The organism is Mucilaginibacter sp. P2_A4 (assembly GCF_056405015.1).
The window spans coordinates 1-57,671 of sequence record NZ_JBFUCX010000016.1 but is presented as its reverse complement, the minus strand read 5'-3'; the positions used below and the strand labels follow the sequence as shown (position 1 = coordinate 57,671).

49 protein-coding genes (1 of these 49 running past the window's edge) are annotated in these 57,671 nt (G+C 41.6%); 28 read left to right on the top strand and 21 right to left on the bottom strand.

Annotated features, from left to right (window positions below; genetic code table 11):
* The 4 genes from AC1DYB_RS24520 to AC1DYB_RS24505 form a co-directional block, all read left to right on the top strand.
* Positions 1-524, top strand: the 3' portion of a protein-coding gene (locus AC1DYB_RS24520; RefSeq protein ID WP_477392728.1) for a ribonuclease HII. Its footprint begins 73 nt before the window's first position; 524 of the gene's 597 nt are visible here — the last part of the coding sequence; the start codon falls outside the window, past its left edge; it ends in the stop codon at positions 522-524.
* Positions 525-579: 55 nt separating this feature from the next.
* The gene (locus AC1DYB_RS24515; RefSeq protein ID WP_477438796.1) at positions 580-1,791 is read left to right on the top strand and encodes a glycosyltransferase family 4 protein; all 1,212 of its coding nucleotides are present in this window, start codon (positions 580-582) and stop codon (positions 1,789-1,791) included.
* 286 nt (positions 1,792-2,077) lie between these two features.
* Entirely contained in the window at positions 2,078-3,160 is a 1,083-nt protein-coding gene (gene gcvT / locus AC1DYB_RS24510) for a glycine cleavage system aminomethyltransferase GcvT (RefSeq protein WP_477392732.1), read from the top strand.
* 64 nt (positions 3,161-3,224) lie between these two features.
* Positions 3,225-3,977, top strand: coding sequence for a 2-phosphosulfolactate phosphatase (locus tag AC1DYB_RS24505; protein ID WP_477438794.1), 753 nt, complete (start codon positions 3,225-3,227; stop codon positions 3,975-3,977).
* Between the two features lie 129 nt (positions 3,978-4,106).
* Here the strand turns inward: AC1DYB_RS24505 and AC1DYB_RS24500 are convergent, their stop codons facing one another.
* The 4 genes from AC1DYB_RS24500 to dtd form a co-directional block, all read right to left on the bottom strand.
* Entirely contained in the window at positions 4,107-7,775 is a 3,669-nt protein-coding gene (locus AC1DYB_RS24500) for an ABC transporter permease (protein WP_477438792.1), read from the bottom strand.
* Positions 7,776-7,934: 159 nt separating this feature from the next.
* Positions 7,935-8,804 carry a DUF4349 domain-containing protein gene (locus AC1DYB_RS24495; protein WP_477438790.1) on the bottom strand — a complete coding sequence of 290 codons (870 nt, stop codon included), beginning with the start codon at positions 8,802-8,804 and terminating at the stop codon, positions 7,935-7,937.
* 120 nt (positions 8,805-8,924) lie between these two features.
* Entirely contained in the window at positions 8,925-9,251 is a 327-nt protein-coding gene (locus tag AC1DYB_RS24490) for a nucleotide pyrophosphohydrolase (RefSeq protein ID WP_295715892.1), read from the bottom strand.
* Between the two features lie 227 nt (positions 9,252-9,478).
* The gene (gene dtd / locus AC1DYB_RS24485; RefSeq protein ID WP_295715888.1) at positions 9,479-9,937 is read right to left on the bottom strand and encodes a D-aminoacyl-tRNA deacylase; all 459 of its coding nucleotides are present in this window, start codon (positions 9,935-9,937) and stop codon (positions 9,479-9,481) included.
* 326 nt (positions 9,938-10,263) lie between these two features.
* Here dtd and AC1DYB_RS24480 point away from each other — a divergent pair, with 326 nt between their 5' ends.
* Positions 10,264-11,499, top strand: a complete 1,236-nt coding sequence (locus AC1DYB_RS24480) for a cystathionine gamma-synthase family protein (RefSeq protein ID WP_477392745.1) — start codon at positions 10,264-10,266, stop codon at positions 11,497-11,499.
* A 121-nt stretch (positions 11,500-11,620) separates the two neighbouring features.
* Here the strand turns inward: AC1DYB_RS24480 and cysS are convergent, their stop codons facing one another.
* The 5 genes from cysS to mutL all read right to left on the bottom strand — a co-directional run bounded on the left by cysS (position 11,621) and on the right by mutL (position 17,969).
* Positions 11,621-13,084: a cysteine--tRNA ligase gene (cysS, locus tag AC1DYB_RS24475; protein WP_477438787.1), complete on the bottom strand. Its 1,464-nt coding sequence runs from the start codon at positions 13,082-13,084 to the stop codon at positions 11,621-11,623.
* 271 nt (positions 13,085-13,355) lie between these two features.
* Positions 13,356-14,471, bottom strand: a complete 1,116-nt coding sequence (locus AC1DYB_RS24470; protein WP_477438785.1) for an endonuclease/exonuclease/phosphatase family protein — start codon at positions 14,469-14,471, stop codon at positions 13,356-13,358.
* Complete coding sequence (locus AC1DYB_RS24465; RefSeq protein ID WP_477392751.1) at positions 14,461-15,336, bottom strand: rhomboid family intramembrane serine protease; 876 nt, start codon at positions 15,334-15,336, stop codon at positions 14,461-14,463. Before AC1DYB_RS24465 ends, AC1DYB_RS24470 begins: the two co-directional genes overlap by 11 nt.
* A gap of 35 nt (positions 15,337-15,371) precedes the next feature.
* Complete coding sequence (locus AC1DYB_RS24460; RefSeq protein ID WP_477392753.1) at positions 15,372-16,088, bottom strand: rhomboid family intramembrane serine protease; 717 nt, start codon at positions 16,086-16,088, stop codon at positions 15,372-15,374.
* Between the two features lie 21 nt (positions 16,089-16,109).
* Entirely contained in the window at positions 16,110-17,969 is a 1,860-nt protein-coding gene (gene mutL, locus AC1DYB_RS24455) for a DNA mismatch repair endonuclease MutL (RefSeq protein WP_295715876.1), read from the bottom strand.
* Positions 17,970-18,177: 208 nt separating this feature from the next.
* On the opposite strand from mutL, the gene AC1DYB_RS24450 reads away from it, so the two are divergent.
* From AC1DYB_RS24450 to AC1DYB_RS24440, 3 genes are all read left to right on the top strand, one after another.
* The gene (locus tag AC1DYB_RS24450; RefSeq protein ID WP_477438782.1) at positions 18,178-19,809 is read left to right on the top strand and encodes an amidohydrolase; all 1,632 of its coding nucleotides are present in this window, start codon (positions 18,178-18,180) and stop codon (positions 19,807-19,809) included.
* A complete protein-coding gene (locus tag AC1DYB_RS24445) occupies positions 19,796-21,613 on the top strand; it encodes a serine hydrolase domain-containing protein (RefSeq protein ID WP_477438780.1) in 1,818 nt (605 codons plus the stop codon). The genes AC1DYB_RS24450 and AC1DYB_RS24445 overlap by 14 nt, the downstream gene beginning before the upstream one ends.
* Positions 21,614-21,855: 242 nt before the next feature.
* Positions 21,856-22,245: a hypothetical protein gene (locus AC1DYB_RS24440; protein ID WP_477438778.1), complete on the top strand. Its 390-nt coding sequence runs from the start codon at positions 21,856-21,858 to the stop codon at positions 22,243-22,245.
* A 14-nt stretch (positions 22,246-22,259) separates the two neighbouring features.
* On the opposite strand, the gene AC1DYB_RS24435 is transcribed toward AC1DYB_RS24440, so the two are convergent.
* Positions 22,260-23,342, bottom strand: a complete 1,083-nt coding sequence (locus tag AC1DYB_RS24435; protein ID WP_477438776.1) for an acyltransferase family protein — start codon at positions 23,340-23,342, stop codon at positions 22,260-22,262.
* 472 nt (positions 23,343-23,814) lie between these two features.
* Entirely contained in the window at positions 23,815-25,125 is a 1,311-nt protein-coding gene (locus AC1DYB_RS24430; RefSeq protein WP_477438774.1) for an amidohydrolase family protein, read from the bottom strand.
* A 528-nt stretch (positions 25,126-25,653) separates the two neighbouring features.
* On the opposite strand from AC1DYB_RS24430, the gene AC1DYB_RS24425 reads away from it, so the two are divergent.
* The 4 genes from AC1DYB_RS24425 (at position 25,654) to AC1DYB_RS24410 (ending at position 30,903) form a co-directional block, all read left to right on the top strand.
* Positions 25,654-27,141 carry a serine hydrolase gene (locus AC1DYB_RS24425; protein WP_477438772.1) on the top strand — a complete coding sequence of 496 codons (1,488 nt, stop codon included), beginning with the start codon at positions 25,654-25,656 and terminating at the stop codon, positions 27,139-27,141.
* Between the two features lie 384 nt (positions 27,142-27,525).
* Entirely contained in the window at positions 27,526-29,229 is a 1,704-nt protein-coding gene (locus AC1DYB_RS24420) for a hypothetical protein (protein ID WP_477438770.1), read from the top strand.
* 399 nt (positions 29,230-29,628) lie between these two features.
* The gene (locus tag AC1DYB_RS24415) at positions 29,629-30,426 is read left to right on the top strand and encodes a helix-turn-helix domain-containing protein (RefSeq protein ID WP_477438768.1); all 798 of its coding nucleotides are present in this window, start codon (positions 29,629-29,631) and stop codon (positions 30,424-30,426) included.
* A 93-nt stretch (positions 30,427-30,519) separates the two neighbouring features.
* Positions 30,520-30,903, top strand: a complete 384-nt coding sequence (locus tag AC1DYB_RS24410; RefSeq protein WP_477438766.1) for a VOC family protein — start codon at positions 30,520-30,522, stop codon at positions 30,901-30,903.
* A 319-nt stretch (positions 30,904-31,222) separates the two neighbouring features.
* Here AC1DYB_RS24410 and AC1DYB_RS24405 read toward each other — a convergent pair whose 3' ends face one another.
* Entirely contained in the window at positions 31,223-31,645 is a 423-nt protein-coding gene (locus AC1DYB_RS24405; RefSeq protein WP_477438764.1) for a VOC family protein, read from the bottom strand.
* 123 nt (positions 31,646-31,768) lie between these two features.
* Here AC1DYB_RS24405 and bshA point away from each other — a divergent pair, with 123 nt between their 5' ends.
* From bshA to AC1DYB_RS24380, 5 genes are all read left to right on the top strand, one after another.
* Entirely contained in the window at positions 31,769-32,911 is a 1,143-nt protein-coding gene (gene bshA, locus AC1DYB_RS24400) for an N-acetyl-alpha-D-glucosaminyl L-malate synthase BshA (protein ID WP_295715854.1), read from the top strand.
* A 259-nt stretch (positions 32,912-33,170) separates the two neighbouring features.
* Positions 33,171-33,605 carry a ribose 5-phosphate isomerase B gene (gene rpiB, locus AC1DYB_RS24395; RefSeq protein ID WP_477438761.1) on the top strand — a complete coding sequence of 145 codons (435 nt, stop codon included), beginning with the start codon at positions 33,171-33,173 and terminating at the stop codon, positions 33,603-33,605.
* A 122-nt stretch (positions 33,606-33,727) separates the two neighbouring features.
* Positions 33,728-35,275 carry a M28 family peptidase gene (locus tag AC1DYB_RS24390; protein WP_477438759.1) on the top strand — a complete coding sequence of 516 codons (1,548 nt, stop codon included), beginning with the start codon at positions 33,728-33,730 and terminating at the stop codon, positions 35,273-35,275.
* Positions 35,276-35,433: 158 nt separating this feature from the next.
* Positions 35,434-36,819, top strand: a complete 1,386-nt coding sequence (locus AC1DYB_RS24385) for a LutB/LldF family L-lactate oxidation iron-sulfur protein (RefSeq protein ID WP_477438757.1) — start codon at positions 35,434-35,436, stop codon at positions 36,817-36,819.
* A gap of 14 nt (positions 36,820-36,833) precedes the next feature.
* A complete protein-coding gene (locus AC1DYB_RS24380; protein ID WP_477438755.1) occupies positions 36,834-37,373 on the top strand; it encodes a dihydrofolate reductase family protein in 540 nt (179 codons plus the stop codon).
* Positions 37,374-37,592: 219 nt separating this feature from the next.
* Here the strand turns inward: AC1DYB_RS24380 and AC1DYB_RS24375 are convergent, their stop codons facing one another.
* Positions 37,593-38,198, bottom strand: coding sequence for an HAD family hydrolase (locus AC1DYB_RS24375; protein WP_477438753.1), 606 nt, complete (start codon positions 38,196-38,198; stop codon positions 37,593-37,595).
* Positions 38,199-38,456: 258 nt separating this feature from the next.
* Here AC1DYB_RS24375 and AC1DYB_RS24370 point away from each other — a divergent pair, with 258 nt between their 5' ends.
* Positions 38,457-39,728: a glycosyltransferase gene (locus tag AC1DYB_RS24370; protein WP_477438751.1), complete on the top strand. Its 1,272-nt coding sequence runs from the start codon at positions 38,457-38,459 to the stop codon at positions 39,726-39,728.
* A 48-nt stretch (positions 39,729-39,776) separates the two neighbouring features.
* On the opposite strand, the gene AC1DYB_RS24365 is transcribed toward AC1DYB_RS24370, so the two are convergent.
* The 4 genes from AC1DYB_RS24365 to thrA all read right to left on the bottom strand — a co-directional run bounded on the left by AC1DYB_RS24365 (position 39,777) and on the right by thrA (position 45,426).
* The gene (locus AC1DYB_RS24365; protein ID WP_477438749.1) at positions 39,777-40,133 is read right to left on the bottom strand and encodes a hypothetical protein; all 357 of its coding nucleotides are present in this window, start codon (positions 40,131-40,133) and stop codon (positions 39,777-39,779) included.
* A gap of 145 nt (positions 40,134-40,278) precedes the next feature.
* Positions 40,279-41,589, bottom strand: coding sequence for a threonine synthase (thrC, locus tag AC1DYB_RS24360; protein ID WP_477438747.1), 1,311 nt, complete (start codon positions 41,587-41,589; stop codon positions 40,279-40,281).
* Between the two features lie 298 nt (positions 41,590-41,887).
* Positions 41,888-42,880, bottom strand: coding sequence for a homoserine kinase (locus AC1DYB_RS24355; RefSeq protein WP_477438745.1), 993 nt, complete (start codon positions 42,878-42,880; stop codon positions 41,888-41,890).
* Between the two features lie 95 nt (positions 42,881-42,975).
* Positions 42,976-45,426 carry a bifunctional aspartate kinase/homoserine dehydrogenase I gene (thrA, locus tag AC1DYB_RS24350; RefSeq protein WP_477438743.1) on the bottom strand — a complete coding sequence of 817 codons (2,451 nt, stop codon included), beginning with the start codon at positions 45,424-45,426 and terminating at the stop codon, positions 42,976-42,978.
* Positions 45,427-45,692: 266 nt separating this feature from the next.
* On the opposite strand from thrA, the gene AC1DYB_RS24345 reads away from it, so the two are divergent.
* Both AC1DYB_RS24345 and rsgA read left to right on the top strand, forming a co-directional pair.
* On the top strand, positions 45,693-46,268 hold the full coding sequence (locus AC1DYB_RS24345; protein WP_477438741.1) for a hypothetical protein: 576 nt from the start codon (positions 45,693-45,695) through the stop codon (positions 46,266-46,268).
* A gap of 30 nt (positions 46,269-46,298) precedes the next feature.
* On the top strand, positions 46,299-47,219 hold the full coding sequence (rsgA, locus tag AC1DYB_RS24340) for a ribosome small subunit-dependent GTPase A (RefSeq protein WP_477438739.1): 921 nt from the start codon (positions 46,299-46,301) through the stop codon (positions 47,217-47,219).
* Between the two features lie 230 nt (positions 47,220-47,449).
* Here rsgA and AC1DYB_RS24335 read toward each other — a convergent pair whose 3' ends face one another.
* Positions 47,450-48,136 (bottom strand): hypothetical protein, encoded by a 687-nt coding sequence (locus tag AC1DYB_RS24335; protein ID WP_477438737.1) that lies wholly within the window; start codon positions 48,134-48,136, stop codon positions 47,450-47,452.
* 319 nt (positions 48,137-48,455) lie between these two features.
* Between AC1DYB_RS24335 and AC1DYB_RS24330 the strand changes: the two genes are divergently transcribed.
* Both AC1DYB_RS24330 and AC1DYB_RS24325 read left to right on the top strand, forming a co-directional pair.
* A complete protein-coding gene (locus tag AC1DYB_RS24330; RefSeq protein WP_477438735.1) occupies positions 48,456-49,331 on the top strand; it encodes a Cif family virulence factor in 876 nt (291 codons plus the stop codon).
* Positions 49,332-49,512: 181 nt separating this feature from the next.
* Complete coding sequence (locus AC1DYB_RS24325; protein WP_477438733.1) at positions 49,513-49,866, top strand: SnoaL-like domain-containing protein; 354 nt, start codon at positions 49,513-49,515, stop codon at positions 49,864-49,866.
* Between the two features lie 78 nt (positions 49,867-49,944).
* On the opposite strand, the gene pyk is transcribed toward AC1DYB_RS24325, so the two are convergent.
* Together pyk and AC1DYB_RS24315 are read right to left on the bottom strand one after the other, a co-directional pair.
* Positions 49,945-51,381 carry a pyruvate kinase gene (gene pyk / locus AC1DYB_RS24320; RefSeq protein ID WP_295711614.1) on the bottom strand — a complete coding sequence of 479 codons (1,437 nt, stop codon included), beginning with the start codon at positions 51,379-51,381 and terminating at the stop codon, positions 49,945-49,947.
* A gap of 67 nt (positions 51,382-51,448) precedes the next feature.
* Complete coding sequence (locus tag AC1DYB_RS24315) at positions 51,449-51,874, bottom strand: IPExxxVDY family protein (RefSeq protein WP_295711612.1); 426 nt, start codon at positions 51,872-51,874, stop codon at positions 51,449-51,451.
* A gap of 148 nt (positions 51,875-52,022) precedes the next feature.
* Here AC1DYB_RS24315 and AC1DYB_RS24310 point away from each other — a divergent pair, with 148 nt between their 5' ends.
* Genes AC1DYB_RS24310 through rnc form a run of 3 tightly spaced genes read left to right on the top strand, consistent with a single transcriptional unit; the run spans position 52,023 to position 54,268 of the window.
* Complete coding sequence (locus tag AC1DYB_RS24310) at positions 52,023-52,259, top strand: acyl carrier protein (RefSeq protein ID WP_031266521.1); 237 nt, start codon at positions 52,023-52,025, stop codon at positions 52,257-52,259.
* A 19-nt stretch (positions 52,260-52,278) separates the two neighbouring features.
* Complete coding sequence (gene fabF, locus AC1DYB_RS24305) at positions 52,279-53,532, top strand: beta-ketoacyl-ACP synthase II (RefSeq protein WP_295711611.1); 1,254 nt, start codon at positions 52,279-52,281, stop codon at positions 53,530-53,532.
* A 10-nt stretch (positions 53,533-53,542) separates the two neighbouring features.
* Positions 53,543-54,268 carry a ribonuclease III gene (gene rnc, locus AC1DYB_RS24300; protein ID WP_295711609.1) on the top strand — a complete coding sequence of 242 codons (726 nt, stop codon included), beginning with the start codon at positions 53,543-53,545 and terminating at the stop codon, positions 54,266-54,268.
* A gap of 14 nt (positions 54,269-54,282) precedes the next feature.
* On the opposite strand, the gene AC1DYB_RS24295 is transcribed toward rnc, so the two are convergent.
* Positions 54,283-55,059, bottom strand: a complete 777-nt coding sequence (locus AC1DYB_RS24295) for a hypothetical protein (RefSeq protein ID WP_295711607.1) — start codon at positions 55,057-55,059, stop codon at positions 54,283-54,285.
* Positions 55,060-55,275: 216 nt separating this feature from the next.
* Here AC1DYB_RS24295 and AC1DYB_RS24290 point away from each other — a divergent pair, with 216 nt between their 5' ends.
* The 3 genes from AC1DYB_RS24290 to nadD all read left to right on the top strand — a co-directional run bounded on the left by AC1DYB_RS24290 (position 55,276) and on the right by nadD (position 57,504).
* Positions 55,276-56,151, top strand: coding sequence for a YicC/YloC family endoribonuclease (locus AC1DYB_RS24290; protein ID WP_295711605.1), 876 nt, complete (start codon positions 55,276-55,278; stop codon positions 56,149-56,151).
* 99 nt (positions 56,152-56,250) lie between these two features.
* Positions 56,251-56,838 (top strand): guanylate kinase, encoded by a 588-nt coding sequence (gene gmk / locus AC1DYB_RS24285; protein WP_477438730.1) that lies wholly within the window; start codon positions 56,251-56,253, stop codon positions 56,836-56,838.
* Between the two features lie 93 nt (positions 56,839-56,931).
* Positions 56,932-57,504 (top strand): nicotinate (nicotinamide) nucleotide adenylyltransferase, encoded by a 573-nt coding sequence (gene nadD / locus AC1DYB_RS24280; protein WP_295711600.1) that lies wholly within the window; start codon positions 56,932-56,934, stop codon positions 57,502-57,504.
* Positions 57,505-57,671 lie beyond the last annotated feature (167 nt).

Genomic DNA, 57,671 nt, shown 5'->3' with positions numbered 1-57,671 from the left:
GGCCGGTATTTGCCGCCGCCGTGATACTCCCCCATGATTTTGATCACCACCTACTCAACGATTCGAAACAGGTATCTGAAGAAATACGGTACCAGTTACGTACCGTGATAGAAGAAAAGGCTATTGCCTTTGCAGTAGCATCGGTAGATAATTTTGAGATAGATGAGATCAACATCCTCAATGCATCATTCCTGGCCATGCACCGAGCCATTGAAAAACTGCATATAGCACCCCAATTTTTGATCATTGATGGTAACCGCTTCAAAAAATATCCAAACATCCCGCATGAGTGCATTATTAAGGGCGATGGAAAATATTTCAGCATAGCGGCAGCATCCATATTGGCCAAAACCTACCGCGACGATTATATGCTGCAAATTGCCGCCGAACATCCCGAGTACGATTGGCATACCAATAAGGGTTATCCAACCATAAAACACCGCGAAACGGTAATGAAAATAGGTTTTACGCCATACCATCGTAAAACTTTCAGAGTAAGCGATCCACAGCTAAGTATTTTTTAAAGATACTTTGATTACCACGTTCAGGATGGTACTTTTGTGACAAACCATCAATCATTTGAAGATTCTTATTTTAACACATCGTGTCCCATTTCCGCAAAATGGCGGGTATGCCATAGTGGTGTGCAATACCATAAAAGGCTTGATCGCCTTAGGCCATGATGTATCGCTGGTATCATTAAACGCCGAAAAATACAATGGAAACTCGCATGGGAAAGATGAGCTGCAGGATAAAATAAATTATACCTCGTATAAGATCAACATCAACATATCAATGGTTGATGCGGTGGTAAACCTGTTCAATAAAAAATCAAACAATGTTGATCGCTTTTATAATGCCGAATTTGAAAAACTGCTTATCCGCGAGTTAAAGAAAACAACTTATGATGTTGTGCAATTTGAGGGTTTATTTGTTACTCCCTACCTGTCATCTATCCGCAAGTTTTCTAAGGCCCGGCTTATTTATCGTTCACATAATATTGAGCACCAGGTTTGGCAAAGGCTGGCCCAGCAAAAAAGCGACTTGTTTAAAAAATGGTACCTGCGCATGCTGGCCAAACGTATTAAGGATTATGAATTGGAGCAGCTTAATAAATTTGATGCTATAGCGGTATTCACATCCGAAGATAAGATTACGATGCTATCCTATGGAACCACTATCCCGGTGGAGATATTTCCGGTTGGCATTGATTTAACCAGGTACAACCCTGATCTAAGCAAAACCGAATTTCCGAGCCTGTTTTTCCTGGGATCGTTGGATTGGTTGCCCAACCGCGAAGGAATAGAATGGTTTATTGATAATTTTTATAAAGACCTCACTGAAGGCGATCTGCGGGTGAAGTTTTATGTGGCAGGCCATAACATCCCCGAGCGCTATGACGACTATGAGGTGATGGGCAAAATATTTATACAGGGCGAAGTTGACGACGCTTTTGAGTTTGTGAACAGTAAGGCCATCATGATAGTCCCGCTTTTATCAAGCGGGGGGATGCGGGTAAAAATTGTGGAAGGCATGGCCATGCAAAAATGCATTATATCAACCTCGTTAGGTGCCGAGGGAATCAACTTTACCCATGGTGACGACATTTTGATTGCCAATAACCAGCAGGAATTTTATGACGCCATTGAACGTTGTATTACCGACGAAGAATTTTGCCGCCGCGTGGGCTTAAACGCCCGTAAACTGATAGAGCAGCAACATGATGTAAATGAGGTTACCAAAGGCCTGGTTAAGTTTTATAAAAATTTAGAAAAGGCAGCTAAAGTATAACTGCTGGTGTGGAAACCTCCTTCTATTTCTCGGTAAAAACGTTGTCATTTCAAACGAGGTACGAGGAGAAATCCTATACAACATACTAACGAACAATGCATATTGTATAGGATTTCTCCTCGCCCTTACGCTCAATCCGCCCCCGCTCGTTCGAAATGACAATTTTCTTTTATTAGCGGTGTCGCGATGAGTAAACCGACCGGCTGATAAGTCACCTCTTAATTTCCATCCTCCTTCCCAATTCCACTCAGAAATAATTACTTTTGCGGCTTATTATACAGTTTGCATGAAGAATACTGCTTTAACCGATATCCATATAAAAACAGGTGCCAAAATGGTACCCTTTGCCGGCTATAATATGCCCGTACAATACGCTGGTATTAACGCCGAACACGAAACCGTTCGCAAAGCCGTTGGCGTGTTTGACGTAAGCCACATGGGCGAATTTATTTTAAAAGGCGATAACGCGCTTGACCTAATACAACGTGTTACCAGTAACGATGCTTCCAAACTGTACGATGGCAAAGTACAATACTCATGCCTGCCTAATGAAGATGGCGGCATTGTTGATGACCTGTTGGTTTACCGTATAGATGAGAAAACTTACATGCTGGTGGTTAACGCATCAAACATTGATAAAGACTGGAACTGGATATCTAAGTTTAACACTGCCGGCGTTGAGATGAAAAACATATCAGACCGTACCTCACTGCTGGCCATCCAAGGCCCCAAAGCTGCCGAGGCGCTGCAAAGCCTTACCGATGTTGACCTGGTATCTATGGAATACTACACCTTTAAAAAAGGAACCTTTGCAGGTGTTGATAATGTAGTGATCTCGGCTACAGGCTATACCGGCGCGGGTGGTTTTGAGATCTATTTCGAAAACCAGTATGCCAGCCAGATCTGGGAGGCGATATTTAAAGCCGGCGAGCCATTTGGCATTAAACCAATTGGCCTGGGCGCCCGTGATACTTTACGTTTAGAAATGGGTTTTTGCCTTTATGGTAACGATATTGACGATACTACTTCACCTTTAGAGGCCGGCCTGGGCTGGGTTACCAAATTTAATAAAGACTTCACCAACGCCGAAGCACTGCAACAGCAAAAACAAGCTGGCGTAAGCAAAAAGCTGGTAGGCTTTGAAATGATCGACCGTGGTATTCCGCGTCATGATTACCCCATTGTTGATGCTGAAGGTAATAACATAGGTAAGGTAACATCGGGCACACAATCGCACTCCCTGCAAAAAGCCATAGGCCTGGGCTATGTAAAAACCGAATTTGCCAAAGAAGGCACCGAAATTTACATCAGCATTAGAGATAACAAGGTAAAGGCTAAAATTGTAAAGCCACCATTTTACAAGGCGTAAGCCCCCTACCCCCCTAAAGAGGGAACTATAAACAATAGTTCCCTTTTCAGTTTAATTTAAAATTATGTCTACAGAAACTCAAAATAGCACTACCCCTTCAGGGGGGCGGACGGCACACGTTTGTCTTACTCCAGCTTTAATACCACTTTTTAATGTGGAGGATTATATTGTAGTGGTTATTGATATTTTCAGGGCAACGTCATCTATATGTTATGGTATTGAAAACGGTGCTGAGGCTATTATTCCGGTATCACAGGTTGAGGAGTGTTCCGCGTATAGAGAGAAAGGGCTGGATTACCTTTTGGCAGCAGAACGCGACGGAAAGGTAGTTGATGGCTTTGATTTTGGCAATTCGCCATTTTCATACACGGTAGAAAAAGTGGCAGGTAAAACCATTGTGCTTACTACCACCAATGGTACCCATGCGCTGCATTTATCACGCGCGGCCAAAAAAATTGTTATAGGCTCATTCCTGAACCTTACCGCGCTTAGCACCTGGCTAAAAAATCAGGATGAAAATATTTTATTAGTATGTGCCGGCTGGAAAAACAATTTCAACCTGGAAGATACCCTGTTTGCCGGAGCCGTTATAGACCAGCTAAAAACAGATGGTTTTGAGCTGGATGATGCCGCTATTGCCGCAAATGATCTTTACCAGTTAGGCAAGCATGATATTAACGACTACCTTAAAAAAACATCGCACGGCGAAAGGTTGAAAAAACTGGGCATCCAAAAAGACATTGAGTTTTGCCTGCAAATTGATATCACCACCGCCATTCCGGTTTTGGAAGGCGAACGGCTGGTAAAGTTGAGATAAAATCGATATAAGTCCGGATAACACTTCCGGACTTATACCCGATTTGGACATGAAGCCCTCCTGCATTTCAACGCCGAAAACATCTTATTGCATTTAACCCAAATCTCCTGTTAATACTGCGGCAAATGCCTACTCACTTCTCAGGCTTCTCACCGGGTTTGCTATTGCTGCTTTTATTGCCTGGAAACTTATCGTTGCAAGTGCAATAATTATTGCCGCAAATCCGCCTGCAGCAAATAACCACCAACTGATGTTGATGCGATAAACGTACGCTTGCAACCATTGGTGCATGTAATACCATGCAATGGGTGCAGCAATGGCAAAGGCTATTGCAATGAGGATGATAAATTCTTTTGAAAATAAATAAACGATATTGCCCGCGGTAGCACCAAGCACTTTACGAATACCCACTTCTTTTATTCTTTGCACTGCCATAAATGAGGCTAAACCATACAAACCAAGACAGCTAAGGAATATGGCGATAGCTGCAAAAATTTTATATAGCTGCGATAACTGGTTTTCCTGTTTGTAAAAACTTCCAATTTTTTCATCGAGGAATTTGTACTCATAAACAAAATCGGGGAACGTTTTATCAAATACTTTTTTAACCGATTGCATGGTAGAAGAAATATTTGTAGTCGCCAGCTTTATACCAACCTGGTTGTACATGGCAATGTCGGTGGTGATCAATAATGGTGCAAGGTCATTGCGGAAAGACCGGTTATGGAAATCTTTTAATACGCCAACAACAGTTCCCTTGATTTGATCATGCCAGGTGGTCATATGCTTGTTCAATATGTCCTCTGGTTTTTTCAGTCCCAAAGTTTTCACCAAAGACTCATTTACCAGAAATTCTCCCGTGGTATCAGACGGGTTCACATTTCTGCCGGCTATAAGCGGCAATTTGTAAGTGGATACGTATTCGTTGTCGGCAAATTTGGTAATAACCTGGAAGTCTGTTTGCTTTACCGCATGATTATATTTGATAATGCTCCACAGATCGGTGCCATTTTCAACCGGGGTGTTGGAACTATAAGTAACCGCCTGCACGCCGTTTACAGCCAATAATTCTTTCTTTAAATAACCCAGCTTGCTGAGGCGAAGACTATCCACACGGAAAGGAACGTTGATAATGGCGTCTTTATCAAAGCCCAGCGGCTGGTTCATAAAATAATCCATTTGCTTTACAATGATGAGCGTTCCGATAATGAGCACCTGCGCAATGATGAATTGAAACACCACCAACCCTCTTCGTAACGAAATTCCGTTTGCATTTGATGTGAGCTTACTCTTTAGCGCATTAACCGGACTGAAACGCGATAAAACAATAGAGGGATAAAAGCCTGCAAGCGCTGTAACTACGATGGTTACCGCCAAAAGAAATAAGATAATTGCAGGATTGCTAAAAATGTTGAATGAAAGCGAAAGTTCCAAAAGGTTCCCCACATAAGGCAATGCAAGCATGGTAATAAAGCCCGCGAGTATTACGGCGCTTATAACTATTAAAAATGTTTCGATGATAAACTGGATCTGCAATTGAGATTTACTACTCCCCAACACTTTTCTTACGCCAACCTCTTTCGCCCGGTTAACGGCTTGCGCAGTGGATAGGTTGATAAAGTTTACGCAGGCAATCAACAAGATGAATGCTGCAATAAGCCACAATACATTGAGCAGCTGATGGCTGATTGTTTTGTTGCTGTAATTACCCACTTGCGTATCATAATGCACGGCATCTAAGGGCTGGATAAAATGCCTGTCGGTATTGCCCGGCGATTCTACCTTGTGGGAGTACGTTCTTAGTTGCTGGTTGAAATTATCGGCAGAAGTGTTCGGCGGCAGCAAAATATAGCAACCAAAACCGGCAACATTCCCGTCCCAATCGGTGGATTTTGACAAATAATCCCCGGTGAAACCCGTTCCATAGGCTACAACAACCTTTAGCTGAAAATCTGAATTTGCAGGTACGGAGGCCAAAATCCCTGAAACTTTTAATACATCGACGCCGTGTTCAAACATATAGCCGCCCATTTGCAGTTTAATGGTTCGGCCTATTGCTGTTTTCCAATCACCGAAATATTTTTCAGCGATCTCTTTGGTAAGTAATACGTTGTTCGGATCTTTTAATGATTCATAAGAACCTGCCAGCAGCGGGAAATCGAATATTTTAAAGAATGAAGGGTTCATGTAAAATACACCGTGCTGCTCCTTAAAATCTTTCTCCGTATTTCCATTATTATCAAGAATCAACAACTGATCATCGTGGCTGGCAAAGATCGGGGCTACCTGTTCTATTTGGGGAAAAGACGTTTTCAGTCCTAAAGGCATTGGAAAAGGGACAGCTGCTTTGTAAGAAATATTTCCTCCTTCTGCGTAATGAAATTCGGTCAGCACACGATAGGTACGATCCTTCTTCGCGTGAAAAGTATCAAAGCTTGTTTGAAATTGTATAATGATAAAGATCATCATACAAACGGTAATACCAACAGCCAAACCAGTAACATTAATGGCGGTATAGCTTTTATTGCGCGTAAGGTTGCGCCATCCTATTTTCAGGTAACTTTTAAACATATAATTGCGGTTTAATTTCTCATCAGACCACTTAGGAGTGGTTTCGTGATTCGAATTTACCGCTGTAAATCGGGTCGGGTGTTCCAAGTTATAAGATGGTCGCTCTTTTTTCAGATCGTTCTTATATTCTGCGGGGCTTTTCCCGGTCATTTGCCTAAAAGTGCGGTTAAACGTAGTTTTGGAATTGAATCCGGATTCAAATGCAATGCCCAACAGGGTTATGTGTTCATAAGCAGGGTCCTGCATTTTCTGAACGAAGTCCGCAACGCGATATTCATTGATGAAATCATTAAAGCTTTTTTTGAGCACCGTATTGATTATCCTCGATAATTCATGAGGACCAAGGTCAAGCTTTTCAGCCAGCGAGCTTAAGTTCAGTTCCGGGTCCTGGTAATACCGGTTGGCTTGCACGGTTTTCTTTAGCCAATTACCCCTTTGTTTCATTTCTGCAGGAAGCGGTTGCTTTAAAAACGAAGGGGGGTCGACCGGAACGCCAGCCTCCTGAATTAAAAAAGCTACGGCCGCCATCCAAATAGTCATTACCGCCAAAAGGAGATATAAAGGATAATAAGCATGTATACTTAATTGGTAATGGTAATAAAAATAGTCTGCGGCTGTAAAAGGGATCCACAATAGCCATAACAGGCCGAAACCTATTAGTAAATTACGCAGCCACCGCAATTCGTACCGGTACCGATCGCCCCCGTTAAATTTGAGGCCCCGGTAAAAACGCTCTATCTGCCGGTGAGACGCATACAGGTAGGCGCCGACCGAAATAAACGCCAGCAATTGTAATATTGGGTTCAGCGTATGAAAGGTCTGCGTATGATAAGTAGCCGCCCCCGTGCTGATACTCTCCTTTATCTCCAACACCAGGGCGCCCAGTTCGAGCAGCAGCGGGCCGAAATGCAGGAGATCCTTAAAGCGAAATAGATACTTAGGCCGGGTTATTTTGAGAACATAAAAAAAGATCAGCGGGCCCAATGCCAGCGAAAATTGCAGCGGCAGCCAGCTCCAATGAGAAAAATAGGCTTCAAGACCGATATCCCTCCCCAGTACCCAAAGCAGCCACAGCACCATCACAACCAGGGCCAAACTCAAAAAGCGGTTTGCAGCCCGGTTGGCCCTTTTGGCGAATCCCAACTGCAGAACGAAAGAGAACCCGATAAATATCGCCCCCAGAAAGGCCAGGTCATAGAGGGTGATATGGAAGATATATGCGTTCAATTTTTTATTTACTTCAATCCCTGTTCCAAACCGTTAACTTACTAATATAAGTAAATTGCATTTTATTTATACAATATAACCATTGCGAACACAGGACCAAACGGCTTTGAATTGCGTATCACCGCCCCATACAATATCAAACATAAAAGAAAGCAAAACTTACTCCGCTTTCCTTCCCTTTTTCTTTCTCCATATTTTAACCATCCAATAAAAAATAACGGCTATAATTATAAAGGGCCAAAACATAATAGTGCTAAAAAACAGGTTTTGCAACAAGTTCCAGCCATCATAAACAGCCGTTTTAAATTTATAGCTAAATGCCTCGTCAACAATTTGGGCCGTTTGCTTATTGTAAAAAGTAATATCAAGTGAGCTGTAGGCAACCTGCCTGCTTAAATAATTTAACTGCCCCTGGGTTGATTCTATATCGGTACGGATCTGGGCAAGCTTTTCTTCTATCTGCAAAAGATCGCTGGTTTTGGTAGCCCTTTTTAACAGTTCAAGATAACGATCCTCAAGCAGTTGTTTGTTTTTAAGTTGAGTGGCGATGTCAATAAACTCAGTAGTAACATCTCTCCGGCGGATATTTTTTGTATCGATATGATCGGCATCGACAGATAATGCTTCGAGGAATGAGTCGAAATTTTTAGAAGGGATCCGAATTTTCAGATCATATTCCTTTTGATTATTATCGCTATTGGTTGTTTCATTTTCTTCGGCAACATAGCCTCCCAGTTTTTTTAGCGAGTTAACTATTTTTTGGCGGGTTGCTTTCAGGTTCTCCACCGGGAAACGGATCTCGCCCTCCTTAATTATCTTTTTAGATGTATCAACCGTTTCTTTTGGAGAGGCTTCCTTGTCATTAAACGCTTTTTTATCATACGCTCTTTCGTAACCTGCTTTACTTTGCTTTACTGGCGGAACTGGAGCCATCGCCATATCGGCCACCACCGCTTTCTCTTCTACATTTTTATGCCCACAGGCAGAAAACGTTAATAATAAAGTAAATAAAATGAGATATACTTTCATAATAAGGCGATTTAGTTATTGATAATAAACGAAACCTACCTTATTAAATTATATAAAATTAAAATAAACAGAATTTAATTTTGTTTATTTTAATTAATCAATATATAATATTAATAACTATTACTTCAGTTTCTCATTATTCTTGTGTCTGTCAACATCGCGGATACTTTTCTTTTCCATATTTTTCTCAAGCGCATCGGTAAGATCGATACCTGTTTGGTTAGCAAGGCATATCAGCACAAAAAGCACATCCGCCATTTCATCAGCCAGGTTAACTTCCATATCCGATTTTTTAAATGATTGCTCACCATACTGTCTCGCCATGATGCGGGCTACCTCGCCCACTTCCTCCATCAAAATAGCAGTATTGGTAAGTTCATTAAAATACCTGATCCCCATGGTGTTTATCCACTTATCTACAAGATGCTGCGCTTCTTTAATTTCCATAAATTATTTTTAATAATTCACGAATTTCACGAATTGAGCCGAATTTCACGAACCTGACGGATGCGAATTCCATTAATTATTCGAACTGGCTGAAATAAGCTTGAATTTCTATTTTTAAAATGCAGCGGGTACTACATAATTACTCGTTGATATTCAACAGAAGGAGCCCCGAAATTTATTACGATACCTAATCGTAAGCCGGAGGCCTTTAGTGAAATTGGTGTGTATCAATGGTTCTCTTTATCCCTGGTATCCATCACAATTGTAACTGGCCCATCATTCAATAAACTGATCTTCATATCGGCCCCAAAAATTCCCGCGGCTACTTTTCTACCGGTAATAGTTTCCAGCGTTTTTATCATCTGCTCATACATCGGGATGGCTTTATCTGGTTTTGCAGCCCGGATAAATGATGGGCGATTCCCCTTTTTGGTCTGCGCAAACAGCGTGAACTGTGATATCAGCAAAATATCGCCATCAATATCGGCCAATGCCTTATTCATCAAACCATTTTCATCGCCAAAAACACGCATTCCTGCAATTTTATTGGCCAGCCAGTTAATGTCATCAATAGTATCGGCGTCTTCAATGCCCAGCATCACCAGGAAACCGGCACCTATTTGCCCAGTAATTTCTCCATCAACTTTGCAGCTTGCCTCAGTAACACGTTGTAATACAGCTCTCATATAGACACGAATTTTATGCACACGAATTTCACAAATTGAATCGAATTTCACGAATTCAAGCGGATTAACAGATAATAAAAGACACCAATTTGCGTCAGCGCAGACTACGACGCTTCAAATTCGTGTCTATTCGAAATCATTCGTGAAATTCGTGTCCATAAAATTCGCCTCAGCAAAACCCTTTACCAATCAGATTTGTGTCAATTCAATCCAATTTGTGGAATTCGTGTCTATTAGATTTGTGTCAATTGGATCCAATTCGTGAAATTGGTGCATAATTGCTAAGTTCGCAACCGCTATTATTCTATTTTACTAATAGGTTCACAATGACGACAAAAAGAGGCTTTACAACTACCCTGCTACATTCCGACCGCTTAGGCCAACCAGAACATGGTTCTTTACATAAACCCATCCATACCTCGGTTACTTACGGACACGAAGATGTGCAGGATCTGGTAGATATTTTCCAGAATAAAAAGAAGGGTTACGCATACTCCCGCCAGGGCAACCCTACGGTAACCGCGCTTGAGCAAAAAGTAACCCAAATGGAAAAGGGTTTGTCTTCTATTGCATTCTCTACCGGCATGGCCGCTATTTCGGCTACCATCATGGCGCTTATTAAACATGGAGATCACATTGTTGCCAGCTCATTCCTGTTTGGCAACAGCCGCAGCATATTTCAAACCTATATTGATATGGGTTTGGATATCACTTTTGTTGATGCCACCGATGCGGAAAATGTACGCAACGAAATAAAAGAAAGCACCAAACTTGTTTTTGTTGAAACCATAGCTAACCCCGCCACACAAATAGTTGATCTGGAAGGCATTGGCGAACTATGCCAGCAAAAAGGCATTTTATACGTGGTTGATAATACCATGACCTCGCCCTACCTGTTTAACCCTATTGATGTAAAAGCCAGCCTGGTTATTAACTCGCTTACTAAATACATTGGCGGCCATGGCAATGCTTTGGGCGGCAGTGTTACCGATACCGGTTTGTTTGACTGGAGCGTATATCCTAATATCTTTCCTGCTTTTAAAGCACAGGTAAAACCCGCGGCGCTGGGCATGACCCAGGTACGAAAAAAAGGCTTGCGCGATGCCGGGGGCACATTATCACCCGAAGCCGCTCACTCTATATCAGTAGGATCAGAAACATTGGCCTTACGACTGGAGCGTGCCTGCAACAACGCATTAGCATTGGCTACCTATTTTGAAAGCCATCCTAAAATTAAAAAAGTATTTTACCCGGGTTTAGAAAGCCACCCGCAACATGATAGGGCCAGTAAGCTTTTCGCCAAATTTGGTGGCTTAATGAGCATCGAACTGGATGAAAGTATTGACTGCCTTGCATTTTTAAACAAGCTGCAGCTGGTAGTGAAATCAAGCAACCTTGGCGATACCCGTACGCTGGCTATCCCGGTAGCTCAAACCATATTTTTTGAGCTTGGGGCGGAAAGACGTGCCGAAATGGGGATCCCTGAAACCATGATCCGCCTATCGGTTGGTATTGAAGACCTGGACGATTTAATGGCGGATTTTAAAGAAGCTCTGGGATAAAAATTCAAACAACAGTCTTTATAAATACGATCATATTCCGACAAAATAAAACAGGAGGCCCCAATGGAGTCTCCTGTTTTATTTTATTTTGATTGTAAAGCAAATCTCCTGATTTTCAATATCAGCTTTTGCTCCAAAGGGTCCCCTCTTTACTATCCTTTAGCTGGAAACCAACTTTTGATAAGCCCTCGCGGATCTTATCACTCGTAGCGTAATCCTTATTCGCTTTGGCTTCGTTCCTTAACTCCACTATCAAGTTTAATACCTTTGGCAGGTCGTCATTATCGGCCTGTTCATCTTTTAAGCCCAATACATCCAGTACAAAGGAATTCATGAGGGTTTTAAGCAGTTGCAGGTTTGCCTCATCTATCTTCATTTTACCATCATTTACCGAATTGATGATCCGTGATGCTTCAAATAGTTCGGCAATTAACACAGGGCTATTAAAATCATCATTCATGGCCGCGTAGCAGCGGTTCAGTAGGGGTTCAATTTCAATTTCGGTGCTGGCTGATACCTTTAAGCCATTAAGCAGGGCGTAGGCATTCATCAAACGCCTAAAACCTTTCTCGGAGGCTTCCATAGCGTCATTACCAAAATCAAGTGTACTACGGTAATGGGCCTGTAACATAAAAAACCTAACCGTCATTGGGCTGTAGCCTTTATTAAGGATAGAGTTTTCGCCGCTAAAAAGTTCATGCGGCAAAAAGCTGTTGCCTAATGATTTCGACATTTTTTGGCCGTTAACCGTAAGCATATTGGTATGTACCCAGTAAACAGCCGGATTTTTACCGCAGCAGGCTACATGTTGCGCTATCTCATTGGTATGGTGGGTAGGCACAAGATCAAGCCCGCCGCCATGAATATCAAATTGATTACCCAGGTATTTTTGGCTCATGGCAGAGCATTCCAAATGCCAGCCCGGGAAACCCACTCCCCATGGCGATGGCCATTTCATCAGGTGCTCTGGCTTTGCTTTTATCCAAAGGGCAAAATCAAGCTTGCCATGTTTTTCCTGCTGCCCACCCAATGTGCGGGTATTATTCAGCAAGTCCTCCAAATTACGACCGCTTAATACACCATAATCTTTGGTTTTGTTATACTTTTCAACGTCGAAATAAACAGAGCCATCCACCTCGTAGGCATACCCTTTTTCAAGTATCACCTTAACCATCTCAATCTGCTCAATAATATGGCCGGTGGCGGTTGGTTCAATACTTGGCGGCAGCGTGTTCAGTATCTGCATCACCTCGTGAAAACCTACGGTGTACTTTTGCACAATTTCCATAGGCTCAAGTTGAGCAAGCTTTGCTTTTTTTGATATTTTATCTTCTCCCTCGTCTCCGGCATCGCCTTCCAAATGGCCTGCATCGGTTACATTACGTACATAACGCACCTTGTAACCAAGATGGTTAAGGTAACGAAACATCAGATCGAATGAAATATAGGTACGGCAGTTTCCCAAATGCACATCGCTGTACACTGTAGGTCCACACACGTACATGCCCACATGTGGGGCATTAAGTGCTTTAAATTCTTCTTTTTTACGGGATAAAGTGTTGTAAACAAACAAATTTTGTTTCATGAGGGCAAACTTACGATTTTTTCGATTTTAAGCTAATCATATAGATGCAAGAATCCGTCGTGGGACAGAGTCAAGAATCAAGGGTGGAGGGTGGAGAATCAAGAACCAAGAGTCAAGAATCAAGACTGAAAAAAATCGCTTATAGATCACAACTTCTCCATCTTGCTTTGCAATCCTGATTCTTGACTCAAGTCACTCATAGGTCATAACTTCTCCAGTTTCCTTTTCACTCTTGATTCTTGACTCTTAATTCTTGATTCTTCTCTTTTACCTAATTCAGTATCAAATCACTGCGCAACGGAAAATGGTCCGATAATTTTTTCTCGATGATCTGGTACGATGCCACATTAAACTGCGGACTGGCCATAATATAATCTATCTGGTAATTAGGAAAATCGCCGTTATACGTGCGACCAAAACCAGAGCCTTTTTCGCGGAATGCATTTTTGAGTCCACTGGCCATTTGGTTTACCGCGAATGATGTTGGGGTATCATTAAAATCGCCCGATATAATGTACGGGTAAGGGCAGGCTGCGGCATGGGCCTTAACTTTAAAAACCTGTTCGCTGCGTTTTATAAACGCGATCTTAAGCTTACCGCCCAGTCTCCTGGTTGATTGCATATCCGTTTTCCCTTTTTTTGATACACTATCTATGTATTTATAATCGTCGGGATTAAACTTTATAGATTGCAGGTGAACACTATAAACTCTAAAAATTTTTTCGCCCTTTTTTACATCAACATATAAGCATTGGTTTGATGAGGCTTTATCATCAGACAGCTGGATCATTCCTTTAGCTATTATAGGGAATTTTGAAAAAATGGCCATGCCAATACCTTCCTGGCTATTGAAATTAAAAGGCTCAAAATATAAGTTACTTATTTTTAATATCTTAACAATAGAATCCCGCATATCATACTGGCCTTTGTAACGTGTAAAAAACTCCTGGAAACCTATAATATCCGGCTGCTGACTGCTGATAAGCTCCAATATTTCATGTTTGGTCGAAATATCGTTTTTTGCCCCATAGCGTTTAAAATTATGAACGTTATAGGTCATCATGCGCACGCAATTTGAGCCGGCTACGCGGGTATTGGATGAAGCGGAACGGAAGCCGATATTATTGTTTAGCGTACTCCAGCCAGCTAATATAGTTACCAGCGAAAGTGCAAACTGCCACCGCCTGCGCAGTAGCCAGTAAACCATGATGATAACATTAAGTAACAGCAGAAGTGGATAGGCCAATCCAAAAAAGGCAATTATCCAGATTTTTTGAGGGTTAACGTAAGGTGCAAAATAGCTGATAACTAATGCAAAACAGAGAAACAGGTTTATCCATAAAAAAATTCTACTAATGAAAGATAACCCCCTTTTTTTATTTTTCATTCTTGCTTGCGCGAGCTAAAGTTTCCTTTTCCTGTCTGCTCAGGCTATCAACGCCTGATTGTGAAATTTTATCTAATATACGGTCAATTTCATCCTGACGAGGATACTCGATGCTGTTTTTACCGGTATTATGATGTACTACCTTTAATTTTGACTTTGATTTGAAGATGTTGGCAATACCGGTAATCCAATCGCGCCCTTTTTGCAATTGTTTAATATAGATAAACCCTAATAAAGCGCCACCCAAATGGGCAATTTCGCCGCCTGCATTGGGGCCTATGATACCCAGAAAATCAATTACAAGTATTACAAATACCAGCCATTTTAATTTTACCGGGCCTATTAATATTAATGATATAGTGTAATTAGGTAATAAGGTAGCAGTTGCCACAACAATGGCCATAACGCTGGCCGATGCCCCAACTATTGTACTGCCTATAGCCGCATGCGCGTTGGAAAACGCGGGCAAATAATTTAAACATAATAAATAAGCCAGTGCGCCGGCCAGGCCACCCATAATATATAAACCTATGGTGCGCTTGTTGCCCAGGTACTCTTCAAATATCTGGCCCATCCAATATAGCCACAGCATATTAAACAGGATGTGCAATATGCCGGCATGCATGAACATGTAGGTTAAGGGCGTCCAAAAATGCGTTAACAGTTTTGGGAAATACGCCGGCAGCAGCAGGTATTCATTGCTATAAAGAAGTACCGTGCTGTTGCCAAAGCCGGTAAAAAGCTGTTCAATAATAGCCGTTACGTTCACAGCCAGGAAAACAATAACGTTGATGCCAATAAGCAGGTTGAGCTTATTGCCCGACCGCAGCATTTTGTAGTGGATATTTTGCCAAAGGGTGCTCATGATAGTTAACCGTTATTTATTGATAACTCTTGTTGTTAATATAAATTGTTAGGCCTTTCCATTCGCCAAACTTTTAATATAATATAGCCAAATAAAGCCCCGCCAAGATGCGCGAAGTGAGCAACAGAATCCCCTGCAAACTGCCCAAAACCGCTAAATAATTCTAATAGTATATATCCTGTAACCAAATACTTTGCTTTAACCGGTACAGGTATAAACATGATCATCATTTCCACATTGGGGAATAAAAAGCCGAACGCAAGTAATAGCCCAAAAACTGCACCAGATGCACCTAAAGTAGCCCCGCCGTATATTTCTCTCAGCTTGTTAAAGCCCTCCAGGTTAACATAGGGTGAAAGATCGCCGTTGGCAATGGTAAAAGCACCTATTACTCCGTGTACCTCAATAGCCTGTACCAACATTTGCAAAGCCAAAGCGCCAATACCCGTTATAAAATAGTATTGCAAAAAACGCTTGGAACCCATGGTATACTCCAGGGTTGGCCCGAAAATGAACAAGGCAAACATATTGAAAAAAATATGCCCAATACTGGCATGCATGAACATATAAGTAACAATTTGCCATGGGTGGAATAAGGGCGAATTAAAATAAAACGCCGATAACCAGGTAACCAGGTCTATCCCCAGTCGGGCAAATACAAACGTTCCTATAAAAAACAAAACATTAATGATCAACAGGTTTTTTACAACCGGTGTAATATTTGCAAATGGTGATTGACTGTATTGGTTCATAGTATAATTAAAAGCCCAGGGCTATTTTTCAAAGCGTTCCATTAATTCGGCTAACGTAAAGGTACTGATTACTGGCTTACCGTTCAATGCCTGGTTGGGCATTTGGCAGGCAAAAAGTTGATCAATCAGTTGGTTCATTTCCTCTAATGATAATTTGGTGCCTGTTTTAATTGCAGCGTTGCGGGCTAGCGACCTGGCCAGGTTATCCCGCTTATCTACTTTTAAAATGGCCATATTGTTTTTAAAGCCTTCCAGTAAATGTTCAAGCAGTTCATGCTCATCTACATTGTTTAATTCGGCCGGTACACCTTCAACAACAACGGTATTTTTACCAAACTCGCGGATGTCAAAACCAAGCGCTTTTATATCCGGCAAAAGTTCTCTTAATAACTCAAAATCGCTGCCGTTTAGTGTTACCGATTGCGGAAATAAACTCTGCTGACTTACGCCCGAATGGTTTTGCAGCTGCTGTAAAAAGCGCTCGTATAAAACACGTTCATGAGCGGCCTGCTGCCCTATCAGCATAAAGCCCGATTTAATCTGCGACAGAATGAATCGGTTATGGATCTGGAACAATTGCCGTTCGCTTGGCTTGCTTACCTCCTGCTCATCAACAGCAATACTTTTTTCCTCATGCATCTGTTGCTGCAGGTTGGTTTCCTTTTTGCTGATCTCGTACAGGGTATCCCAGTTATCGGGTACAGCGCGACTTTTGTAATCGCCGCCATCCCTTAAAAACGGGTGCTCCTCGCGGGCGGTTTTTTTCTCGGATGCAAAAGGATTAAAATCGGGGTTGAAAGATATGGTAGGGGCTACAATATCTTCAAACGGTTTTTGTGTAATGAGGTGCTCAATGCTGTTCTCCTGGTCAAAATCCAAACTTGGCGTAATGTTATACCGGCCCAAAGAACGTTTTACTGCCGAGCGGATGATGGCATAAATAGATTTTTCATCCTGGTATTTGATCTCGGTTTTAGTGGGGTGTACGTTGATATCAATTTTTGATGGATCAATATCAATAAACAGTACATAAAACGGGAAACAATCATCGGGCAGCAACTCCTCAAAGGCGGTAAGCACGGCATGGTTGAGGTATGCATCGCGGATAAAGCGGTAGTTCACAAAAAAGAACTGCTCACCCCTGGTTTTGCGGGCAAACTCGGGCTTGCCAACAAAGCCGCGTAAGTTTATGATGCTGGTATCCTCTTCAACCGGTACTAACCGTTGGTTATAATTATTACCAAACAGGTGAACTATGCGTTGTTTAAGCGCGGCACCAGGTAAATGATAAACCTCCTGCCCGTCATGATGCAGCGTAAAAAATATCTGCGGATTGGCTAAGGCCACCCGTTGAAATTCATCAATAATATGACGCATCTCAACCGGGTTACTTTTTAAAAAGTTACGGCGGGCGGGTGTATTATAAAATAAGTTTTTGATGGATATGGATGTACCCGTATTGGCAGAGCATGCCTCCTGGCTTATCACTTCCGATCCTTCAATAAAAATACAGGTGCCCAACTCGTCCTCATGGCGGCGGGTTTTTAACTCCACCTGGGCAATAGCGGCAATAGAAGCCATAGCCTCGCCCCTGAAACCCATCGTACGGATGGCAAACAGATCTTCGGCCTTGCGTATTTTTGAAGTGGCATGGCGCTCAAAGCACATGCGGGCATCGGTAGGGCTCATGCCGCTGCCATCATCAATAACCTGTATCAATGATTTTCCCGCATCTTTTATAATGAGCTGTATTTTGCCGGCCCCGGCATCAATGGCGTTTTCCACTAATTCTTTTACCGCTGATGCTGGTCGTTGCACCACTTCGCCGGCGGCAATCTGGTTGGCAACGGCATCCGGTAAAAGCTGAATTATATCTGACATTTAAAAAAATTCCCTTCAATTTCGTTTTCGATGCTAAATTAAATATTTGAAGGCATAACTTTATGATTTGATAATTGTATATGTATTCAGACTCAGGAATCAAGAGTCAAGAATCAAGACAAAATGGTAAACGAAGGCAAATCAACGCCTTGTAACTTTTTCCTGACTCTTGACTCTTGATTCCTGACTCTTAATTAACCACCACCATATGAAGAAATTATTGCCAGCACTGCTGCTTTTGGCCGTAGCCTGCAAGCAAAAAGAGTACAATGCCGATCTTTTAATAAAAAACGCCGTTGTTTATACAGTTGATAGTTCCTTTACCACTGCTACTGCCTTTGTGGTAAATCATGGTAAAATTATTGCCGTTGGCAATAGCGATTCACTGGAACAGCAATATTTTGCCCACGAAGTGATAGATGCCAAAGGCGCCGCTGTATACCCCGGTTTTATCGACGCCCATGCCCACTTTTACGAATATGGCCTTGGCTTACAGGAAGTGAGCCTTGACGGAACCAAAAGCTGGAACGAAGTTATTGATTCGGTAGGGGCGTACGCTACCCGCAATACCGATGGCTGGATCATAGGCCGCGGCTGGGACCAAAACGACTGGGCAAAAAAACAATTTCCGGATAAAGCCAGGCTCGACAGCATGTTCCCGGTAAGGCCGGTGATATTGAGCCGGGTTGACGGCCATGCCATAATTGCTAACCAGGCAGCTTTAAATATCGCTGGAGTAAAACCCGGTCAAACTATTAATGGCGGCGAAATTGAAACCATCAATGGTAAACTCACCGGTATATTGGTTGATAATGCCATGGGGATTGTTACCCGAAAAATACCCGAGCCATCGGCCCCTATTGTAGAGAACGCATTATTATCGGCACAAAAAAACTGTTTCGCCGTTGGGTTAACAACAGTGGATGATTGCGGATTGCCTTATACCATGATCAACACCATTGCCGATTTGCAGCATAAGGGCTCATTAAAAATGCGCATGTACGTCATGCTGGCCGATAGGGCCGAGAATTACGATTACCTGTTTAAGCATGGCGCCTTTAAAACACCCGGCCTTAATGTAAGGGCGTTTAAGGTTTATGCCGATGGCGCTTTGGGCTCAAGAGGCGCATGCCTGCTCAAGCCTTATGCCGACCAAAAAAACTGGAGCGGCTTTTTGCTGAGCAGCCAGGCTCATTTTGAAGAAGTAGCAAAAAAAATAGCCGACAAGGGTTTCCAGATGTGTACCCACGCCATTGGCGACTCGGCAAACCGGGTGATGCTGAAAATTTACGCCTCGGTTTTAAAAGGCAAGAACGACCGCCGCTGGCGAATTGAGCATGCCCAGGTAATAGCCCCGGAGGATGTAAAACTTTTTGGCGATAATAACATTATCCCATCGGTGCAGCCAACTCATGCCACTTCTGATATGTATTGGGCAGGCAAGCGCTTGGGGGCCGAAAGATTAAAATCGGCCTACGCATACAAGGCATTGTTAAAGCAAAACGGCTGGATTCCCTTGGGTACAGATTTCCCGGTAGAGAACATTAACCCCATGTATACGTTTTATGCTGCGGTGGAGCGCAAGGATCTGAAAGGTTTCCCGGCAGGGGGCTTTCAGCCTGAAAATGCTTTAAGCAGGACAGAAGCTTTAAAGGGCATAACCATTTGGGCTGCTAAAGCCAATTTTGAAGAAAAGGAAAAAGGCAGCATTGAACCCGGCAAATATGCCGACTTTGTGATATTGGATAAAGATATCATGAAAGTGAAGGGCGCCGAGCTGCCAACAGTTAAAGTGATTAAAACCTATATAAACGGAGTAAAAGTATATGATAAAAAATAAATGGGGCAGTGTTGCTTTTGTGTTGTTTGGATTTGCATTATTTAATACGGCTTGTGCTCAAAACCCGCCCCTTACTGGTAAAGCTTATGTTGCAGAGGAAAGATTGGTTCAAAATTCTACAGTTTTACTCAACAACGCCCAATACACCATTCCACTGCAAAAGCTGGAAGACCTTAAAATTGCCAGCGTTCATTTTACCAACCAATATGCTACAACCTTTGATAGCCTGCTTAATAAATACAGCAAAATACAGGTTTTTGATGGTAACGGTTATACCGGCAATAAAACGTTTAATGACCTGGCTGCCGACCTTAAATGGTACAATACCATTATATTACAGGTAAATGATGCTGACCTGAGCAACCCCCAGCTGATAGACTTTATCAATACCACTCAAAAAATTAAACCGGTGATCGTAGCCGCATTTGGCTATGGCCCATTGTTAAGTAAACTGGATAACGTTACTGCTCCGGTGATCTGGACAGAAAGGGTATCGTCCGTTTCGGCATCATACGCGGCACAGGCCATATTTGGCGGCGTTCCGCTTACACAAAAACTGACCAAAACGTATTCGCCCGTTTACGGCAAGGGGATGGGTTTTATCAGCGATAAAACAAGGCTGCAATATACCGTCCCCGAGGATGTGGGTATTAATGCCGACAATTTACTGGAGATAGATAAGATTGCCCGCGAAGCCATGATGCAACGCGCTACACCTGGCTGTGTGGTGCTGGTAGCTAAGGATGGTAAGGTGATATTTAACAAAGCCTACGGTTACCATACCTATGAAAATGCCATCCCCGATAAGTTGACCGATATATTCGACCTGGCATCTATGACCAAAGTTTCGGCTACCACAGTGGAGACGATGAAATTGGTTGATGAAGGCAAATTGAACGTGGAAGGTACTTTGGGCGATTATATTCCGCTTGCCCGCAGGAGCAATAAAAACAACATCAAAGTGCGCGATATATTGCTGCACCAGGCCGGGTTGATTCCCGATATCCAATCGTTTGAAAAGGTAAAGCCAGCAGATCATAGTACCGATTCATCTGCCGCCTACCCTACCAAAGTATCTGACCATTATTTTTTGCGCAAGGATTACTATAAAGATGTAATGCTGCCCGATATGCTTAACTCCCCCATTAAAACACCGGGGCAATATGTATACAGTGATGTAAGTATGCTGTTTATGCAGGAGGTGGTAGAAAATATTACTTCCACCCCCGAAAACGTGTACGTGCAGCAGCAGTTTTATAATCCGCTGGGCATGCAAACCGCAGGTTTTTTACCGCTGTGCAGGTTTAGCGCGGCACAGATCATCCCTACAGAGAACGACCAGGAATACCGCCAGAGTTTGCTGGATGGCTATGTGCATGACCCTACCGCGGCCCTTAAAGGCGGAGTGGCCGGCCATGCCGGTTTATTTGCCAGCGCCAATGATGTAGCCATATTGTACCAGATGCTACTGAACCGCGGCAGCTACGGCGGTGTGCAATACTTTAAACCCGAAGTGGTTGACTTGTTCACCTCCAAACAATCACCCATAAGCAGGCGCGGACTGGGTTTCGACCGTTGGGACCCTATTGCCGACAGGCATTACCCTTCAAAACTGGCATCGCCCCAAGCCTATGGCCATACCGGCTTTACAGGTACCTGTATCTGGGTTGACCCTAAATATAACCTGGTTTATATATTCCTGAGCAACCGGGTACACCCCAGCGTAAGCAGTAAACTGGGCAGCCTAAACATACGCCCGAGGATTCAGGATGTGGTTTATGAGGCTATTGGGAAAGGGATGTAGCGGTTGATTCTTCTCGCACGGTTAGGGTATTTTAGTTAGTTCCGAGAGGGTAAACTCTTTTAGGTCGATGTCAGTTTTATAAAGTCATGAGGGCTCTGCGCTTTTGAACATGGCTGCATACTTGCGCCAAATGGGGATCCGGCCTATATGCGTGGAGGCTTAAGCGTTCAGGAGTTTCCAATTAATGCAAAATTTATTCAGATCCGCTATTATATCAGGGTTAATAACTTAAAACCTTAATCATGGCATACCAGGTTGTAAGCGGAGAAATTTCTACCGGAGTATTGTACTCAGTTGCCGGGGCGCAATCTGTTACTTATAACAGTGTGACCTATGCAACCGGCCAACAGTTTAGAGGTGTTACGAACGTTAAAACATTTACATATCCTGGTTCGGGAACACAAGAATTAAATGAGGTTTTTGAGTTTGCAGGAAGTGGAGTTGTATTTATCCAGGATGGCAATGATAATCCCCTTTTTTCAGATGTAACGCTTTTAAAAGGGATGGCTATTGAGTTTGCACTCAATGATGCCGAAAAAATTGTTAACGAGGTTACAAAAATACAGGGCTTTGCGCTGGAATTGATTGATTACCCTTTTTATTCATTTGCGGTTGTTGAAATAAGGCTTTAATATATTTTAAGCCATTAAAGGCCCTTTAAACTATTTTTTATTTTTAAAAAGTAGTTTTCATAATGAAAATACGACAGGTAGGAAACCGATGCCAATAAAATGAGATTGATGGGATATTGAATGAATGGGAGTTTAGGATTGTTAGACAAGAATAGCTGCTGCCATATATAAATACTGTATGACAAAACACCTATAAAGTTAAGTATTTTGAGATTTAAAAATTTAAACAAAAAGTTATTTTTAGGGATGACATTATTGACAATGATAAGGCCGATAAACATCGATATAATTAAATTTATAAAACATGACCTAACACTCAATTGAGCATCGAACCTAAGGTAAAAAATCATAAAAAGAGATAACAGTGTTATGGGTAGACTAAATCGGCGGATATATATATATCCTTTAAATAGTAATATAGAAAATAGACAACCTACAGCAATCCCTTGAAATTTTATCAAAAACCGTAAGGCGGCCGCTATTATGCCTACATTTAAAATAACAATAAAACGTTGCAGATAGATTAAGATTGGTAAGAATAACACTATTACCAATATGATGGCAACGTATACCTGGAATTTTCTTTCGACAAAAAAGGGAAGAAAAATGTAAAATTGCTCCTCTACAGATAGTGTCCAGTAGTGCGCCAAAAACCAGTCAAAGTGCAGACGACGAAAATACGATATATCTGCAGTAAAAAAGATAGCAGAAAAAAAATTGTAAAAATCAGTTTGCAAGCTGAATATACAATTGAGTATAAATATAACTAAAATATAAAGGTAAGCAACAGGTAGTATTCGTAAAGCACGCTTAATGTAAAATTTTTTAAGCGATAAGGTACCAGTTGTTATTTTTTCTTTAATACATAAAGTTGTTATCAAAAACCCGCTGATCACAAAAAAAATATCAACTCCTAAAGGACCTATAAAGATCAAATCTTCAAAATGACGATTATAGTTTAGTATAAAATGGTGAAGAACTACCATTATGATTGATATTCCTCTCAGCCCATTTAAAGATGGATAAACCGTTTGATTAAGTACAGCAGGTATTTGTTTAATTTCTGAAAACAGGTTAACGGCGTTGGTAAATTTCACTTAAGGGTAGCACTATAAGCTCTAAAAGTCAAAGATACAAAAACACAGGGGGTTGAGCTGGAATTGATTGATTATCCTCTTTTATAATATTTAGCGGCCTAATAATACTTAAAGCTCCTTTAATGATTTAAAGGGGCTTTTTAAAACGAGGTCTTAAAAAAAGTAACTTTTGAAGGGTAAAAATATTGCATTACCCTACGTCTAAACAAACCTTTTGTACTTTTAAAAACCGGGACAAAAACAGGACGTTTGGTTTTAAAAAATTGGGACGTTTAGTTTTGGCGATTTTAAACCATACTAAATTTATGATAAGGCACTAATTTATCCAAGGTTAAGAAAACACCACTTTTAAAGTCAACCATCATTTGGCATGAGCCTGATTCGTCGAGATGAACCTCTATTGCTCCCCTGTGACCATTTTTCCCCATTTGGCACGAGGCCAAAAGCGCGGAGTACTCGTGACTCCGACATACTACTTATTCACGTATACCACCCCATCCTTCATTACAAAATGGATATTCAAAATTGCGTGTATATCCGTATCAATATTATCGTCCACGGCGACAATATCAGCAAGGAAACCAGTTTTGAGAGCGCCTATTTTGTTAGACATATTTAGCTGCTTTGCTGCGTTAATGGTAGCAAATTGTAGGATTTGTGGGATACTTACGCCTTCTTCGTGATAACCAATGAGCGTGTGTTTAGACCAAGCCGCGTAAGGCATCTTTACGTCGATATAATCATCAGAGCCAGCAGCTATCATAACCTCATATTTGAGGGCGCGTTGCAGGCGGCTGGCCTGGGCATTTATCATCTTTTTTATTTGTGTCCCTGCGTTTTTGTCATCGGGGTAGGCAATCTTCACATAGTTTGCAAAAATGGTGCTATCGCCATCAGTCGGCACCAGTATAACTTTCTTTTTGGCCATCATTATAAGCGTGCTGTCCGCCACTTCATAGCCGTGTTCAATGCCGTCAACCCCGGCAATTACGGCATTGTAAACTGCCTGATTATCGGTAGCATGAGCAGTCACCCTAATATGATAGCGATGCGCCTCGTTAACTATTGCCCGCATCTCATCAACCGAAAGCGCGGTACGATTAGGGGTATTGTTGGAATAAATTTTAATCACGTTTACCCCCTGAGTAACATTTTCACGTACGGCCTGTATGGCATCAACAGGGCCGGTTACTATGCGGTATTCATCATTTGCAATTCCGCGATGCTGGTAAATCAGCCCGGGCAGTTGGCCGCCTTCGCTGGAAAGTCCCTGTCCGGCACAACTCATACGTGGCCCAGCAACTAAACCATCCTCAATAGCTTTGCGCAAAGCTATATCCGCAAATTTACCGGAGTTACCCAAATCCTGCACGGAAGTAATGCCCGCCTCTAAATAGGCTTTGGCTCTTACAGCCCCATAAATGGCCCGGTAAGCATCGCCCTGCTGGGTTAAGACCTTTTCTAAAGAAAGCGTTGAAAAGTCCATGTCGGCATGCAGCTCTTCCCTAAAAAGCAGGTGTGTATGCGAATCAATAAGGCCCGGCAAAATAGTGTATTTAGAAAGATCAATGAGCTGATGATCTTGCTTCTCATTGGCGGTAACATCCTTGTCGGGCTTAACGCCTTCTATCCTATTGCCATCAACCAACACATCCAAACCAATTTTAAATGTTCCCGTTTCACTATCAAACAGTTTACCGGTTTTAATGAGATACTTATGGCTGATTTGCGCTTTGGAAAAGTATGGAAGAAGTAGCAGGGCGAGGAAAATTGTTTTTTTCATATATGATTATAAGTCTCGGTATAATTAAAGGAGCCCCGCCGAATAAATCTTGTGTGGTGCCAATTAAATTTAGAACCACGATTAATTATATCAAACCTTTGACCCGCCCAAAAACATTTAGTTACAAAAAAGAACAAGAAACCTATCCTATTCTCATTTGGCGCGAGAATGCAGCCACGGCCAAAAGCGTGGAGTACTCGTGACTTTATAGTCTCGAATTGGCCTGTAAAAGTACATAATAATCCCATACTTACAGAGCCGCTCTGCTTCTTGGGGATTGCTTCCCCCCTATTTGGCGCATTTGTTATTAGGGTATGTGCATGCCAAAAAGGCCTGTCACCCTGAGCCTGTCGAAGGGTCGCGCACAAAGGCCTTTGCCCACATGTATAGCTATTTCCGGACGGGTCATAAAAGATCAAAAGTGAACACCGATTGTTCGATTTTATTACAATTCGGCAATCAATAGATTTCTATATATCTGATTATCAAAAATTTAATATCAGGCATGAATTTTAATATAATTAGGTTATGAAAAAATTAGTACTATCCTTTAATCTCCTTATTTGTACTTGCTCCCTTTTAAATGCTCAAACCATCGATTCGATTATAACGCATGCTGCAAATAAATTTATAGCTAGCGGATCACGAGTAGGTTTTTCAGTTGGAGTGATAAAAAATGACTCAACTTATAGATACAATTTTGGTGTTGTCCAAAGAGATAAAAAAAATACGCCTACTGATCAAACCATTTACGAAATAGGATCGGTTACCAAGACATTTACCAGTTTGTTACTTGCGGAGGCTGTAATTAAGCATAAGGTGAAACTAAGTGATGATATCCGAAAATATCTTAAGGGAAATTATCCCAACCTGCAATATAACGGCAAACCAATTCAACTTTTATATTTGGTCAACTTAACTTCGGGGCTCCCAAATAATCTTCCAGAAAAAATGCCGGAGATGAAAACTTTGAATCCTGATTCTCAAATCTTCGAGATTCGAAATTTTCATGATTCCTATACAAAAACTAAATTTCTGACAGACCTTCATTCAGTAAAGCTGATTGAAGAACCTGGGTTGAATCCTGCACATTCTAATACGGCAGCGGAACTACTGGGATTTTTGTTGGAAGATATTTATGGTGCAAAATATGAAGTGCTCCTTAGAAAATATATTACCGAGCCCTTAAAAATGGGAAGTACGTTTGTTTTAGTTCCAGTGTCAAAAAAAGCTCTTTATGTCCCGGGCTACAATGATAAAGGTTCATTGATGCCTGAGATTCCCAAAGACGCAGGCAGTGCAGGAATATTAAAATCATCCCTCGCTGATATGATCAGTTACATGAAAAATCAGCTCGAAGAAAAAGACAAGGCAATAATAATGAGCCATAAACCAACTTGGGGGAATCCTGAAAATTTTGCTATCGGCTTAAATTGGTCAATAAAAACAAATTTTGATGGCATTACCAAAATATGGACGTCTGGAGGAACCTTTGGTCAGTCCTGCTACATTTGCCTTTACCCCAGCAGAGATTTTGGTGTTGTCATACTAACAAATGAGAGTGACAACCAAGTAGAAGATCGGCTATCGGATATGGCTCAAACAATTTATAATGAAATTTATTTTACTTCCCGGCAACGATCTTCCGAAGGATTTGGATTTTCTGCTTCAATAAATACCTTGCTCGATACTTTAAATAAATATGGTTTCGAAAATGCTGTTAAAGTAGTTGGTAATTTAAAGAAAAAAAAAACCTCGTTCAAACTGTTAGAAGAGGAATTGAATTTATGGGGGTATAAACTTTTCTTCAAAGACCAAAAATCAAAAGCACTGGAGATTTTCAAATTGAACGTAAATCTTTACCCAGAAAGTCCAAACACTTATGATAGTCTCGCCGAGACCTATGAGGATATGGGAGATAAGGCATCTGCTATTGAAAATTATAAACGGGAGCTTTTTTTTAACCCAAAAAACAATGACGTAGCTGAGCATTTAAAAAAGTTAGAAGAAAAATAGCATTTAGCCAATGGTCGACGCTATTACAGCCCCACGTAGCGCAACCATGCAGCCCTAGCCAAAAGCGAAGAGAATTCGTGACTTTATAAAACCACATGAGGGACAAATTAGTTTCAGCATGTTGCATTAACAAACAACAAGGTGTACGACAAACCGTGTCGTAGTTACTTTTATTAACAATCTGATAATTAACTAATTGCATCTTATTTAAAAATTGTTCCGCAAAGTTACCCATTACTATGTGAAACACTTTTACTACGGTTGCCGTAATCCTTCCGCCCCTCCCACCCACTTCCCCCATCAGACAGATAAGGATGCCGTCAAATTATTATTTTATTAGGTTAGTCGGTTAATATCCTATGTTACCAAACATTACCTATTTTTATGATTTTGACAAAAACTAAAGCAGCGGGCAAATTCAGTATGCACGTGCTCAGCGCACTGTTTACACTTATTGCTGCAAATTCTTTCGCTCAAAGCAAAACAACATCATCAGGCGATACCACCCCAAAAATCGTCAACATTGTCAATTTCATTCGCCTGTTGGAGCCACGTGATCCGCTGATTACACAGGACGTATTGTACCAAACAGTAGTAAAACAAGTAGAGACCATGCAGAAATATCACCTCGGCGGCACTTTTCTGTTACAGTATGATGCGCTGATTGATAAAAGATACCAGAAATTATTGGCCGGCCTGCCCAAAGGCACTTTTGAAATTGGCGCCTGGTGGGAGATCCCGCAGCCGATGGTTGAAAATGCAGGTCTTAAATGGCGTGGTCGTTATCCATGGGATTGGCGGGCAAACATCGGCTTTTCTACAGGTTACACACCTAAGGAGCGCGAAAAGCTGATAGACGTTTATTTCAGAGATTTTAAAAAAGCCTTTGGCTATTATCCTAAGTCTGTTGGTTCCTGGTTTATTGATGCATACAGTTTAAACTATATGTACCAAAAGTACCATATTGTGGCCTCCAGCAACTGCAAGGATCAATATGGTACAGATGGTTATACCCTATGGGGCGGATACTGGAATCAAGCCTATTATCCAAGTAAAATAAACTCCTACATGCCGGCCCAACATGAGCAGGACCAAATCCCTGTCCCTATCTTCCGGATGCTGGGGAGCGATCCTATCCGCCAGTACGATAACGGACTGGGGACTACCCGGCAGGGTGTTGTTACGCTTGAACCTGTTTATAAATTTGGTGGCGGCGATTCTACCTGGGTAAACTGGTTCTTTAAATCTTTTACTGATGATAGTTCCCTTGGTTTTAACTACACACAGGCAGGCCAGGAAAATTCCTTCACCTGGGATGCTATGGCAAAGGGGCTGGAAATCCAGATGCCTTTAATGGCCAAGCTGAGGGACGAGCACAAGATCAGGGTTGAGACTATGGAACAATCGGGCTTATGGTTTAAAAAGAATTATAAAGTTACGCCGGCTACATCCTTCACCGTCAATAAAGATATTGAAGGCAGCGACCTGAAAACGGCCTGGTATAACAGTCGCTTTTACCGCATCAACATGTTATGGGAAAACGGTAGCCTGCGGATCCGTGACATTCATTTGTTTGACGAAAAGTTCCCATCGGTATATGAATCGCAGGTAGCTACATCCAACGAGTGCACATTTTTCACGCTTCCGGTTGTTGATGGTTATATCTGGAGTAAACCCAACCAGATAGCCGGCTTGCGTTTAAAGGCAATGGTAGATGGCAAAGAAATTTTGCTAAAAGGGAACGATCCCATATTTACCAATACAGGCAAAAGCACTATGCATATATCATGGCCCTTAACTTCGGTAGATGGTTCATTGGAAATAGACTTAACCGAAAAACTGGTTAAGGTAAGCCTAATAAGCCATACCCAATGCGATTGGTTTTTTGAATTGACCGCCGCGCCCGGTGCACAGATGCCATTTAAAAACATCTCGCCTACGCAAATTGATTGCCGGTTCGAAAAAACAAATTATAAATTAAAAGCTGTAGAGGGTGCCTTTTCCAAACCCGATAACGGATCTGTTTGGAGAATAAAACCACGCATGAATAAACTGATATTAAACCTTGCAGATATTGCAAAACCCTAAGACACGATGCCGGCAGGTGTAAAATCTATTGTGCAATTTTATACACTATTACACACAAATATGTACAGGTTTACAATTTCAAAATTTGCCTTGACTGTTATAAAGTTAAATTACATATTTGATCAGCTTTAGTTAATAGGTGCGGGAGTTAGGTGTAGGTCTTAACTCCCCTCCTTAACCACCTTATCACTATTTTAAGCATTTCGCGCTATTCCTCCCCTGTTCAAAATTCTTGATTTTGGTTAACCATCTTTTCTACAGATTACCAGGAAGAGCCTATCTTATCGCTCATTAATAACGCTTTTGCCGGTAGTGATATTAAATGTGATATAGCTGTTACCCAACAAAAAAATCCTAAATTTAAATAATCAATCCAGGCTCCTGTAGCTTAATCGCCCAATGAAGTATTATACCATTGAACCACCGGCTGTATTAAAACCTTATGTGAGGTTTTTTTGGGTACTGGAGCATGAACTTGCGCCGGGCCAGCCGGAGTATGTGTACCGTTCCATTGCCGATAGCTGTACCGAAATGGTGTTTCATTACCGGGCTACTTTTGATGAACTAACCGATAGCGGCCAAAATGCAGGGCCGTCTGGGATCCAATTTCAATCAAGCGGGTACAGGCGGTTTGTAACCAGCCAGAGTTTTGGCATTTTTGGCGCCTATATTTATCCTTTCGCAGTGCCCCGCTTTTTCCGGGTTCCAAGCAGCGAGACCAGCAACCTTGCCCTGGATTATGATACCTTTTTAGGCATGCCCGGCCGCGAACTGGAAGAGCGGATCATGCTTGCCCCTGATAATTTTAAACGTGCCGCAATTTTAAGCGACTTTTTAATAGGCAGGCTACAACACAACATCCCTAAAGACGACCGCATTATTACTTCTATAAGACAAGTGATTCACTCCCGGCAAAACAAAACGGTTGCACAACTGGCCGATACGTTTAACCTATCGGTAAGGCAGTTTGACAGGCGGTTTAAGGAATACGCGGGCTTTAGTCCCAAAATTTACCTGCGCCTGGTGCGCCTGCACAACGCTATCCAGCAATATAACAGCAGCAAAACATTAACACAAATAGCGCTCGATTGCGGATACTATGATCAATCGCACTTCATACATGATGTAAAGGCTTTTACAGGCTATCATCCCGGCTTCTATTTTTCTGGCAGTGCAGAAGGGTTCCTGGGTTTGTAGTAAGCGGTAAGGGAATTTGCGAAATGAAACAATGTCCGGTTTTTACAATTTTACTTCATCAGCGCGGGCTACTTTTGTTAAAAACAAATCAATATGGAACCTTCAAAAAACATCCCCGAAAACTATCAGCGCATTATGCCTTATCTTATTGTAAAGGATGCGGCTAAATTTATTGAGTTTACGCACAATGTATTTGACGCCACGGAGCAGTACAAACACATGCGCGACGAAACGACCATTATGCATGCCGAGATCAATATTAAAGGCAGTACCATTATGTTTGCCGATTGTACCGATACCTATGCCCCACAAAATGCCGGGCTGTTTATTTATGTAGATAGCTGTGATGAAACCTACCAAAAAGCCCTTGATCATGGCGCCGAAAGTGTAATGCCCCCAGCTGACCAGCCCTATGGCCGGAGTGCCGGAGTTAAAGACCCTTTTGGCAATACCTGGTGGGTTACCAATGTGTTGTAGGCGGTTAAAACAGATGTTAAGGCATAACGGCATCTAAAGTGATTTATTAATTTTATTATACTTCTAATGAAGCACATATCCACACGTCAATTGCGAGTTGTACTACCCGGGGGACAATGAAAGGAAGATGACGTTTGAAAAGTTTGTCATCCTGAACGCAGTGAAGGATCTTCTTCGCTATAAAAGTCGGCGATGAGCAGGGCGAAGAAGATCCTTCGTTCCTCAGGATGACAAATCTTTTATGCCATTTTCCCCTTCAGGGGGCGCCGGGTTTTATACCTCGACGGCCGGTTTATTTTTTTTCAAACAGCCCTTAAGCTTATAACACTTGGTTAAACTCCAGTCTTTCGCCATCAGGCCCGGTAATGTTAAAGTATTTGCAACCGTTTTTCCAGAACTGCAAAAAAACGGGCTGCGGTTCAAGTACATTAAAACCGGCATCCGATATTACCTTAAAAGTCTCGTCAATATCGCTCACATCAAAAGCCACATGATCTATATGTCCATTACTTCTCGACCTGATCTGCGCAAGCCCGGCTTCGGGCAGTTGGTATAGCTCCATAATCATATTATCGCGCTGCATCATAACGCATGTGCCGGTGCCGCCGTCATCATTAAACTGGGCTTCCATAACGTTGCTAAACCCAAGCCGGCCGTAAAATAGCTGCGATGCGGCAAGATTAGTTACCGGTATGCCTATGTGCTGTATAGCATTGATTTTTAAATTGATAGCATTGCTCATGACTGGTGTTATTTGTAGGTAATTGATTGTTAAAAGTAACTTAACGAAGTTAAATCATTTTACACAGTGTTAACACATTTACAATAAATTGCTGTTAAACTTGCATCGAATTATAACGCATAAATGAAAATCGGAATCGTTTGCTATCCAACCTTTGGCGGAAGCGGGGTTGTTGCTACAGAACTTGGTAAAGGCCTTGCTGACCGCGGTCACCAGGTACATTTTGTTACCTATAACCAACCCGCGAGGCTTGACCTTTTTTCCGAAAACCTGTTTTATCACGAGGTATCGGTAAGTAATTATCCCCTGTTTGATTTTCCACCCTATGAGCTTGCACTGGCAAGTCGTTTAGTGGATGTTGTGCGTTTTGAAAAGCTGGATGTATTGCACGTTCATTACGCTATTCCGCATGCTTCGGCTGCATTTATGGCCAAGCAAATATTGATGACCTACGGTATTTATATCCCGGTGGTTACCACGCTGCACGGCACCGATATTACACTGGTTGGTAAAGACCATACCTTTAAACCGGTAGTTACTTTCTCCATTAATAAATCTGACGGGGTAACCGCCGTATCTGAAAACCTCAGAGAGGACACCTACAGGTTTTTTGAGATAGAGAACGATATTAAAGTGATCCCTAATTTTATCGATCTGAACCGTTTCAGCCTTAAAGCAAAAGATCACTTCAAAAAAGCAATAGCACCCTCGGGCGAAAAAATATTAGTGCATACCTCCAACTTCCGTAAGGTAAAACGTACCGAAGATGTGGTTAAAATATTTGCCAAAGTGGTTAAAAAAATCCCGTCAAAGCTATTGATGGTGGGCGATGGACCTGAACGCTCTGGCTGCGAGCAACTTTGTCGTGATCTTGGTGTTACCGATAACGTACGCTTTTTAGGTAAACAGGATGCTATTGAAGAGATATTATCCGTAGCCGACCTTTTCCTGATGCCATCACAATCAGAAAGTTTTGGTTTGGCTGCTTTAGAAGCTATGGCTTGCAAAGTACCCGTAATCAGCAGCAATGCAGGTGGTTTACCCGAACTTAATATTGACGGTGAAACAGGTTTCCTGAAAGATGTAGGCGATGTAGAAGGTATGGGCGAAAGTGCGATCTATATCCTGGAAGATGAAGCCCGCCTGGAAACTTTTAAAGAAAACGCCCTTGCCCGCGCTAAACAGTTTGATTTGGCTACCATATTACCGCTTTACGAAAACTACTACATGGAAGTGATTGAGAAGTGTAAGGATAAGGTGGTATAAGAAGTTTTTTTGTTCACGTCATTGCGATGACGTGAACAAAAAATGTTTGTCATCCTGAGCATAGCGAAGGATCTGTTATTCGCTATGCTTCTTCGCTCTGTAATTCTGCGATTAGATCCTTCACTGCGTTCAGGAGGACAAAAGTTTTTTTTAACGCCCCCCATCATTGTAACAATCCTCATAATTACAATCTGCTTCCCTGAAATCCGTGCATCTATCATCCTAATTTTGCACATTTGCAAAAAGATATTTTTGTACGATGAAAGAAGGGCTTAAAATTGCCATTGGTGCCGATCATGCCGGCTTTGATTATAAACAGGCTTTATCCGCAGAGATCCCTGCAGATCAACTCACAGATTTCGGAACTTATTCAAGCGCCTCTGTTGATTATCCCGACTTTGCACATCCTGTAGCATCTGCAGTTCAAAGTGGCGAATGCGATCTTGGCGTACTAGTTTGCGGCAGCGCCAATGGGGTTGCCATAACAGCCAACAAACACCAGGGCATCCGTGCGGCAATCTGCTGGAACGAAGAGCTGGCCATACTGGCCCGTAGCCACAATAATGCCAATATCGTTTGTATTCCCGCTCGCTTTATCAGCATTGACGAAGCTCAAAAAATCGTGAACGCATTTTTCAATACCGACTTTGAAGGCGGCAGGCACGCTACAAGAGTAGGAAAAATGGCCTGCTGAGAGCGGACAAAAGATTTTTGGACAAAGGAAAAAGCATAAAGCCAAAGGCTTAAAGCACAAAGCTATGATCTGTAAGCCATCAATCCTGAACTAAAAAGAAACTGACTTAATTATTATCATAAATGAAAAAAATCACATTACTTGCGCTCTCTGCTGTTGTTGCGGCAAATGCCTGCGCGCAACAAAACCCTACGGCGATGAAGTACGCGAAGCTCATCAGCGCCGAGGATGCTAAAAAGCATTTGAGTATTTTAGCCTCTGACGAATTTGAAGGTCGCGAAACCGGCAAGCCCGGCGCCGAAAAAGCAGCCAATTACATTGCCGCCGAATTTAAAAGATTAGGTCTGCAAGCCCCCGTGAAAGGCTCGTACTTTTTTGATGTGCCGTTGGTGCAAAACGCTTTAAAAGTAACAACACTTACCATTAATGGAAAGCCGTTTGCGTTAGGACAGGATTTTTTTCCGAATGGTACAATTCCTGATAATAACATAAAAGCAGCCGGGTTTGTATTTGTTGGCTTTGGTACCGATAGCGAATTAGGCAGTACAGATTTAACCAATAAGGTTGTATTGTGGATAAATGAAGATAAGCCAGAGGCGGGTAAAACTCCAAATACCTCTGTGCGCATGGGTACAGCGCGCCTGCAAATATTAAAGAATCTGCAAAGCAAAAACCCTTCGCTTATTTTGGCGGCAAATGGCGATTTAACAAATTTGCTTAAACGTTACGGCAAAAGTATTGCCAGCCCTCGTTTAACTATTAAGGAGGAAGCCGGAGCGCCTAAGATTGCCGGAGCATTACACATCACCACTGCTATGGCCGATGAGCTGGTTAAATCAACCGGGAAAACATTTGCTGATTTAAAGGCGGCGGCTGCTACAACTCCGGTTGTAACTGCAAATGTAGATTTTGTAGCTGCATACGCCAATGAACAAACTCCTGTGAAAGCAGTTGATGTGGTAGGATTTATGCCCGGTACCGATTTAAAAGATGAAGTATTGGTATTTTCTGCACACTATGATCACATTGGCTTAAACCCCGATGGAAAAGATAAAGTGAACAATGGTGCCGATGATGACGGATCTGGTACAACAGGCATCCTTGAAATTGCCCGTGCATTTTCGCAGGCAAAAAAAGATGGTCATGGCCCGCGCCGCAGTGTGCTGTTTTTAGGTAACGTAGGCGAAGAAAAAGGATTGTTAGGTTCTGAATACTATACCGATCATCCGGTTTATCCGTTGGCTAACACCATTACCGACCTTAATATTGATATGATAGGCCGTGTGGGTGAAGAATATATTGGCAAACCCGATTCTGCAAACTATGTATACTCTATAGGTTCGGCCATGCTGAGTAAAGACCTGCATGACATTGGCGAAAAAGCGAATGACACTTACACCAAACTGAAATTGGATTACAAATATGATGATCCTAATGATCCTAACAGGTTTTACTACCGCAGCGATCATTACAACTTCGCCAAACATGGTGTGCCCATCATATTTTACTTCAATGGTGTACATGCCGATTATCACCAGCCAGGTGATGAGGTGAGCAAGATCAACTTCCCATTATTGGCAAAACGTACGCAATTGGTATTTTACACAGGTTGGGAATTAGCTAACCGCGATAAAAAACCGGTGATAGACGTAACACCACCATCAAAATAGGTGAATTGTTGATTGAATTTAAAGAGGAATAAATACTACCAGGAGGCGCAATATTTGCGCCTCTTTTTGTTTCAAACCTTGAACGTCAAATAATTTAATCTAACTTAATCAACCATTCGCCTAAACAACTTCTCACAAAAAAACCTAAATTCGCATATATGGGAAGCACTGCCGAAGAATTTTTGGTTGCCTCGGAAGAAAAGGCATTTGATGTAGATCACCGCCGTATTATCAATAACAGTATTGATAAATACAACGCGGCTGCAGCAAGCGGACTTTCAAGGATCATTAATCTGGATAATGCCAAAAAGAAAGGGCATGTGATTAAGTGGAAAGTGATGGAAAACCTGGATAAGTTTTTACCGGAGTTTGAAGCCAATTTTCAGCGCCGCGGCGGCAAGGTGATCTGGGCTAATGATGCCGAAGAAGCCAATCGCGAAATCCTGAACATCATCCAAAAGGCAAAAGCCACAACCGTAGTAAAATCAAAATCAATGGTTACCGAGGAAATTCATTTGAATGAATTTTTGAAGGAGAACCATATTGAATCCTTAGAAACCGACCTTGGTGAATACATAGTTCAGCTTTTAGGGCAGGCTCCTTACCATATTGTTACGCCGGCTATGCACCTCAGTAAAGAGGATATTGCCAAACTGTTTCATGAGCGCTTTGGCAGCCCGCTTGATGCTACACCAGAGCAGCTTACTTTAAAAGCCCGCGAACTGCTTCGTGATAAATATTTACAGGCCGATGTGGGTATAACAGGAGCCAACTTTTTGCTGGCTGATACCGGCAGTATCGCCATCAGCGAAAATGAGGGTAACGCCCGCTTATGCACCACCTTCCCCAGGGTACATATTGTGGTGGCAGGTATTGAAAAAATCATTCCGTCAATTACTGATCTGGATTTGTTTTGGCCTATGCTATCTACCCACGGTACAGGACAAAATCTTACGGTATATAACACCATTTTAAGTGGTCCGCGCCAGCCAAATGAAACCGATGGACCCGAGGAGATGTATGTGGTGTTGATTGATAATGGCCGCACCAACCTGCTTGCCCAAAAGGAGCAGCGCCAGGGATTATATTGCATCCGTTGCGGGGCTTGCCTTAATGTGTGCCCGGTTTATCAAAATATTGGGGGCCATACCTATAATATAACCTATAGCGGGCCAATTGGCTCCGTTATTACTCCACATACCAATGGCATGGAGGAGTTTAAACACCTTAGCTATGCTTCAAGCCTTTGCGGCAGCTGCACCGAAGTTTGCCCTGTAAAAATAGATATCCATAAAATGCTGCTGCTTAATCGCCGTGATGCCGTTAACCAGGGCTTTGTTACTAATAAAGAGCGCTGGGGCTGGGCCATCTGGAAAAAAGGTATGCTTAAACGTAACCTTACCGATTTTTTTGGCGGCAAAATGAAAAACTTTTTACTCCGGTTTTTCTTTAAAAGCACCTGGGGCCATTTAAGAGAAATGCCGGATGTTGCCGATAAATCATTCAGCAAACAATGGAAAGATAAACACCAGGGCGAAGAATAATCATACCTATTAGTATGCGGAAAGTAGTTTTAAACCTGGCCATGAGCCTCGATGGTTTTATTGAAGGGCCAAACGGCGAATATGATTGGTGCCTTACCGATCAGGATTACGGGATGACAGATTTCCTGAACAATGCCGATGCCATTTTCCTTGGCCGTAAAAGTTATGAAATACTCATGAACGCGGGGCCTGAATTGTTTGGGGCACTTAAAATGTATGTCTTCTCGGATACGCTGACAACGGTGCCGGGCAATTCAGAAATTATTCGCCGGGCAGATTTTAAACAACGTGTTGAAGAGATCAGGCATCAACCCGGTGGTAACATCTGGCTGTTTGGAGGCGCTCAATTGATTTCGGCATTTATAGAGCAACGGCAGATTAATGAGTTTATATTGTCTGTTCACCCCGTAATTTTAGGCGCTGGTAAACCGCTGTTCATCGTTAAAGATCGTACCAAACTGATGTTTCTTGGTAGCGAACAATTTTCAACCGGCCTGGTTCAGCTCAGGTATACCTTTAGTCCGGAGTTTGATTACAGCATGATTGATCTTTAGATTACACGGATTTAAAAATTACACGGACTAAAATTCTGCTCCGTTAGGATCTAACTGTTTGTAGAATCATTCCTATTAATTCTTTTGCCCGGTATGGGCTACCCTTCCATATTTAGGTTGCACCTACGGCGCAAAATCTCATTTCGTGTTGTTTTGCTACAAACAGGTAACCCCTACGGGGTACATCGACTTAATTGCGCAATACAAATACCATATCTATTACAAAATCCCAAGCTCTCTCAATTCCGCTGCCAATTCATCCGCGGATTTGAAGTGAATACTTTTAATCCCTTCTTTTTCTGCAGCTAAAACATTGCGATAATTATCATCAATAAATAAAGCATCTTCGGGCTTTACATTATACCGATCAAGCAGTACCTGGTAAAACTCAGGGGCTGGCTTGCGCATTTTTTCGGTACCAGATACCACCACCCCATCAAACCAGTCTAAAAAATCAAAACGCGCCACCGCAAACGGAAAAGTTTCTGCCGACCAGTTGGTGAGTGCGTATATCTTGTATTTCTTACTCTCCTTTAACTGTTTAAAAACCTCAACCGTTCCGTGAAAAGGCTCGCCAAGCATTTCAACCCACCGGCCGTAAAAAGCCCGGATATTTGCCTCATGCTCCGGGAATTGGGCAATAAGCAGTTCGGTACCTTCATGTAAGGAACGACCGGCATCCTGCTCCTCATTCCAATCGGATGTGCAAACCGTGGCCAAAAAGTTTTTCATTTCCTGCTCGTCATCAAATATGGTACGATATACATAATGCGGGTTCCAGTCAATCAAAACTGCACCGAGGTCGAATATGATGGTATTGATCATTTTTTAAAGCTTTAAACAAATAAACACTTTAAAATTTATTTAGAGATCAAACAATTGAATAATTTTGCTTTATTGCCAATCGACCAAAAATTTGCGCGCTTCGATAGACGCTGCCCTGTCAAATATATGGATCAGTACTCCATCACGCCTTTTAATCCATCACGCCTATTGCTTATATATTATATGAAAATGTTAATATTAAAATAAATACTTACATTTAAAAACTTAAACCATCAAAAAGCTTCACGGGCGAAAATTATGCACTTTGCAATTACTACTTACGGTTCGAGGGGTGACGTTCAGCCTTTTGTTTCTTTGGCTTTAGGACTAATGGACAAGGGCCATCAGGTGACGTTACTGGCACCTGAAAATTTCAAAGACTTTGTAAATGGACATGGCGTAGATTTTCATGCCTTGCATGGCAACGTAGAAGAAATTATACATTCTCCCGAAGGGTTACGCGTATTAAAAACCGGAAATACATTCTCCCTTTTGCGTTATATGCAAAAGGCCGGCCGAAAACTTCAACCCATAATAAATAAGGACATATTATCAGGATGTGCAAATGCAGATGTGATCATTTCCAGTGTATTATGCATACCGTGGGTTGGCGCAGTTGCAGAGAAGCTGAATAAAAGTTGGGGGATCATTCAGTTTCAGCCCCCAAGTAGCCCGACTAAAGCCTTTCCATTTGTTGGTTTGAACTTTTTTAATTCCCCCAATTATAACCTCTTTACCTATTGGCTTTTAAGAACAATCGACTGGTCTTTGAACAAAAAAGGAATTAATAAATTTCGAATTTCATTGGGTCTAAATCCATTAAAAAGGCCCATACTTGAGAGTATCCATTCGGAAAACATTCTTAATTTATATTGCTTTAGTCACCTGCTTATTGAACGTCCTGACGATTGGCCGAGTAATACTCACGTAAGAGGTTTCATAACGTCGGCTGATAGAAAAACAGCAAATAATTTACGGCAAATTGATGAGGCTTTATTAAGATGGATTGATGAGGGCGAAAAGCCGGTTTACATTGGATTCGGGAGTATGCCGATTCCAGATCCCGAATTATTTAGTACCATTTTAACAGAAATTGTTCTAAAAAATAATATTAGAATAGTATTTTGTAAAGGGTGGGCCATACTTCCCGGCATACCCTCCCATCCCAATTTATTTGTTTTGGATTTTGTAAATCACGAATGGCTCTTACCAAAATGTTCATCAGCAATAATCCATGGTGGTGCCGGAACCTTGGCTGCTGTTTTAAAGGCCAAAATTCCATTAGTCGTCGTCTCCGTTTTTGGCGATCAGCCCTGGTGGGGGTCAATCATTGAAAGCAAACGATTAGGGATTCATTTACCTTTTAAAAAAATTACCACTGCCAGGATTTTAGCTGCTTTGTCCATAATTCAGACAAGTGAATATTTGAGTAACATCCATGAGATAGGGGAAGAAATTAAATTAGAAAACGGCTTACAGGCGACCATAAGTACTTTGGAAGATTATTTTGATACAAACTCGTTAAAATAAAATTACTCAATTTGTAAATACCCCGATTTAAGAAATAAATAAAAGGTATTACTTTTTATCAGTATGCTCGTATATTTTAACGTCAGTTACCACAGAATCTTTCATAGACAGGATAAGTTGCTTAACATACCGTGGTTTGCCGGGTTTGTATATCTCCGTTATTTCATAGGTCATTTGGGCCGTGTCGCTTTGTTGCGGGCGGTGCAGTAAATGAACTACCTCCTGGTACTTTAAACCTTTAAGTTTGTAATTTTTTAGTAAATCATCCACCATTAACTCCCGATAGCTAAATGTTAATCCATCCCCCTCGTTCCAGTTATCCCGATCAAATTTCCGGTTCCGTTTACAAGCAGTAACTGCCAGGATTATTAAGCAAAGCAGAGCGATGATATTTTTGTTGAGCATTGATATAGGTTTTACAGATCAAATATAACCATGAATAATAAAACTTACGAAGTTTAATTGGGGGATACTTGTTTTTCAATAGCCCCATTGAAAACTACCCCACCCAAAAACTTCGTAAGTCGATAAAGGTTATAAAAAAAACGGCTTATTTCGCGTTCAGCAAATACCCTTTAAAATCTTCAAAATCCTTACTTAGGGCTATTGCCAGTTTGGTTTTTGATTCCAGTTCTTTTACCTGCTCCGGCACATCTATTTTAGCCGCTATCTCCTCGCTAAAAACATCAGGAAACTTGCACGGATGCGCGGTTGCTAAAAATACACCTGCAGTATCGGCACTGCTATGATCGTGCTGATAATCGGTTAAGGCCTGCCAGGCTATAGCAGTATGCGGACATACCACATAATCATAAGTATCAAATACCCAGTTAATGGCTTTTATTGTTTCATCATCGTTATAGGTAAAGCCAACCACTAATTTATTCAGCTCGTCCATATCAGCCTTAAACAGATCGGCAATACGCACCCAGTTACTTGGGTTGCCAACGTCCATGGCGTTTGACAAGGTTGCTACTGATGGCTTTGGCTGATAAACACCCGTTTTTAAAAACTCGGGCACAGTATCATTGGCATTAGTAGCAGCTATAAATTTTTCAACAGGCAGGCCCATCTTCCAGGCCAGTAAACCCGCGCCAATATTGCCAAAATTGCCACTTGGTACAGAAAATATTACTTTTTTAACACCCTGCCTTAACAGTTGCGCATAAGCGTTAAAATAATAAAAAGTTTGCGGCACTAACCGGGCTATATTGATAGAGTTTGCTGATGTTAAGCGGAACTCCTCATTCAATTCGGCATCGGTGAAGGCTTGTTTAACCAGGGCCTGGCAATCATCAAAAGTACCGTCAATCTCCAATGCACGGATGTTTTGGCCGTTGGTTGTAAGCTGTTGTTCCTGCACGCCACTTACCTTGCCCTTAGGATACAAGATAGTAACCCTTGTGTTGGGTACCCCTAAAAAGCCCAATGCAACCGCACCACCTGTATCGCCGCTTGTGGCTACCAATACATCCAGTTGCTTTTCGCCGTCCTCTAAAAAATAGCTCATTACGCGGCTCATGAAACGGGCGCCAAAATCCTTAAAAGCCAATGATGGTCCGTGAAAAAGTTCCAGTACGTGTACGTTGTCATCCAGCTTTACAACCGGTGCATCAAAGTTGATAGCATCATCTATTAAGGCTTTCAGATCGTCGGCAGGCATGGCATCGCCCAAAAGGTTTTTAGCTACGCGGTAAGCAATTTCCGGTAAGGAATATTTATCCAGGTTATTGATAAAATCATCATCTAAACGCGGGATGCTGATAGGCATATATAAACCTTTATCCTGCGGCATGCTGTTAAAAACCGCGTCTTTAAAAGATACTTCTGATTGGATGTTGTTGGTACTGTAGAGTTTCATTTTTTTGATTTCGGATTTCGGAATTTCGATTTCGGATTTATAATTTTTTTATTTTTTCCCCCGTCATTGCGAGGGACCTCGCAATGACGGGGGAAACGACCTTTTTTTGTCATCCTGAACGGAGTGAAGGATCTACTCTCCACTATGCTTCTTCGCCCTGTACAGTTTGCGAATAGATCCTTCGTTCCTCAGGATGACAACCTTTTAAAATGTCATTTCTCCTTAAGAGGCCCTGTATTTTATACCTCGCAATGATGGTAGTTTTAGATTAGTTGTTTTGACTTTTTAATTTTCACTTTTACCCAAGCACCCTCGGCCCTGCATCATTTATCGTTGATACATAACCATTTGAACCAATTTTAAGCGCTGTTAAATGCTTTTGCAATTTTTGGGTAATCCGCTTAGCTGTGTCTTCATCTTTAGTAAAAGCGAAAACAGAGGGGCCCGATCCGGAGATACCGAAGCTTACTGCGCCAAGCTCCATGGCCATTTCGCGCATTTTGTAAAAATCGGGTATCAACATGGAGCGTACGGGTTCAACCAAAACGTCTTTCATGCTACGGCCTATCAGGTCAATGTCGTTCATGAATAAACCGCTTACCAATCCGGCAATGTTACCCCACTGGGTTACAGCATCCTTCATCTGGATGTTTTTACGGATAATCTGGCGGGCTTCCCTCGTAGGTACATCTACATCGGGAAATACAATGGCGCAATACAAACCGGCGGGGTGAGGCAGGCGAACTACATCAAGGGGTTCATAACTACGGATCAATACAAAGCCGCCCAAGAGAGCAGGCGCAACATTATCAGCATGACCATGACCGCAAGCCATTTCTTCGCCCTTCATGGCGAAGGGTAACAGTTTAGCCGGATCGCTATCATCGCCCAATAAGGTTTTGATAGCGAACAAGCCCGCAACCGTACTTGCGGAGCTTGAACCAAGTCCGCTGCCTATCGGCATTTTTTTGTGCAGTTCAATATCCAGCCCAATATCGGTACGGCCAACGCTTTGCAAATAATGCTGCACGCTCACACTCACCGTATTTTTAGCCGGATCCATTGGTAAACGCCCGTCATCACCGGTAATTTTACTGATGGTGATGCCGGGTTTATTGGTCATCCGCATAATCACTTCGTCGCCCGGCTCATTTACCGCGAAGCCAAGCACGTCAAAACCACATACCACATTAGCAACAGTGGCCGGGGCAAAAACGTGAATGCCCCCCCCGCCCCCTGAAGGGGGTGCCAAAGATGGGGCTGTTGTTAAATCTTCTATCTTATTTTCCATTTCTATCAAACTTTTATTCCCCCTTCAGGGAGTTAGGGGGCTATGCCCATTTTTTTATCAAACTATTCCTCCCCCTTCAGGGGAGCGGGGGGCTCTTAATTTGCGCCCAAATTTATCAGATCAGCAAATACACCGGCAGCGGTAACTTCGGCACCTGCGCCGGGGCCTTTTACTACCAGCGGGCGCTCCTTGTACCTATCGGTTGTGAACGATATAATGTTATCACTGCCCGATAGCATGTAGAATGGATGGTTCTCATCAACCATTTGCAGGGTAATAGTTACTTTGCCATCTTCCAGCTTGCCTATATAACGCAATACCTTACCATCTTTTTCGGCCTGTTCTTTAAGCCTGGTAAAGTGGGCGTCTTCGGTTTTAAGGGTTGCGTAAAAATCGTCAACCGATTTGGCTTCAAGACTGGCTTTTGGCAATACGCTTTCAATCTCCACGTCTGCTTCTTCCATAGCGTAACCGGCATCACGGGCAAGAATGAGCATTTTGCGCATAAAATCTTTCCCGCTCAGGTCGTCACGAGGATCTGGTTCTGTATAGCCCTTTTCCTGCGCTTCTTTTACCACATCGTGAAAATTGGCATCCCCTTTAAAGTTATTAAAGATGAACGATATGGTTCCCGATAGGATAGCCTCGATGCGTTGCACCCTATCGCCACTGTTCATCAGGTTTTTTAGGGTGTTAATGATTGGTAAGCCTGCGCCAACGTTAGTTTCATAAAAGAAATCAACTCCATGGCTGCGGGCGGTATCTTTAAACGTGCGGTATTGTTTGTAGCTGGCCGAGTTACCTATTTTATTGCAGGTAATAACCGAGATATTTGCCTTAAAAACTTCTTCGTAAAAACCTACCGGTACCGGGCTGGCAGTGTTATCAATAAATACACAGTTAGGCAGGTTCATTTCTTTCATCCTGTTGATGAACTCCTGCAGATCGGCCTGGTATGGCGAAGATTCCAGATCATTTTGCCAGGTATCCAACGAAACACCATCGCTGTTAAAGGTCATTTTGCGGGTATTGCTGATACCTGCAATTTTCACCTGGATGCCGTTATTATCTTTTAAATATTCGGTATGCGCTTTCAGTTGGTTAAACAGGGTTTTACCAATGTTACCGGTACCTAAACAAAAAGCATGCAGTGTTTTGGTTAACTGTACAAAAAATGCATCGTGTACCGCATTTAATGCTTTTGAAAGGTCTTGTGCCGAAATGATCACCGAGATATTATACTCCGATGATCCCTGGGCGATAGCTCTTACGTTAACGCCATTACGGCCTAATGAGTGAAACAACTTGCCCGACATTCCAGGAGTTTGTTTCATATTTTCGCCTACTACAGCTAATATGGCCAGATTTTTTTCGATAACCAGGTGCTCCAGTTTTTTGGCTAAAAGCTCCAGTTCAAATTCCTGTTCTATCACCAGTTTGGCACGCTCGGTATCCTGCGGCTGTACCGCGAAGGTGATGCTATGCTCTGATGATGATTGGGTGATAAGGATGATATTGATCTGCTCCCTTGCCAATAGCGAGAATAAACGACCGCTAAAACCCGATTTACCAACCATGCCGCTGCCTTCTAAATTAAGGATGCTGATATTGTTAATAGAGGAGATTCCTTTGATTGGTAACGTAGACGCCTTGCAGTTATGACGGATCACGGTGCCTTCAAACTCCGGCTCAAAAGTATTTTTTATAACGATAGGGATCTTCTTTAAAAATGCCGGGATCATGGTTGGCGGATAGATCACCTTGGCGCCGAAGTACGAAAGCTCCATCGCTTCGGTATAAGTAAGCTCGGTTAAAGAGAAGGCTTTTTTAACCATCCGCGGATCGGCGGTCATCATTCCGTTAACATCTGTCCATATCTGGATCTCTTTAGCATTTAGCGCCGCACCAAATATTGCCGCGGTATAATCTGAGCCTCCACGACCTAAGGTTGTGGTTTGCCCGGCATCGTTACCCGCAATAAAGCCGGTTACGAAAAGTATTTTATCTTTATTTTCTTGCTGCAGGTTACGGATCAGCATTTCGGTAAGGTCGGTGTTCACCTTAGCGTTACCAAAAGCGCTGTCGGTTTTAATTACATCGGCGGCATCAACATACAATACCTCTTTAAAATGCTGGGCGGCAATTTTGCTCACCATAATGGTTGAGCAGCGTTCGCCATAACTTAACACCTGGTCGCGGGTTTTGGGGGTAAGCTCCCTTAGTGTTAATATGCCTTGCAGCAATTCCTCTAACTGGTTAAAATGTATTTTTAAACGTGTAAAGGCAGGGTTTTGATTTTGTACATCAAGCAGGGTTTTCACCACTTCAAAGTGGCGTCTTTCCAGCTCGGCAAGCGGCGCGGTAAATTCTTTACCATTGGCGGCATCTTCGGCCATTGAAGCCAGCAGGTTGGTTACCCCGCCCATAGCCGATAATACAACTACCGGTTTGTCTTCATTTTTAACTTCATCCTTTAATATGTTTAAAAGGGTTTGGATGCTTGCCGCTGATCCTACAGATGTGCCACCGAATTTTAAAACTTTCATTGTTGGGTTTAGTAATCAATATTTAATAAAAAAGCCTTCCTCTTTGCGGAGGAAGGCTTTCATTTGGTTTCTTTTATGTTTTACACCATACGATTATCTTCCCCCGGTAATTTTGCCGATGGTAATAATAGATGTAATAATGGTGTTGTTAATTGTCATATTTAATGTCGACAAAGTTAATAGATGTTTTCTAATTAGCAAGGATTATTTTGCTTTTTCTAAAAAACAAGTACTGATCTATATGATTTTAACTATAATTACCCAAAATGATGAATAAGCTTTTACTGGTTATATTGTTACTGCTGATGGCTGTGCCGGGCTTTGCTCAACAGGGAAATGACAGCCTGATCTATAATCTGCCCACAATTAATAATAAGCTGGTTTATACTGACAGTATTATTGTACAGGGCCGCGATAGTATCATGTTAGATAGTACGGCCAAAAAATGGTTCAACAGTTATTATGCAGATCATCAGCCCGATACCATACAGGGCAAAAATATTAAAGGCAGTATTGTTGGCCAGGGCATTTTATTGTACAATGTTACGCCGGGATTAATAAGCATTCCGTTTTACGCGGTTGTTTCTGTGCAAATAAATTGCAGAAATAATGGCTACACATACAAAATGTTCAATATTCATTTCAGGCCCAAAAATGGTGTTGTTAATGCTATAGGTTACCAAAATGATCCGGATTACCTGATCAAACTGTATAAGCAAAAGCATATTGGTTTAATTACTTCTATGAATATCAATCGCGGTATGATCAGGAAATATCTTGCAGCGATGAATAGTGCAGTACAGGCAAGCATTGCTGCGCTAAATAAAGCAATGACAAATTAAAGCGATGTATTTGTTACTTTTGAGGCTGATATGCAGGGATTACTTATAAAATCGACCGGAAGCTGGTACCAGGTGCAAACACCCGACGGGGAAAGGATTGATTGCCGGATAAAAGGAAAGTTTAGGATGCACGGCATCACCACCACCAACCCAGTAGCTGTAGGCGATGTAGTGGAATTTGAAATGGAGCCCGAGCAGCAAAGCGGCGTGATCACCAAACTGCATCAGCGTAAAAATTACATTATCCGCAAGGCCATTAACCTGAGCAAGCAGGCGCAGATCATTGCTGCCAATCTTGACCAGGCTTTGCTGGTAGTAACCCTGGCCTCGCCACGTACTTCATTGGGGTTTATTGATCGCTTTTTGGTAACAGCCGAAGCCTATGACATTCCTGCAAGGTTGATCTTCAATAAACTCGACCTGTTTAGTGATGAAGGACTGGAAATACTGGCCGACTATAAAGCTGTATATGAAAAAATTGGTTATCCATGCTTTGAGGTATCGGCCATAGAAGGCACCAATATTAGTCAGGTACAGGAGTTGTTAAAGGATAAAGTGACCTTGTTCTCCGGTCATTCGGGTGTAGGGAAATCCAGCCTGATCAATGCCCTGTTGCCCAATCTTGATCTGCGTACTAATATGGTATCTGAGTGGAGCGATAAGGGAATGCATACCACTACCTTTGCCGAAATGTTTGAACTGCCACAAGGCGGATTCATTATAGATACTCCCGGCATTCGCGAACTGGGCGTTATCGACATAGAAAAACAGGAACTAAGCCACTTTTTCCCTGAGATGCGCTCCCGCATGAATCAATGCCGCTTTAATAACTGCCGCCATATTAACGAGCCCGGCTGCGCTGTGCTGGAGGCGTTGGAAGAAGGTGAGATTGAACTATCGCGCTATGAAAGTTATCTGAGCATCTATAACGGGAATGATACCAGGGCGTAGAATTGGGTTAAGATTTAGCATTAAAGGATAAAATACTTTTTCCTCGTGTTTCTTAGGGGCTGTCTAAATTTAATTCATTAACACATATTTGTGCGTCATTGCGAGGTACGAAGCAATCTCTAAATAGGCAGATCGACTTTGTAGAGCCCCTCTGTATAGCTTGGAGATTGCTTCGTACCTCGCAATGACGATCTATTTATTTATTTGTTTATTTTTAGGCAGCCCCTACCTTACAGCGAGTTATAATAATTAAACAGCTTAGCCAGGTCGGTATCGCTTTTGTAATCAACCTTGGCACTTTTAATATAGGTTTGCATCTTCTCCGCTTTATCATTTAATGCAGTAAGGATCGCTTTTGAGCCGGGTTTTATCCTGGTAATCTTATCATTCATCAACAAGTAATAAACGGCATCCTTTAACGCGAAAGTTTTTGTTACGGTTGCTGAGTTAAAAACCTGATCTGAGTGAATTATCTTTTTATAGCGCTTTAAAACTTTGACTTTGCCATCGGCAATTACCTGGTAAAACGACGAAGCTGTTTGTTCATCAACAGCCGGGTAGCCACTGCTGAACACCAGGGGTAAAAGATTGCTCTCTGGTATTCCAAATGTATCAAAGCTAAAGCTTCTTACAGGTTCAACAAAAGCCAGGGCCAATGAATCCCGCGGGCTTTGAAATAAAAGTTCATCTTTTATCAAATCATATTTAAGTTTTGCCAGCATCGTTTTACCGCTAACCAGGCTAACTTTACCCGGAAACCAGTTTGGCACAAGGTATGGGCTACCTTCAACATCAATATAATTTTGCTCCATAACAGGCTTGCCCTGGTTATCATTTAGCATTTGCGTTTGCCCTTTTGCACCAAAAGAATTTACCAGCAAGCCAGCTATACAAAAACCTAAAAAAGATATTTTCATAATAACGTAATTTTATACACTAAAAGCATAATGAAGTTTTTAAACAAAACATTATGCATATTATTGGGTTAAATATTCGTAGTTAGTAACAAAAAGGCTTTTTTAAATAACAAAGCTGTTATGAAACCATACAACAAATGAACACATTGAGCAGCAATTTTTATATGTTAAACATAGCCCCTCCACAATTTAATATAATGGATTCCGTTTACAGGTTACATGCAATTGCATAAAACTATCCATATTTAGCGCGATTTGCAATTGCCTAATCAACTTAAAATTTATCATTAAATTGCTCCTCCCAATATCTTATTAAAATATGAAGAAAATATTATTAGCCGCCACATTTATGAGCTATAGCATTTTAGCCTTAGCGCAAACAGCACCGGTTAAAGTAAGTAAAGTTGTTTCAGCCGAAGAGGCTTTCAATAAATTAGTTGAACGTAAAGGTATAAAAGATGGCTTTTTAGCCGTTGCAGCTCCAGATGGTATTGTATTTAAACCCGATGCCGTAAAAATAACCGATTTTTATAATAAAATTGATAAGCAAGCCGGCAAGTTAAGCTGGCAGCCAAAATTTGCCCGCATATCTGCCAATGGCGATCTTGCCTTTACTGCCGGTCCCTATGTTTACCAAAATGGCAAAACGGAGGATGACAAAGTTTACGGCGATTATGTTTCTATCTGGCGGATCGATGCTGACGACAATAATAAATTAAAGCTGCTGATTGATCTGGGCATACAACACCCCGAACCGGAAGAACAAGCGGTAACTGATTTTAAAGAACCCGATGCTACCATAAAATCTGCACCGAGCAAGGATCCCTTTACAGCTAAAAGTGTTATTGTAAACACCGATAAAATATTCAACCACTCGTTAACCATATCTGCATTGGCCAGCTATAAAGAGTTTTTAAGTCCGGAGGGCCGTTACTACTTCCCTGGGTTTGAACCGATGACCGGGCCCGATGTGATCATGAAATTTATCAATAACCAGGCCATCACCATATCTGCCGAAACCACTGATGCAGGTCGTTCTGTGAGTAATGACCTGGCTTACAGCTACGGTCATGCACGTATTACCAAAGGCAATGTAGTGGGTAACTACAACTATGTACGCATCTGGGAAATTGATGCGCAGTCAAAAAAGTGGAATATTCTGCTGGAAGTATTTTCGGCTATTGAAAACGAATAAGAAATAGATATTAACTATATCAAAAACAGCGATGGGGATTACTCATCGCTGTTTTTTTGTTTTAGCCCCCGTTACGTGTTATATCATTTCTATATCATTCTTTCCCTTTACGTATTGCAGGTTGTAAACATTCATATAGTATTACCGTTGATTAGTATTATAACACAAACTTTCAAAAAAAATGAACACGATACCAGAAATTGCCAATCGCTTAGCTTCATTATGTAACGAGCTTAAATTTGTTGAAGCGTATACCGAATTATTTGCTGACAATGCAGTAAGCATTGATCCGAATAATAAAAACGAGCCAATAGTTGGTCTTCATAAGCTGATTGAATATGAAAATCAATTTCTTGCAAAAGTAGAAATCCATGATATCAAAGTATCCGAAGCGATTTTTGCAGGAAGCTACTTCAGTTTAATTTTTTCTATGAGTTTCACGGTGAAGGGGCAGGGAAATAAATTAGTTGAAGAGGTTTGTGTTTATAAAGTTGAAAACGGAAAAATTGTTAGCCAGCAGTTTTTTATAGGTTAATTAGCTGGCTGCCATCAAAATAAAAAGCGGGTTATGCATTTGCACAACCCGCTTTTACATTAAGTTAAAATTTTATAATTATTCAATAACGCTTACTTTAAGCATATTGGTTTTACCTTGTTTAATAATTGGCGTTGCAGCTGTATTTATCACTACATCACCTGATTTAATTAAGTCTGCAGCTTTCAGTATGTTATTTACATCGCTGATTGTTTCGTCGGTACTATTCAATCTATCGTAGTAAAAAGAACGTACTCCCCAAACAAGGCTAAGCGCGTTTAATAACTGCTTGTTAGCTGTAAATATGTAAGTACTTGCTTTAGGCCTGTGGCTCGAGATCTGGAACGCGGTGTAACCAGAAGTTGTCATAGATACAATACCTACCGCATTGCTGTTTTGTGCAAGGTGAACTGCCGACTCACAAACTGTATTGCTCAGGTAATCTGGCGATGCAGGATCAGAGTTTACTTCTTTAGATGAATTAAAGTTATAACCTAACTCTTCAACGTTGCGTACAATTTTGGCCATAGTTTCAATAACTATCACCGGGAACTCACCAACAGATGTTTCACCGCTTAGCATCACTGCATCGGCGCCATCCAATACAGAGTTGGCAACGTCATTAACCTCGGCACGGGTTGGGCGCGGGGTAGTGATCATTGACTCCAGCATCTGGGTTGCAACAATTACCGGTTTTGATGCCGCGCGGCATTTGCGGGCTATCATCTTTTGCAGCAATGGCACTTCTTCCAAAGGCATTTCAACTCCAAGATCGCCACGGGCTACCATTACGCCATCTGTAGCGGCAATAATTTCATCAATGTTATCAATAGCTTCCGGTTTTTCAACTTTAGCTATTACCCTTGCGGCTTTACCGCTTTTAGCAATAATTTCTTTTAATTCAATAATATCCTGGCCGGTACGTACAAATGATAAACCAATCCATTCCACATCATATTTTAATGCAAACTGCAGGTTAATCAAATCCTCTTCTGTTAAGCTTGGGATAGATACCTTAGTATTTGGCAGGTTAACGCCTTTACGTGATGTTAAAATACCACCATGCACAACTTCGCATATAACAGTATCTAACCTGTTGGTTTCAATTACCCTTAACTGCAGCTTACCGTCATCAAGCAAAATAATTTCGTCTGCCTGTACATCCTGCGGGAAAGTATCATAAGTAATGTAGATCTGCTCATCATTACCAATACATTCCTGGGTAGTAATTTTAATCTGCGTACCGTTAACTAAATGAATACCGCCATCTTTTACTAAACCAATACGGATTTTGGGGCCCTGTAAATCAGCTAATATTCCAACATTGGTTTTATATTCCTCGTTGATTTCTCTGATGGTATCAATAACAGCTTTGTGGTCTTCGGGGCGTCCGTGCGAAAAATTAAGGCGACAAACGTTTACGCCGGCTTTTATCATTGCTAATAAAACTTCTTTTTTAGCTGATGCCGGGCCCATCGTGGCAACAATCTTAGTACGATTATAATATAATTTCATATTGTTCTGGTTAATCTGGCTACGTATTCACATTTAGGTGTAATACCAACACTTTTAAAATTTTGCGCTAAAATAACAGATTTTCCCGTGATTTTATTTTTTTCGGATCAATCTTTACTGCAGCAACAATTTCGGGTATCTTATTTAGGGTTGATATCAGGTTGTCAAGGTCATTATCATCAATATAATTCCTGATCATTAAAAAATAATCAGCACGCTTAATTTCGGGCACTAAATAGCCCTCAGAGCCTTTATTGGCAATAAAATAAAAATCTGTCTCGGTAGTTTCCCAGCTATAATGGTACTTTGAGAACAAAACAGGTTCACTCCCCTGCTGAATATCAACAGACAGATCCTCCGTTTTCACAAAATTAAAATTTAAAAACTTATTGATAAGATAACATACGCGGTAATCTTTTAATGAAGTTGTTACCGCAATTAGCACAAAATCAAAATCGATCTCAAACTTTAAAAATTTCCTGTTCAAAATCATTACTTTTACACCGTCAAAAATACAAATCGAAACCGTTCGAATAAAATTTTGTTATCGAATTATATTGTAAAAGTTTTTAGATTTGATTATTGACAGAATTTATTTTTCTTTGCACTGAATTTTTATTAATCATTAAACTATAAAGACTATGTCTGATATCGCTTCAAGAGTAAAAGCTATTATCGTAGAAAAACTGGGTGTTGACGAAAGTGAAGTAACACCAGAAGCGAGTTTCACCAATGACCTTGGTGCCGACTCGTTAGACACCGTGGAATTAATCATGGAGTTTGAAAAAGAATTTAACGTGGCTATTCCTGACGATCAGGCTGAAACTATCGGTACTGTAGGTCAGGCTGTTGCTTACCTTGAAAAAAACGTTAAATAAGACTCCCTAACTGGATTAAATGGAGTTCAAAAGAGTTGTAGTAACCGGGCTTGGAGCACTTACTCCAATTGGTAATACCGTTTCAGAATATTGGAACGGTTTGATCAATGGGGTAAGTGGCGCTGCCTTTATCAAAAGTTTTGATACCACACATTTCAAAACTAAGTTCGCATGTGAAGTGAAGGGCTTCGATGCGGATGGTTTTTTGGGTCGTAAAGATGCCCGTAAATTAGATCCGTTTGTACAATACGCACTTTTCGCAACAGAAGAGGCCGTAAAAGACGCAGGATTGGATTTTAGCAAATTAGATACCAGCCGTATAGGCGTTATCTGGGGATCGGGGATCGGTGGTTTAAAAACGTTTTTGGATGAAGTTGTAAACTTTGCCAAAGGCGACGGAACACCACGTTTTAACCCGTTCTTTATCCCTAAAATGATTGCAGATATTGCCCCAGGCCATATTTCAATCAAATACGGATTGCGCGGACCAAATTTTTCAACTGTTTCTGCATGTGCATCATCAAACAATTCGCTTATTGATTCTTTTAACTATATCCGTTTGGGTAAAGCTAATATGTTTATAAGCGGAGGTTCTGAAGCCATTATCAATGAAGCAGGTATCGGCGGTTTTAACGCTATGCATGCATTATCAACCCGTAATGATGACCCGTCAACGGCATCGCGTCCGTTTGATCTGGACAGGGATGGTTTTGTAGCTGGCGAAGGCGCAGGTACCATAATTTTAGAAGAACTGGAGCATGCAAAAGCCCGTGGCGCTAAAATTTATGCCGAAATGATGGGTGGCGGTATGAGTGCCGATGCTTATCATATGACAGCACCTCACCCGGATGGGCTTGGCGCGGCACTTGTTATGCGTGCAGCCCTGGAAGATGCTAACCTTACCCCTGCAGATATCGACTATGTGAATGTTCACGGAACATCAACACCAATAGGCGATCCGCAGGAAATTAAAGCTATACAGGATGTTTTTGGCGACGATATTTACCGTATAAATATCAGCTCTACCAAATCAATGACAGGCCATTTACTTGGTGCTGCCGGAGCGGTTGAAGCAATTGCCTCTATTTTGGCTTTAAAGAATGGTATAATACCCCCTACTATTAACCATTTTACCGATGATCCTTCTTTTGATCCTAAAATTAATTTCACCTTCAATAAAGCACAGCATAGGGATATTAATATAGTTCAAAGCAATGGTTTTGGTTTCGGCGGCCATAATGCTTCTGTGATATTTAAGAAATACGAAGATTAATTGTGGTTTAATGCCTATCAATCGGTTTTACAAGCTTTATATATCGCCCAATAGAAAATACGTTAAGGTTTTGAATAATTTGCTCGGTTTTGTGCCGGGCAATTTGTCATTATACCGTTTGGCATTCCGACACAAATCTGTTGCCCAAAACGTAAAAAAGGGCGTAAAAAACAGTAATGAACGCCTGGAGTTTTTGGGCGATGCAGTACTCGGCAGTGTTGTGGCCGAGGTACTTTTTAAACTCTACCCTTATGAAGACGAGGGCTTTTTAACGGAGTTACGCTCAAAAATTGTGAGCCGCAACAATCTGAACCAGCTTGGCCGCAAGCTGGGTTTTGATAAATTAATTGAGTATGATAACCGGATGCTGAATTCAAGCAGGCAGGGATCATTACTTGGCGATGCCTTTGAAGCTTTAATTGGTGCTGTTTATTTGGATAAGGGGTATGATTTTACCAAAAACTTCCTGATAAACCACATCATCAAATCGCACATTGATATTCACAAGCTGGAGCAAACCGAAACTAACTTTAAAAGTAAATTAATTGAATGGTGCCAGCGTCATGGCCGCGATATTACTTTTGAACTGGTAACCAACCAGGAGGGCGAAAACGCCAAACTTTTTACAGTACAAGCCCTTGTTGATGGTGATGTAATGGGATCTGGCAAGGAATTTAGTAAAAAGAATGCCGAAAAGCTTGCAGCCGAAAAAGCCTGCGAAGCTTTAAGTATCTAAATACAATTTACTTATTAGTGTTTCCCCGGCGAAGATAGCTTGGTTGAATCGGGCTTGATGAAAGTTGGTGAATTAAGCAATTCTAATTTATCTTTCTCACCGCTGTTATTATAGTACTCAAATGATTTTTGGGTATGTTGAATCAGGTCGTAATCATTCCAGCCCTTCAGGTCATCAAACGTTGGCGTATAATAATTCATGAACCGCTGTGCCAGCGTATCAGATTTTAATTTAGTTATTTGCCTTACAAAGGCTACGGTATATCGCCTGTTTATTTCAGCCTGCTCCAGTTCGCCTTTTGAAAACTGGGCAAAACGCCTTGCCCGGTTAGGAGTTTTACCAAATAGCTCATAAATACCCGTTATAGGGTTGGTTATAAATGAAGTTACCGGCGGCTTACCATTGTAAAATGTACCCTGTTTACGATAATCACCCATTATTTCATTCAGCTCCTGCCGTTTGGTTTGGCCGGTAATTTTAACCTCCTTTAGTACAACCTGGGGTTGCAGGTAAACAGGCATATCGCTATTATTAAGCACCTCTATTTTTTGAGGGGTGAAATTTTCCTTCGAAAAAAGCAGCGTATCACCAACAGATACTTTTATGGAGAACCATCCAAGATCGTCGCTGGTAATTAAAGTGTTAGTTTGTAAATCTTTGATCATTACCTGACCAACACGCTCGGGCGTGTTTTTTTTGGAGATAACCCCTTTAAGGGTAAATTCCTGTGCTGATGCATTTAAAACAAAGCAAAAGCAAACGAGTAACTGCAGGGTAAAACGAATGCGCATTAATACTTATAAGAACGTAAAGATAACCAGAGTATTTTAAACTAATTGTGAAAAAGTGTTAAAGTCGGAGGAGTCCGAAAGTCGGGACAGTCTGAAAGTCCGAAAGTAGCACCAAATGATAGTGGTATTTTTGCCCAAAATAAACAGACAAAAATCTTTCCGACTTTCGGACTTTCTGACTTTTCAGACTTTCCGACTAAAACCCTATCTTTGCGCATGATAAAATCCATGACAGGGTATGGAATTGCCAGTTTTGATTCGGGTAATACAAAATATACCGTTGAGATCAAATCCCTGAACAGCAAGTTTCTTGAACTTTCACTCCGTTTGCCCAAAATATTTTCTGAAAAAGAATTTCAGCTGCGTAACGATTGCAGTAAGCTGATAGAGCGCGGTAAAGTGAATCTATCCATTAATGTTGAGCAGGTAAATGCTTCTATTAAAGCCGCAGGTATTGATAAGGTTTTATTAAAACACTACTACCAACAACTTAAAGATGTAAGCCAGGAGCTTAACGAGCCAACATCAAACCTGTTACAACTTGCTTTAGGCTTGCCCGAAGTTGTTAAATATGACGATGAAACTGTATCTGAAGATGAATGGAAACAGGTAGAAAAAACATTTCAGCAGGCCCTGGCCTCTTTTCAGCAATTTAGGGCTGATGAAGGAAATGTACTGGAGAACGATGTAAAATACCGTATTAATATCATCCTCAAAAACCTGGAGTTGGTTGAGTTAGAAGATCCTAAACGTGTGCCACTCATCCGCGAAAGGCTGAACTCATTTTTGGCCGAAGCAACCAATCGCGAAGCAATTGACCAAAACCGTTTTGAGCAGGAGCTGATTTATTACATCGACAAGCTGGATATTACCGAAGAAAAAATAAGGCTAAAAACGCATTGCGAATATTTCATTGAAACACTTAAAAACGCCGATGCCAATGGCAAAAAGCTGGGTTTCATCTCACAGGAAATCGGTCGCGAAATAAATACCCTTGGCTCAAAAGCCAATGATGCCAACATCCAGAAATTGGTTGTAGGCATGAAAGAAGAACTAGAAAAAATTAAAGAACAACTATTAAACGTATTATAATTTATTAGTTCACTGGTTCATTAGTTCATTGGTAGCAAGCTGGTGACTATGCGCCATCAACGAACTAATGAACTAATGAGCTAATGAGCTAATAAACTAATGGACCAAGAAGGTAAACTCATCATATTTTCGGCCCCTTCCGGAGCAGGCAAAACTACTATTGTACATCATTTGTTGAGTATAATTCCTGAATTGGAATTTTCCATTTCGGCAACTACACGGCAGGCACGCGGCGATGAGGAAGATGGTAAAGATTACTATTTTATTAGTTTAGCTGAGTTTACACACCGGATTGCAAAAAAGCAATTTGTAGAATTTGAAGAAGTTTACACCGGTACATTTTATGGCACCCTGCGTACCGAAATTGAACGCATCTGGGCAAAAGGCAAAACCGTAATCTTTGATATCGACGTTGAAGGCGGACTTCACCTTAAACGTAAATACGACGGGCAGGCACTTGCAATATTTGTACAACCCCCATCATTGGAGGTTTTAATAGAGCGATTAACCGGCCGTGGCACTGATAGTGAAGAAAAACTGCGCGAACGCTTTGCAAAAGCCGAAAAAGAACTAAAATACGCCCCTCAATTTGATATTATCCTCAAAAATTACGATCTTGAAACGGCTTGTGCAGAAGCAAAGGAGCTGGTGAGTAGTTTTATTAGCCCCCCTACCCCCGTTAGCTAACGGGGGAGTGCTGAATACTATTTGGCAAGGGCTTACAAATTCATTAAAAACTTTTAATTCATTCCCCCTTTAGGGGGTTAGGGGGCGCCAACTATGAAGATAGGCTTACTGTTCGGTTCATTTAATCCCATACATATAGGGCATCTTATCATCGCCAATTACATGGCCAACCATACAACTTTAGATAAGGTTTGGCTGGTGGTATCGCCTCAAAATCCCCTCAAAAAGTATGGCGACCTGATAAACACTTATGACAGGTTGGAAATGGCCCGGTTGGCGACTGATAATGCTACCAATATAACTGTAAGCGATGTAGAATTGAGGTTACCACAGCCATCATACACCATTGATACTTTAACCCACCTTAAAGAAAAATACCCGGAGCACGAGTTTGCTCTTATTATGGGGTCTGACAACCTGGGCACCCTGCACAAGTGGAAAAATTATAAACTCATCCTGCGCGATTACCGCATATTTGTATACCCCCGCCCCGGCTACGAAAACGCCGAGCTGGCCAATCATCCATCTGTAACCATTACCATGACCCCACTCATGGAACTCTCCGCAACATTCATCCGCAAGTCCATCTCCGAAAAAAAGAATGTACAATATTTTGTACCCGATCCGGTTTTGAAGTTTATTGAGAGCAAGAGTTTGTATAAATAGGGAGGTTAAAAGCGAAAGGTTAAAGCTAAAAGGTATTTACTTAACATAATGTCCCTTTCACCTTTCACCTTTCACCTTTCACCTTTCACCTTTCACCTTTCACCTTTCACCTTTCACCTTTCACCTTTCACCTTTCACCTTTCACCTTTCACCTTTCACCTTTCACC

Excerpts from the sequence above, each read along its gene's own strand:
- rnc (WP_295711609.1), top strand. The coding sequence starts at position 53,543 with ATGCCTATCAATCGGTTTTACAAGCTTTATATATCGCCCAATAGAAAA.
- pyk (WP_295711614.1), bottom strand. The coding sequence starts at position 51,381 with ATGAAATTATATTATAATCGTACTAAGATTGTTGCCACGATGGGCCCG.
- AC1DYB_RS24385 (WP_477438757.1), top strand. The coding sequence starts at position 35,434 with ATGGGAAGCACTGCCGAAGAATTTTTGGTTGCCTCGGAAGAAAAGGCA.
- AC1DYB_RS24410 (WP_477438766.1), top strand. The coding sequence starts at position 30,520 with ATGGAACCTTCAAAAAACATCCCCGAAAACTATCAGCGCATTATGCCT.
- nadD (WP_295711600.1), top strand. The coding sequence starts at position 56,932 with ATGAAGATAGGCTTACTGTTCGGTTCATTTAATCCCATACATATAGGG.
- AC1DYB_RS24430 (WP_477438774.1), bottom strand. The coding sequence starts at position 25,125 with ATGAAAAAAACAATTTTCCTCGCCCTGCTACTTCTTCCATACTTTTCC.
- AC1DYB_RS24460 (WP_477392753.1), bottom strand. The coding sequence starts at position 16,088 with ATGAACCAATACAGTCAATCACCATTTGCAAATATTACACCGGTTGTA.
- AC1DYB_RS24335 (WP_477438737.1), bottom strand. The coding sequence starts at position 48,136 with ATGAAAATATCTTTTTTAGGTTTTTGTATAGCTGGCTTGCTGGTAAAT.
- AC1DYB_RS24380 (WP_477438755.1), top strand. The coding sequence starts at position 36,834 with ATGCGGAAAGTAGTTTTAAACCTGGCCATGAGCCTCGATGGTTTTATT.
- thrC (WP_477438747.1), bottom strand. The coding sequence starts at position 41,589 with ATGAAACTCTACAGTACCAACAACATCCAATCAGAAGTATCTTTTAAA.
- mutL (WP_295715876.1), bottom strand. The coding sequence starts at position 17,969 with ATGTCAGATATAATTCAGCTTTTACCGGATGCCGTTGCCAACCAGATT.
- AC1DYB_RS24330 (WP_477438735.1), top strand. The coding sequence starts at position 48,456 with ATGAAGAAAATATTATTAGCCGCCACATTTATGAGCTATAGCATTTTA.
- AC1DYB_RS24290 (WP_295711605.1), top strand. The coding sequence starts at position 55,276 with ATGATAAAATCCATGACAGGGTATGGAATTGCCAGTTTTGATTCGGGT.
- AC1DYB_RS24310 (WP_031266521.1), top strand. The coding sequence starts at position 52,023 with ATGTCTGATATCGCTTCAAGAGTAAAAGCTATTATCGTAGAAAAACTG.
- AC1DYB_RS24315 (WP_295711612.1), bottom strand. The coding sequence starts at position 51,874 with ATGATTTTGAACAGGAAATTTTTAAAGTTTGAGATCGATTTTGATTTT.
- AC1DYB_RS24465 (WP_477392751.1), bottom strand. The coding sequence starts at position 15,336 with ATGAGCACCCTTTGGCAAAATATCCACTACAAAATGCTGCGGTCGGGC.
- AC1DYB_RS24295 (WP_295711607.1), bottom strand. The coding sequence starts at position 55,059 with ATGCGCATTCGTTTTACCCTGCAGTTACTCGTTTGCTTTTGCTTTGTT.
- AC1DYB_RS24480 (WP_477392745.1), top strand. The coding sequence starts at position 10,264 with ATGACGACAAAAAGAGGCTTTACAACTACCCTGCTACATTCCGACCGC.
- AC1DYB_RS24495 (WP_477438790.1), bottom strand. The coding sequence starts at position 8,804 with ATGAAAGTATATCTCATTTTATTTACTTTATTATTAACGTTTTCTGCC.
- rpiB (WP_477438761.1), top strand. The coding sequence starts at position 33,171 with ATGAAAGAAGGGCTTAAAATTGCCATTGGTGCCGATCATGCCGGCTTT.
- AC1DYB_RS24390 (WP_477438759.1), top strand. The coding sequence starts at position 33,728 with ATGAAAAAAATCACATTACTTGCGCTCTCTGCTGTTGTTGCGGCAAAT.
- cysS (WP_477438787.1), bottom strand. The coding sequence starts at position 13,084 with ATGAAACAAAATTTGTTTGTTTACAACACTTTATCCCGTAAAAAAGAA.
- AC1DYB_RS24345 (WP_477438741.1), top strand. The coding sequence starts at position 45,693 with ATGATGAATAAGCTTTTACTGGTTATATTGTTACTGCTGATGGCTGTG.
- thrA (WP_477438743.1), bottom strand. The coding sequence starts at position 45,426 with ATGAAAGTTTTAAAATTCGGTGGCACATCTGTAGGATCAGCGGCAAGC.
- AC1DYB_RS24505 (WP_477438794.1), top strand. The coding sequence starts at position 3,225 with ATGTCTACAGAAACTCAAAATAGCACTACCCCTTCAGGGGGGCGGACG.
- AC1DYB_RS24405 (WP_477438764.1), bottom strand. The coding sequence starts at position 31,645 with ATGAGCAATGCTATCAATTTAAAAATCAATGCTATACAGCACATAGGC.
- AC1DYB_RS24490 (WP_295715892.1), bottom strand. The coding sequence starts at position 9,251 with ATGGAAATTAAAGAAGCGCAGCATCTTGTAGATAAGTGGATAAACACC.
- gcvT (WP_477392732.1), top strand. The coding sequence starts at position 2,078 with ATGAAGAATACTGCTTTAACCGATATCCATATAAAAACAGGTGCCAAA.
- AC1DYB_RS24425 (WP_477438772.1), top strand. The coding sequence starts at position 25,654 with ATGAAAAAATTAGTACTATCCTTTAATCTCCTTATTTGTACTTGCTCC.
- fabF (WP_295711611.1), top strand. The coding sequence starts at position 52,279 with ATGGAGTTCAAAAGAGTTGTAGTAACCGGGCTTGGAGCACTTACTCCA.
- AC1DYB_RS24415 (WP_477438768.1), top strand. The coding sequence starts at position 29,629 with ATGAAGTATTATACCATTGAACCACCGGCTGTATTAAAACCTTATGTG.
- rsgA (WP_477438739.1), top strand. The coding sequence starts at position 46,299 with ATGCAGGGATTACTTATAAAATCGACCGGAAGCTGGTACCAGGTGCAA.
- AC1DYB_RS24450 (WP_477438782.1), top strand. The coding sequence starts at position 18,178 with ATGAAGAAATTATTGCCAGCACTGCTGCTTTTGGCCGTAGCCTGCAAG.
- dtd (WP_295715888.1), bottom strand. The coding sequence starts at position 9,937 with ATGAGAGCTGTATTACAACGTGTTACTGAGGCAAGCTGCAAAGTTGAT.
- gmk (WP_477438730.1), top strand. The coding sequence starts at position 56,251 with ATGGACCAAGAAGGTAAACTCATCATATTTTCGGCCCCTTCCGGAGCA.
- AC1DYB_RS24365 (WP_477438749.1), bottom strand. The coding sequence starts at position 40,133 with ATGCTCAACAAAAATATCATCGCTCTGCTTTGCTTAATAATCCTGGCA.
- AC1DYB_RS24470 (WP_477438785.1), bottom strand. The coding sequence starts at position 14,471 with ATGAAAAATAAAAAAAGGGGGTTATCTTTCATTAGTAGAATTTTTTTA.
- AC1DYB_RS24445 (WP_477438780.1), top strand. The coding sequence starts at position 19,796 with ATGATAAAAAATAAATGGGGCAGTGTTGCTTTTGTGTTGTTTGGATTT.
- bshA (WP_295715854.1), top strand. The coding sequence starts at position 31,769 with ATGAAAATCGGAATCGTTTGCTATCCAACCTTTGGCGGAAGCGGGGTT.
- AC1DYB_RS24370 (WP_477438751.1), top strand. The coding sequence starts at position 38,457 with ATGCACTTTGCAATTACTACTTACGGTTCGAGGGGTGACGTTCAGCCT.
- AC1DYB_RS24325 (WP_477438733.1), top strand. The coding sequence starts at position 49,513 with ATGAACACGATACCAGAAATTGCCAATCGCTTAGCTTCATTATGTAAC.
- AC1DYB_RS24440 (WP_477438778.1), top strand. The coding sequence starts at position 21,856 with ATGGCATACCAGGTTGTAAGCGGAGAAATTTCTACCGGAGTATTGTAC.
- AC1DYB_RS24420 (WP_477438770.1), top strand. The coding sequence starts at position 27,526 with ATGATTTTGACAAAAACTAAAGCAGCGGGCAAATTCAGTATGCACGTG.
- AC1DYB_RS24375 (WP_477438753.1), bottom strand. The coding sequence starts at position 38,198 with ATGATCAATACCATCATATTCGACCTCGGTGCAGTTTTGATTGACTGG.
- AC1DYB_RS24355 (WP_477438745.1), bottom strand. The coding sequence starts at position 42,880 with ATGGAAAATAAGATAGAAGATTTAACAACAGCCCCATCTTTGGCACCC.